The sequence below is a fragment of the Sphingobium aromaticiconvertens genome (assembly GCF_037154075.1).
Lineage (GTDB): Bacteria > Pseudomonadota > Alphaproteobacteria > Sphingomonadales > Sphingomonadaceae > Sphingobium > Sphingobium aromaticiconvertens.
On sequence record NZ_JBANRJ010000001.1, the window covers coordinates 1,412,844 to 1,469,893 of the forward strand.

Consider the following 57,050-nt stretch of genomic DNA (forward strand, 5'->3'; position numbering starts at 1 on the left):
CTGTTCTCGCCGCTGTTGATCGCCCAGGCGAAGCCAAGCCCGGCCTCAGTAACGATCGTGCCGAACGCGTCGTTGGCCAGGACATTGGACCACGGAGCCGGGGTGGGAGCGTCGGGCTCTAGGTTGATCACATAGTCGCCAGTATCAGGCGCAAAGCCGCCCCAGCCGTTGTCGAAGAGGAGATCTACGGACCGCGGCACGGGTGCGGAGGTGGCTGGCGGCACGTTGGTGCCGACTGGGGCAAACGGCGGGCCGGGGTGCGGAGGTTGATCTACCCGGGCGAGTTGGTCGGCAAGCGTGACGCCGTCGTCTTCAAGGATCAGCTTGGCGGCCTGCTCGAGGAGCGCCACGCGCTCGTGATCGGAGGAACTGACGCCCACTAGGTGGATGCCGCCATGGGTGCCAAGGCGTTCCTGCGCGCCGGCGTCTCTCAGGACTTCCAGAAGGCGCTCGCGGACGGGTTCGACGTAACCTGAGGTGCCCTCGTGGACGATCGCGAGATCGAAGAGGATGCCGCGCTGGTGGCCGAGCCAATGCGCAGCGAGAACGAAGCGGAGCATACCGGTCTGTTCCGCGGTGCCGGCGCGCAGCATCACGATGGGATGATCGCCTGAAATACCAAGCGACCAGAGATCGACCTGCCGGAAGAGCCGTTCACCTCCGGGTGCAGGGTTTGTGCGGGCAGTAAAAAGATGGGAAAGGAAGGCCTGTACCTGAGGTACGAACTGTGGCTGTAGGCTCAGGTCGTGCATCTCGCGCGCTTTTGCCGCGATGGAATCGCTAACCACCCAATCCAGCGCGGACAACGTTGCATAGCGGTCGGCTAGGTCTAGCGCCGACTGACGCGATCCCGCCGCGATCGTGACGAAAGCGAGTTCGCGGCGCCCGTGCGGCGGCAGCATGACCTTTGCCCTGATCGCGCAGATCGGATCGAGCGACCAGCCCAATGCGCCCATCGGAGGCTCCTCTTTCATCGCGGCAGGATGCGTGACGTTGCCATGGCGACCGATGAAGGCTCTTCGATCAGCCTCAAGTCCGAGCAAGGCGACTCCTTCGTCATCTCCGATTATGCGAATCAGCAAAACCGGAGGCCGCTCGTCGGGATTGCGCGGTCGGCGCGTGAACACGAGTCCATCGCCTCCGGGCAAGGTTTCAGTGCCCACGAACAGCTTGCTGAAAGCAGGATGCCGAGCGGCATCCTGGGGTGGGGCGAGCACCACCTGGACGTAGCCCGTCAGTTCGATTGTCCGGGCACGATCCTCCTCATTGACGAGCGCGATGCGTCTGATTTCGAGATCGTCGCCATGGGCAACGTTGACTAGCGTCGAGATCGACAGACCGCGCGAACGCTGACGGAATTCGACCTGATGGGCATGAAACATGACCTCCGGCGGCTCGCCGATGGCGGGGAATGGCCCCCCTGTTGCGGACCAGAAATCCCCTTGATCGAGATCATGCAGATAGAGCCAGAAGCCTGCGTGGTCATCTGCAGGTTCGATGCGGGTAAGTGCATGCTGATTCCAGCTTAGACCCCCGGCGCCGTCCGTGCGGATTCGGCTCGAAAGCCGGCCGTTGCCGAGGATGTGCCAAGCATGCTGCCCCGACGGTCGGTCTGGCGACCAACTGTGCAGTGCCGGGATGTTCCCTTCGGCGTGAGCGGGCGGGTCGCGAACCTCTACTCGTGCAATTTCTGGCGGAAGCTCCCACGGTATGCGTTCGTTGAGCAGGAGATCGACGGTGCCGACGTAAGGGTCCGCATGGAACCAGCGCACTAGCATGTTGTCGCACAGTGCATTTCCCAGCGCGGCGAGACTCATGCCATGGTGGTGCGCCATGTACGAGCGGACGATAGCGAACCGCTCGCCCGCCGGCACGCGGGCCGGCGTGAAATCGGCGGCTTCGAAGAAGCCGAACCGTCCAATTAACCTCTGCTCGGCCAGCAGCTTGAGGTTGATTGTCGCAAGTGCTGGCCGGATCATGAGCGCAAGCGCCGTTGCGTAGGGGCTCACGACGAGGTCGTGGCCGAGGCCACGTTGAAGTCCGAGGGCAGGGACGCCGAAGGCGTGATAGCGATAGACGCGATCAGACCCCATCGAGGCGAATGATGATTCGGAGATTCCCCAAGGGATTTTGTGCGATTTGCCGAAGGCGGCCTGGATGCTGACGGCTGTTCGGTCGCTCATACCAAGCAGCGTGCCGGGATCGCTGTGCAAAAAGATGTTCGGCATCAGATATTCGAACATCGAGCCATTCCAGGACAGCAGCGCAAGCCCGGCCTCCTGTTTCGTGATGGGGCGACCGAGGTGGAACCAGTGGGAAGGATCGATATCGCCCTTCGCAATGGCGAAGAAGCTGGCGAGCCGTGCTTCGCTGGCGAGGAGATCGTAGTGATGCGCGTCGATGCGGTCGGCGCTGACGTTGTAGCCGATGTGAAAGAGCCGGCTACCTTCATCAAGCAGAAGTGAAAAGTCCATCGCGTGCGCACTGACGTTGGCCCGGCGGGCAAGGCTGTCGAAGCGACCATGAAGCTCGCGCGAGACGGCCTGCCCTTCGGCGATGGCAGCCAGCATCTTGTCGACCCATTGACGGGCCGCGTCGGATAATCCGCCTTCCTTGGTCGCGCTGAGCAGGCTGATGACGTGCGCGGTGCGCGAATCGGATGGCGTCGCCGAGCCGCCAGCCATGAAATCGGCGACCTTGGCTGCGGTTTCCGCGCAGTCTGCGGGATGGTCGGTTATAACTTCCCACCACGGGCAGAAAACCTGCAAATCGCGACGTATCCCGGACACGTGATGCTCGAGCCGCTCGAGCCAGACTTGCACTTCGCGCAAGATGCCGACGTCGGCTTCGGCAACGCTCGCGGCCATCACGCCCACCTGCTCGCGCAGTCTCGGCAAGTCGGCCGAAATGAGATCGTCGATCCCCCTGAGCCATTCGCGCTCATCGTCCGAAACCCGCTTCACCGTCTCGCCCACGGTAGCCAGGATCACACCGGCCGTTGAGCCCGCTTCGGTCCCGATAGACCGGATCGCCTGGGAGAGCAGCCCGATAATATCTTCTAGGCCTTGCCAGAGCTCGCTGCCTACCGGCGGTGCCCTCCCAGCATCTCGAAGAGCCTGGGCAACGGTAATCAGGCTGACGGCAAGATTGCCGCTGTCGACCGTGGAAATGTAACGTGGCTCAAGGGGAGCGAGCGTCCTGGTATCATACCAGTTGAGAATGTGGCCGCGGTAGCGTTCGAGCCGGTCAAGCGTATCGAACGTGTCGCCAAGACGGGTAGCCAGCTCGTTGAGACCGATATGCCCAAGCCGCCACGCTGTCAGGATCGACACCATCAACATGCCGATGTTGGTAGGCGACGTTCGGTGAGCGGTGTCCTCGTCGGGCGGCTCCTGGTAGTTGTCGGGAGGCAGCCAATTGTCCTCAGGCCGGACGAAGGTTTCAAAAAAAAGCCAGGTGCGCCGAGCGACGAGTCTGAGAAATCTCCTGTCTGCTTCGGTAAGCGCCTCGATCGGTGGTCTACGCGGGCGGCTGATCCAAACCGCGATCTCGGGTGCGAAGAACCAGAGCAGCAATAGCGGCGCCGCGACAGGCATCGATCCCGGCGTATAAGCGAGTAATGCGCCGGCTATAAGCACCGCAAGAAGGGGCGAGCTCCACATGTCGCGCCACGCCGCTAATCGCGGATGGCGCGCCGCGTTTCGCGTGGCCATATGAGCGGCCGAGGTCCATTCGAGCCGCCGCCGCCCCGATTGCAGCCGCCAGATCGTGACGGCTATGGCGTGCAGCGCGATGTATGCGTCGCTGACAAGGAAGGCGATGGCTAAAATCCAGCGCCCGAGATGATCCGTGAGGCGCCGCAGGACGCGCTGCATGACACCGCGACGGCGGCCCTGAGCGAAGCCCGTTACGAGATCGGTAAAAAGATAAGCCCCGGGCGCGACGATCGCGAGCAGTGTCCAGACCCAGGGTCGACCGTGAAACAGGAACCAACCGCCTAGGAGCAAGGCAACGATGCTGGCGGGTACCAGACTGCGCCTTAGATTGTCGAAGATCTTGAGCCTGTCGAACCACCCAAGCCGATTGCGCAGCCATCGGCCGTCACGCCCTGGGACAAAGGGAAACAGCCAGGGCAGGATTTGCCAATCACCCCGCACCCAGCGGTGCCAGCGCGCGGAAAAGTCGAGATACCCGGTCGGAAAGCGCTCGTAGACAATGACGTCGCTAACGAGCGCCGCGCGCCCATGAAGCCCCTCGAACAGGTCATGGCTAAGCAAAGCATTCTCTGGGACACGGCCCTCCAGACTCCGTTCGAATGCCGCCACATCGTAGAGGCCTTTGCCCACAAACACGCCGGTGCCCAGAAGGTCCTGGTACACGTCGGAAACCGCGCGAGAGTAGATGTCGATCATAGTATCGCCGCCGTAGAGGCGAGCGAACAGGGATTGCTCGGGGCCCTCCGGCGCTAGTTCAACGCGAGGTTGAAGGATAGTGTAGCCTCGTTCCACAATGCCGGTGTCGGGGGCAAAATGAGCCCGATTGAGTGGATGGGCGAGAGTGCCGACCAGACGGCGCACCACACCACCCGGAAGTCTGGTATCTGCGTCTGCCGTCAGTACGAAGCGGCATCGCCGCAGCCTTTCCACCTTGCCGGTGGTCAAATGGAATGCAGTGGCGTCGCCGCGCAGGATATAGGCGTTGAACTGCTCCAGCTTACCGCGCTTGCGCTCCCAGCCCATCCAACAGCCCTGCGCCTCGTTGAAGAGGCGCGGTCGGTGGAGCAGATGAAAAGGTCCATTGCCCCTTGCGTCCTTGTAGCGGGCATTCAATTCTTCGATGCCTCGTACCAGCATCTGCTCGATCTCATCGTCGCCCGAAACCCTGGCGGTTGCGGCATCGGCAAGGTCGGTCAGGAGAACGAACTCCAGCGCTTCATCAGGGTTGGCTAGGCGATGCGCCTCAAGTCGCTCAAGAAGGGGAGCGATGTCGGAGGTCCGAGCGACGAGAACGGGGATTGCGATGGCCGTCGCAAAATCTCCGGGAATTCCTTTCTTGAATTCCAGCTTGGGAAGAACGCATGGAGGAACGATTTGCGTGACCATCCAATTCACAAAGGTGATGCTGAGGATGGAAGCGGGCAGCAGCGTCAGCGCGATACACAGCAGCCAGGATAAGGGAGACGGTCCGGTCGAGGACATGTATGCTGCAGGAACTGCAGAGGCCGCGATACCGGCAAACACCAGCGCGGTCGCGTAAAGCATACCCTTATGACGCAAGATGCGCCGCAGCATCGAACGGGGTGTCCAGGGGCGGGGATCGAGTGCATCCGTGAAAGCAGGCAGGCCGGCATCGATGAGCCAATAACCTACATGCCCTGAGGGGGCCTCTTCACTACTTTGACACTGCCGCAGAGCGCGCTGGGCAACCTCTCGCTCTAGGAGGCCGGATCGCGCTGCGAGCCGTTCTACCGCGTGACGATATTGGTCGCGAGTAGCGAAATCCATGCGCGGATAAATCCCTGCAGGATCACGCTTCAGAACCGCCTCGACCTGGCTGGTTCTGTCGAAGAAGTCGTTCCATTGGATAGTCGCGATCACGGCAAGATTGGCTATGCCGCGTGCCACGCACTCCGTGTTGTCGAATCCCCCGGTCGCGACGTCGGGAGAGTCCGTTAGTGCAAAAGGGGGAGCGACTTGAGGAAAAAGCTGGGTGAAACCCGTAACGATCATTTCAAGACAAACGATACGCAGCATCGTAGGAATCGCCCAGGTTTCAGCGATGCTGAGCGGCATCTTATTCTGATATCGAACGACGAATTCGACAGCCGAGGACAGCGAGACTTGCAGGTGAGACGCCAGAAGCAGAGACTGCGCGACTTGATGGGCGCGCGGTCGCCTGAGGCCGTCTTCAGCAAGACCGGGAAGTTTCGCGTAGAAGGCCTTGGGAAGACCCTCACCAATTTGCAGGATCGCGCGCTGGATCTGATAGTCGTTGTCGAGTAGCCATTCGGCTGCGGCGCTGCCGCGTTGGTCGGCTTGCGTGGCTGCCTGGCGGGCTCGAGCCAGCCAGTCCTTCATGGCGTCGAGATGCGCCCAGATGGGAAGAGGCGCTGAGCGACCGATCAATCCTGTCAGCTGATGGCGTGTGGCGGTCTCGTCGGCCGCCCCCGAAATAGGGTCGGTCCCCTCAATATCGGCCATGATCAGGCTTGGGCGGCGAGGGGTAGCCGGAGGCAATTATGCCCTACGGCGATCTGCGCTTTTCCCGAGCGGATTGTCGCAGGCGTTACGAGCATTGGTACATTGCAATGCGTCATCAGGTAGGAGGCGACCGTTCCATAGGGTACGTCGGAAACATGCCGATGGCTGTGGCCGCGCGCGGACAGGACGGCAATATCGGCCCTCTCGCGCTGAATAAGATCGCACAGCACCTCGCGTACATCCTCGCCACGGATCGAAATCGTACGCATTCGTAGACCGGACGCCGAGAGGTTGGATTTCGTTCGATCCAGGTAGCTGCGTGCTGCTTGCTCATTTCGCTCTATAAGGGCTTGTTGAAGCTTCTTGTCCTCGACTTCCAGGGGCCGTGCCTCGATCATCTCGGGCGTAGGGACGACATGGACGAGCAGGAGTTCCGCTTCCGAGGCCTTCGCAAGACGCACAGCTAGGGGCAGCACGCTCTCAGCCCAACGAGAGCCGTCAAGCGGCACCACAACCCTTCTGTAGGGCGCTGCCGGAAGCGGGGCCTCTACCGGTACGAGCAGGACCGGGGCTGGCGTCTGCATGAGCACCTTGTGCACGGTTGCCCCCATGCCCGGGCGACCGGCCTCTTGCCTGCCTCGTCTTCCCAGTACGACCATGCCGTCGTCGCACTCTCGGACAAAGCGGCAAATTTCCTCCGCGGTTTGGCCTTCGGCCAATTCGATGGAGGTTTTGGTTGGAGGTGCGCTGGTCGCGGCGGCGCATCGATCGAGGGCGCGCAGGGCTTCGCGCCGCCGGAGGTTACATTCAATCGGGTCTGGACGAGAGCGCGTCGAGCCCTCGCCGTCAAGTACTTGTAGCAGGGTAATAGGGACGTCGAGCGTTGTCGCGAGCGCACGAGCGTGTGAGTAGATCCACGCATCATGATCGGAGCAATCGATACAGGCGACAATCCCGGACTGCGGTCGGGGGGACGCCTGCGCCAGAGCTGGAAATGCTGAAGCGGCTGACATCAAATGCTCCTCTTGCCTTGGATCTCCATCGAATTCGTGGCGGCTAGGACAGCGGGAACAACCGGCATTTCGGCCTGGCGTCCCCTCCACGACTCGAACCTGCTCTGACCCTATCTGGGGGGAACGACCCGCGAAATTGTGATATATACGAATGGCGATCGGTCGGTTGACTGGGGCGCAAGAGCATCAGAACCGAAAACCGGTCGCTTGCGATTAGTACATCGGGCGGGCCTATATGCCTCCGCCTCGCCACCCGGCTTGAGCGTCCAAACCAACATGTCGGGATAGAATGAAGGTCACCGGGCCACCTTTTCCTCGTCCGGAAGCGAACTCGTCGCCCCCGTTACCGCTCATGTGGTTGCTCGCTTGCACTGCGCATGAGACGATCACAGTCATCCCAAGTTCTGCGCCGGCTGCCTTGTCCTGGGCGATCTGCGATCAGATGCCATCGCAGGCGTCCCTTCTGTCTAGCGACAAATACGCATTACCACCGGCAGATGGTCTGCATAGTCTGCCAAGGGCAACCAACGAAGCTCTCAGCGGAGTGAGTGTGGATCGGAAGGGAACAGTATGACGATCGCGCTTAACGGGTTATATCGATGCCGGCTGCTCACTTTCACACGGTGGTCGTGTTCCATCTGGGCGATTTTCGCCGCGCTCACTGTGCCAACGCTACCTTCGCCGGCCAGGGTCGTTCCCGCAGGGGAAGATACCTCGACCACCAAGCTCGCGGGTGTCTGGTCATTTGATGGCCGATCCGGCTGTAAGTCGGGGATGGCCTGGGTTCTTAATCGCAACGGATCTTACAGCGAAATCCGATTGCCTGACCAGACGCCGCTTGGCGGAGGAAAGTGGTATGAACGCGGCGATACCATCTATTACTCATTGCCGCGAGTACTGACAGCGGCCGCGGGACGGCCCGACAAGCGTATGGTCATTATAGAGCGCGGCCCGCGGCGCCTGGTGGCCGTGACTAACCGCAGGGTTCGTCATGTGATGCACAAGTGTCCGGGATGATCGAATGCCTTCGATCGAGATGTGCGAAACGTTCTGGCCCAAGCCCGAAAAGGGAACAAAAACGAGAGTGGAGTTCGAAGTCATACGTCGAGCATTGCCCCCTTATTGGCATATGCGGGATTTCGATTCTTGAGTTGTTCCCACTACGTCACGGAAAACTGACCCATCATGCCTTCGTCCTCGTGCTCCAGGATATGGCAATGGAACAGGAAGGGCGCTTTTGAAGCAGGCTGGTCGAAACGGATTAATAACTCGACCGGTTCGTCCACGACGATGGTGTCACGTGGCCCCTGATCAAGAAGATCTGGTTCCTCGCCATCGCGACGTAGCACGTCGAAGTGCACTCCATGAATGTGGAAGGGATGGGCCATTTTCTGCCCGGAGACTTTCCATATCTCGACGGCGCCAAGCTCGACTTCCTCATCGATGCGATCAATATCGAATCGCCTGTGGTTGATCGTTAGCGGCTCTTCGTCGCTATCCATCATACCTCCCAGCCTCATGTTGAGCACCAGACGTCGCCGTGCGACGACCGTCGCCGGATCTGGCACCGCGCGGGACGCCAGGAGGAGCGGAAGCGTGGTGCTACCTCGCTTACTCGATGCCAAGCGCGGTGAAAATGTGAGGACAGTTTCATCCCCTGCGTTGTTTTCGCTAGCCTCGTGCCGATGCATCATGCCCATGCCATGCATCCTGAGGGTGCTTTGGTCCGGAGCCGATACCAACGAGACCGGTTTGCCATCGCTGAAGTCCACCAAGATCTCAGCCCGCTGACCGGAGGCCAGAGTGAGGGACTGCAATTCAACGGACTTTTCCAAAAGGCCGCCCTCGGTGCCGATCCAATAAAAGGCTCGTCCGTCGCTGAACGAAAGATCGTAAGTCCGGGCATTCGAACCATTTACAAGCCGCAGCCGCACTAAGCTTCTGGGAACGTCTGCTCGCGGGTTGTACGCGCCGTTTACGAGAATAACGTTGCCCCGCCTCCCGTCCAGCGCCACCATCATGCCCGCCGGTAACACCAGACGGCCATCCACGAACTGCCGATCCTGGATCAAGATTGGTAGATCGTCGACGCCGTAATCCGAAGGCAAACCGAGACCTTGCTCTTCCTCGTCGGTGACGAAGAGCAATCCCGCTAGGCCTGCATAGACCTGCTCCGCCGTTCGGCCATGTGCATGCGAATGATAAAAGAGAGTGGCCGCCGGCTGACGGATCGGCAGCGTCGGACGCCAAGTCTCGCCTGGACTAATGGTCTGGTGGGGGCTGCCGTCCAGCTCTCCCGGTACGAGCAGCCCGTGCCAGTGAACCGTGGTATCAGCAGACAGATTGTTGCTGACAGTCACCGTCACGTCGTCCCCGCGATGTACCCGCAGAGTCGGGCCGAGATAGCTTCCGTTGTATCCCATGGTGGCGCTCCGCCGCCCTGGGAAGAAAGTGGTTTCCCCTTCCTGCGCCCTCAGTCCAATTCTCTGCCCATGGTCGCGTGCATCTAACAGGCGAGGAATGGGCAGCGTGCCTGCTTGGTCCGGCGTCGCAAATCTGCGCGTGCATGCCGCCCCCAGCAGGAGGCCTCCGCCCGCCAAGACAGTTCGCCGGCTCAGAAAAGTCATTTCGAAGCCCCTCCTGAGCAATCGTGAAACTGACGCAAACGCGCTTTTCTCGATCCGATGAGATCCACCGAGGCGAAGCGCCGCTCTTCCCTTAAAGGGCGCGCGGGAGGGCAATATCCGTAATACCCGAACCGATCGCTTTTGTGCCCGCCCCCTCTGGGAAGACAAAATTGCCCTTCTAAGCTGGTTGCGGCCCTCGCCAGTTGATCAATAATCAGCCAGGCGAGCGTTCAATCACTGCGGCACCGATCCGAGCGAGCGTCTATTCCGACAATTTAGCCTGGGCCAGTCCGAGTGGCTGGTTCGGCGGTGGGCCTTGCCACGATCGCGCCGAAGAAAAAGCGGCGTGCGATTTACGTTTCGCTGTTCGCCACTGCAGCAGGCGGCGTCGCTTTCCAGTGCTCGGGCTAGGCGGAGGCTTTGATTGCCGCCGTCTTCGGTCATCCGCGCCCAGCTTTTGCTAGTAGCCGAACTAAAGCTGACATTGCAGGCTGACCGCCAGCTTCGCAAATTACGTATACTGCCACCTCCAGGCCGATACCATCTCAACGGCAAGCTCCCTGGGGAGCGAGAATCGACCGGGCATGTGTCCGGTCGAACTGAAACTCAGACTTGAAGGAATCATATTTGCGCAAGAAAGCAGCGATTATCGCTTCGCTCGCAGCCTTTGGCGTCCTTGCCGTCGGCGCCGGGCCAGTTCTCGCCGATGGGATGCCGCCGGGCATGCCCGACCTTGAACAGACGCTCAAGGCGAAGCCGGCGCCGGCTCGGTCCGACACGGCCCAGATGCAAGGCATGCGACACCGCGAAGTGCGGATGCCCGGTGAGATGATGCAGGACCATCGGATCGCTACGCGGGAGATGGGGACCCAGGACGGAGCCTCCCGCATGTTGCATAGGTCGCGGGGCGGTTGCTGACCCTGCAATTAAGCCAGCTCCGACCACGAGGCGGGGTGGCCAACGACCGTGGCCTGGTTCAACCGCAGCTTTGGCCCGCCGTTCTCCCACGGCGGGCCAATTGGTTTTTGCACTTCGCTGCCGGCCGCCATCAAGCGGGATCATGAATTGGCTTGACCTTGGACCATGGTCCACCCCGCACGATCCCGCGCATGCTTGTCGCGATCAAAAGCGGATTCGTAAGTTACGTATACAGACTGCGTCTCGCTAGCAGCATTGAAGCTTCGGAATTGCCGGGATCGGAACGTCGATCGGGCAACAGGACGAACACTCGGAGACCCTCAATGCGACAGACGACATTTCGCGCGGCGACCATCAGCCTCTTCGTGACGCTAACCTTCGCCGCCGGCACCGCTCTCGCCCAGTCGACGCCCGCGCCCGCGCAGACTGCGCCGGCCCATGCCCACCAGCAGGGCATGGATCATGGCGGGCAGCAGATGCACGATCAGATGATGAAGGATCATCAGGCCGGCGCGCAGAAGCAGCAGGGGAAACCGGCCCAGCAGGATCAACAGGGCATGTCGGGGATGGCCGGCATGTCCGGCGGGTCGCCTGCATCGAACGGCTCGGGCATGGCCGGTAAGGCGAAGAGTGGCTGCTGCAAGATGCCGATGAAGAAGGCCAAGCCGGCCGCGAAGAAGAAGACCGCCAAGCCCATGGCCGACAAGCCCATGGCCGACAAGCCGATGAGCGACATGTGACGTTTCCAGCCCCGATAAAACACCCCCCCCGGGGCTGAGGGCCCGCCGCCGCCCCCGCGGCGGGCCAGTTCTTTGACGATGCCCAGCGTCGCCCCGTGCTCCCGGCCTTCAAAGCCGGGTCCGAGCGTCTGACGTGACAGAGGAAACAGTGATGCGAAAACATCTTGGCGTCGGTGCTGCCGTTGGCTTTCTGCTCTTTGGCAGCACGCCGCTCCTCGCACAGGGTATCGGCCATCGCTTGTTCATGCGCGGCAAGATCGTCCGTATGGATGCGGGCGGCACAGTGGCCTGCCTGGGCAAAGCCGATGGCGCACACATCGGGCAGATACTCGACGTCTATCACGCAACGCCGCGCCACCGCCGCCTTGTCGGTCATGTCGAAGTCGACCAGATTTTCGACGACCATTACGCTCATTTCCGCGTGAGGGACGGGACGCTTCAGAAAGGCGATTGGGTGAGCCTAAAGCGCGTCCGGGCGTAACGCCAGAATTGGAATGCCAAGCGCCGCCCTCGCCAAAAGAAGAAGCGGCCGAGTAACGCCTGTCTCGGCATAATTCCGATCAGGCGTGCGCGAATAGGTTCGGGAGTCGATGAATACTCATCGGCTCCGTCGGCGTGTCTGACCCTCAAAGCCCGCGACAGCGACACCAGACTACCTTCTGCGGAACTTACTTATAGGCCGCCCGGGCAAAGAGATTACTCCGTCAGGCTATCGATAGAGATGGAGTCAGGTTATGTTCGAGAAGGCGATCGGGACCATCAATGCGGCGGCCTCCTTCCGACACCGCTATGATAATTTCATCGGAGGCCGCTGGAGCGCTCCTGCGGGCGGCGAGTATTTCGCGGACACGAGCCCGATCAATGGCGCCCAGATCGCCGAGTTCGCGCTGTCGACGCCGGAAGATGTCGAGCGCGCGCTCGATGCGGCGCACGCCGCCAGGGATCAATGGGCAAGGATCGCGCCCGCCGAGCGCGCCAGGATTCTCAATCGCGTCGCCGACCGGCTCGAGGATAATCTGGAGCTGCTGGCGCTTGCCGAGACGATCGACAACGGCAAGCCGATCCGCGAGACCCGCGCTGCCGACGTGCCGCTTGCGATCGACCATTTCCGCTACTTCGCCGGCTGCATCCGGGCGGAGGAAGGCGGCATCTCGACGATCGATGCGGACACCATCGCCTATCATTTCCGCGAGCCGCTCGGCGTCGTCGGCCAGATCATCCCGTGGAACTTCCCGCTGCTGATGGCGGCGTGGAAGATCGCCCCGGCGCTGGCGGCGGGCAACTGCACCGTCATCAAGCCCGCATCCCAGACGCCGCTCACCTTGCTGATGTTCGCCGAGCTCACCGCCGACATCCTGCCGCCCGGCGTGCTCAATGTCGTCACCGGCCCGGGACGGACCGTCGGCCAGGCGATCGCCGCCAATCCGCGCATCGCCAAGGTCTCGTTCACCGGCGAGACCGTCACCGGCAAGCAGATCATGCACGCGGCTGCCGACCATCTGATCCCCCAGACGATGGAGCTTGGCGGCAAGTCGCCCAACATCTTCATGGCGGACGTGCTCGACGAGGACGATGCCTTCTTCGACAAGGCGCTCGAAGGCTTTACTTTGTTCGCGTTCAACAAGGGCGAGGTCTGCACCTGCCCGTCGCGCGCGCTGATCCATGAGTCGATCTTCGACCGCTTCATCGAGCGCGCCGTGGCGCGCGTCGCCGCGATCCGCCAGGGCGATCCGCTCGACCCCTCGGTCCAGGTCGGCGCGCAGGCGTCGGAGGACCAGCTCCACAAGATCCTGGGCTATATCGATATCGGCAAGGCCGAGGGCGCGCAGTGTCTGGTCGGTGGCGCCAGGGCGCTGCCGGGCGGTGCGCTGGACCAGGGCTATTTCGTGCAGCCGACCGTGTTCGTGGGTCAGAACCACATGCGCATCTTCCAGGAGGAGATCTTCGGTCCCGTCCTGTCGGTCACCACGTTCAAGACGGTCGAGGAGGCGATCGCACTTGCCAACGACACCGCCTACGGTCTTGGCGCGGGCGTCTGGACCCGGAGCGGCAACACCGCCTACCGGCTCGGCCGCGCGATCGAGGCCGGACGGGTCTGGACCAACTGCTATCATCAGTACCCCGCCCATGCCGCCTTCGGCGGATACAAGGCGTCGGGCTTCGGGCGTGAAAATCACCGGATGATGCTCGACCATTATCAGCAGACCAAGAACCTGCTCGTCTCCTATGACGAGCACGCGCTCGGCCTGTTCTGACCCCTCGCTCAAAAGGAGAAACGGACATGGCGAAAACCATGAAGGCGGCGGTCGTCCGCGAATTCGGCAAGCCCCTGGTCATCGAGGAGGCGCCGATCCCGACGGTCGGCCCCGGGCAGATCCTGGTCAAGATTGCGGCAACCGGCGTGTGCCATACCGACCTGCACGCGGCAGAAGGAGACTGGCCGGTCAAGCCCAACCCGCCCTTCATTCCCGGCCATGAAGGCGTCGGGCATGTCGCCGCCGTCGGTGCGGGCGTCACCCATGTGAAGGAAGGCGACCGGGTCGGCGTGCCCTGGCTCTACACCGCCTGCGGGCACTGCGTGCATTGCCTGGGTGGCTGGGAGACGCTTTGCCACGAACAGCAGAACACCGGCTATTCGGTCAATGGCAGCTTTGCCGAATATGTCCTGGCTGATCCCAACTATGTTGGTCACCTTCCCGACAATGTCGACTTCCTCGACATTGCGCCGATCCTCTGCGCGGGCGTCACCGTCTACAAGGGACTGAAGGCCACCGAGGCCCGGCCCGGCGAGTGGGTGGTCGTCTCCGGCATTGGCGGGCTCGGCCACATGGCGGTGCAATATGCCCGAGCCATGGGTCTCAATGTGGCCGCGGTCGACATCGACGACAGCAAGCTCGACCTCGCCACACGCCTTGGCGCCACACTGACGGTCAACGCGCGCAACGAGGACCCTTCGGCAGCGCTCAAGAAAGCCATTGGCGGCGCGCACGGGGCGCTCGTCACCGCCGTTTCGCCCAAGGCGTTCCAGCAGGCGCTCGGCATGGTCCGGCGCGGCGGCACGGTCGCGCTCAACGGCCTGCCGCCGGGCGACTTCCCGCTGTCGATCTTCGACACCGTGCTGAACGGCATTACCGTGCGCGGCTCGATCGTCGGCACGCGGCTCGATCTGCTCGAGGCACTGGCGTTCGCCGGCGAGGGCAAGGTCAAGGCCACGGTCCATGCGGACAGGCTCGAGAACATCAACGACGTCTTCTCGCGCATGCACCATGGCGATATCGAGGGCAGGATCGTCATCGATATGGAGCGGTAAGATCCAGGGGGCGCCTCTTCATGCAAGGCTGAACCAGCCTGGCGCACCCTCGCGGCTGTGGGAACCGCACAGCCGCGGATCTTACCGGCTCCTGGCGCTGCCGCGCATAGGGTCAGATTGCCTATGGGTAGGGACGAGGGGTGTTTGCCTTCATCCGGCCCGGCGACGGCACGACCGGGGTCTTGCCCGGCCGTCGAATGAAGGCTGGGCCGATGGATGGGCGGGCTCCATCGCTCGTGATGCGTGGGACCGCTTGTTATCTGTCCGCGTCGAGGAGGCACGGCCCGCAGCCTTCGCCAGCTAAAATATCTTGCGGATTGCGCATCTGGCACTCGGCCAGCGAAAGGCATCCACAGCCGATGCAATGGTCAAGCTGATCACGCAGTTGAACCAGGCTGACAATGCGCTGATCGAGGTCGGAGCGCCACGCTTCACGAAGGTCTCGCCAGGCGCTTTGATCGACCGGTCCGTGTGGCAGCTTGCCCAGATGCTGCTTGATGAAGGCGAGCGATAGCCCGGCCCGCTGGCCCAGGCGGATAATCGCAATCCGTCGCAAGACCGTGCGTTCGTATCGCCGCTGGTTTCCACTCGTGCGCGTGCTTTCGATCAGGCCTTTTGCCTCATAGAAATGAAGGGTCGAAACCGCGACGCCGCTCCGCCGCGCGATATCGCCCACCGTCAGCTGCTCTGCCGGCAGTCGTTCCGGCTCAGACTGCCTGGCCATGGCGCGGCTGTTTGGCTGAACTTGCGCGCGTGCATGGCCTCGGCGATCGCTTCCGGCGAACCCGATGGGTGCGAAGAGCGTGCGTCATTGTGGATTGGCCCTGATGATGTAGGTGCATCGACGCCCGCCGCTGATGATATGCTCAGCCCTTGCAATGGAAACGCGGGGCCCAAGAGCCGAGCGAAAAACCTCGAGCTCGGCGCGGCAGAAACCGACGCAGGCCGCGGCGGCGGCGCAGATCGGGCAATGATTTTCAATGAGGACGAAAGATCCATCGGGTTCCTCGCGCCACTCGGCCATATAGCCTTCTTCGGTGCGGAGCGCGGCGAGGGCGGCCACCCTGTCGGCAAGGTCCTGCTTGCCTGCAAGTTCGCTCTGGTAGCGCGTGCGGGTCTCAGCCTCGCGCACGTCGATAATCGTCTCGAGCGCGCCTTCGCCCATATGCGTTCGAATGATGCCGAGAAGCTGGGCGGTGAGGCTCGCATGCGTATCAGGAAAGCGCGACTGCGCCGCTGACGTCAGGTCCCAGAGGAGAAGTGGGCGACCCACGCCCTTTGCCTCGCTGGATGACACGACGAGATCCTGTTCGGCGAGGCGCAGCAGCTGCTGACGCGCCGCCTCGCCGGTAATGCCGAGCTGCTTGCCGAGCGCCGCCGACGAGAGCGCACCGTGCATCTTGAGCGCCATCGGCATCGTGGTGGTGATGGGCATGCTGATCGGCACGCTCTTCACGCTCTTCGTCTTGCCGACGATCTATACCCTGCTCGCCGCCGACCATCGGCCCAAGCCGAAGCCGGACGGCAAACCCACCGTCCCGCCGCTCGAAGGAGGGCTGGCCCATGCGTAAATTCCCTCATGTCCTCGCGCCGCTGGCCGGGCTGGCGCTCTCTGCCTGCGCGGTGGGACCGGATTACCGGCCGCCCGCGCCGCCTTCGGCCGCTGCGGGAGCCTTCGTCACCACCGCGCCCCGGATCGATGCGGCCGCCGCGCTGCCCGACGACTGGTGGAAGCTCTATGAGGATCCGGCACTCGACGCATTGGTCACACAAGCGTTTGTTGCCAACACCGACCTGCGTGTCGCGTCCGCCAATCTCGCCAAGGCGCGCGCGGTGCTGAGCGAGGCGCGGGCGGGGCGGCTGCCCTCCACCACCCTCAACGGCGGCGCTCCCTATGGCGACGGCATCCAGGGAGCCGGGCAAAGCGGCTTTCCAGGCAACCTTGGCGATGCGCAATGGTCGCAGTTCGCGGGCATGTCGCTATCGTGGGAAGCCGACCTGTTCGGCCGCGTGTCCCGCGCCATCCAGGCCGCCCGCGCCGATGCCGGCGCGATCGAGGCGGCGCGCGACACGGTGCGGGTGACGGTCGCGGCCGAGACGACGCGTGCCTATCTCAACGCCTGCGCGGCCGCCTATGCGCTCGATGTCGCGCGCCAGTCCTACAAGGCGAGTGGCGACAGCTTCCGGCTTGTCTCGGAACAGGAGAAGGCGGGCTCGGTCGGCAAGCTCGACGTCGAACGCGCGGGCGCCGCGACCGCGACGGCGCGTGCGGCGATCCCGGCGCTCGAAGGCCAGCAGCAGGTGGCGCTCTTCGAACTGGCGGCGCTGCTTGGCACCACGCCCGATCAGGTGCCGGAATCTGCCCGGCGCTGTACGACCCCACCCGAACCGAAGGCGTCGATCCCCGTCGGCGATGGCGCCGCCCTGCTGCGCCGCCGACCTGACCTGCGGCAAGCCGAGCGTCAGCTTGCGGCCGATACGGCGCGCATCGGTGTGGCGACCGCCGATCTTTATCCGCGCATCAGCCTGGGCGGCTCGGGCAATTTCTTTCGCAACGACCAGGTGCGCGGTGCCAACAGCTTCTCCTTCTCGCTGGGACCGCTCATCTCCTGGAGCTTCCCCAATATCGCGGTCGCCCGCACGCGTATCCGGCAGGCGCAGGCGCAGGGCGAGGCCTCGCTCGCGGCCTTTGATGGGCGGCTTATCACTGCGCTCAAGGAGGTCGAGCAGGCGCTGACGGTGGTCACCACCGAACAGCGCAGGCTCGATGCGCTGGGCGAAGCGCAGGCCCGGGCGGAGAAGGCGTATGAATTTGCCGACCTGCGCTATCGCGCTGGCTCTGTCGCCTATCTCGACGTGCTGGTGGCGCAAAGCGAGATGCTCAACGCCCGCAGCAGCTATGCCGGCTCCATCCAGCGGCTTTCCTCGGCCCGGGTCGATCTCTTCAAGGCGCTGGGCGGGGGATGGCAGGGCATCCAAAGCGCACAGGGCCCTGTGCAAGAGCCGGCCGGGTCTGGGGACGCATCTGCCGCGACAGAGCAGGACTCCCTTCCGTTCAGGGATGCCACGAAGGCGCTACGGCACTGACCCGCTTTTCGAGCGCCATCTGAAGACACCAAGGAGACCAGGAATGAGCTTCACCCTCCCGCCCCTGCCATATCCTAAGGATGCATTTGGTGACCTGATCTCACCTGAGACGTTCGACTATCATCACGGCAAGCATCACAACGCCTATGTCGTCAAGGCGAACGAACTGGTCGCGGCCGATCCCGCGCTGCAGGGCAAGTCGCTCGTGGAATTGATCGAGCTTGCTGCTACCAATGGCCCCAGGGGGCTGTTCAATCAGGTCGGCCAGATCTGGAACCACAGTTTCTACTGGCGCGGTCTCAGCCCGCAAAAGAAGCAGCCGACCGGCCCGCTGCTCGATCTCATCACCGAGGCCTTCGGATCGGTGGACGGGCTGATCGACACGCTCAAGGCTGAGGCCGTCGGTCATTTCGGCAGCGGATGGGCCGCGCTCAACCTCAAGGACGGCAAGCTCGAGGTAACCTCCTATCACGATGCCGACACCCCTGTCGCGCATGGTGCGGCGCCCCTCTTCATCTTCGATGTCTGGGAGCACGCTTATTATGTCGACTATCGCAACGCGCGACCCGACTATGCCGACAAGATTCTGCGCAATGCGATCGACTGGGATTTTGTCGCCCTGAACCTCGACGGCCTGGGACTGACTCGAGCCGACCAAATACCAGGCGGTTGACCAGGCATCCACGCTCATCGAGCTGGTCGCGCGATGGGCGTGGGGTTCGAAAGGAGAATCAGGACGGCGAGGCCGCAGAGCCGACCGCCAACTGCGCGGCGGGGCGTCAGCCAAGCGCCCGCTTCGTAACATACGTATACTGCTCGACGTGATGACATCGCATGGAGGGGCCAGCGCCACCCGGTTCGCAAGCCGGTGACCGCGGCGCAGGCTCTTGGAGATCGCCCATGCAAACACGACAATCCTCACTGGAACAAGGTTCTGATCGCGCGCCGTGAAGCCGGTGCCGCTACGGTCTTGCCCCAGTTCGCGGGTGAAGATCACGCCCCCTCGCCAGCGCACCCTGACGGTCGGCGAGATGGCACAAGCCGGCGCGCCTGGCGCCGCAGGCAAACCCTGTTCCAGAAAGATGCACGATCCATGTTCGACCTGAACGCCCGCCCGATTGCGCGGCGCCAATTCGTCCAGGGGCTGGCGATCGGCGGCGCGGTCGCCGGTTTCGCCCCGGCGCTTCTCGCGCGATCCGCCCCAGTCTCGCCCGCTGAGCTGAGCGGGACCGAGTTCGACCTCGAGATCGCCGAGCTGCCGGTCAACTTCACCGGCAAGCGCCGTATCGCGACCGCCGTGAACGGCAGCGTGCCCGCGCCGGTCCTGCGCCTGCGCGAAGGCGACACGGTCACGCTGCGCGTGCGCAACGGCCTCAAGGAGATGTCGAGCATCCATTGGCACGGCATCATCGTGCCGGCGGAGATGGACGGCGTGCCCGGCATCAGCTTTGCCGGCATCGCGCCGGGTGAGACCTTCACCTATCGCTTCGAGGTCCGCCAGAGCGGAACCTACTGGTATCACGCTCACACGCTCGCCGAGCAGACGGGACTCTATGGAGCGATCATCGTCGAGCCGAAACAGGCGCCGACGGCGCGGGCGCCCGATCGCGACTATTGCATCGTGCTCAGCGACTGGTCGGACGAGCCGCCGCTGCAGATCTTCCTCAATCTCAAGAAGCAGAGCAGCTACTATAATTTTGCGCAGCCGACCGCCGGCGATTTCCTCAAGGATGTCGGCGCCATGGGCTTGGGCAAGGCGCTCGAGCGCCGGCGGATGTGGAACAGCTCGCGGATGAACCCGACCGACTACAGCGATGTCTCTGCCGCGACCTACACCTATCTGATGAACGGCGCGCCGCCCGCCGGCAACTGGACCGGTATCGCCGCGCCCGGCGAGCGCGTGCGCCTGCGCTTCGTCGGCGCGGGGACGGCGACGTTCTTCGACGTGCGGATCCCCGGGGTCGAGCTGACGGTCGTATCGACCGACGGGCAGCCGGTCGAGCCGGTCACGGTCGAGGAATTCCGGATCGGCCCGGGCGAGACCTACGACGTCGAGTTCACCATGCCCGAGGGCGGCGCCCGCACCATCTTCGCGCAGGCGATCGATCGGAGCGGCTATGCGCGTGGCACGATCGCACCGGCCCCGGGCATGGCGGCAGCCGTGCCGCCGCTCGATGCCCGGACCTGGCTCGAGCCGGTCGACATGATGGGCGCGATGGCGACGATGGGCGCAATGGGAGGCGACGCGCATGCCGGGCACGGCATGACCGAGATGCCGGCCAGGGCACGGCACGCCCGCACCGAATATGGCTCCAATACCGACATGCGCGTCGACTATCCGCGCACCAATCTCGACGATCCGGGCGCAGGCCTGCGCGGGCGCGACTGGCGCGTGCTGACGCTGGCCGACCTGCGCACGCCGGGCGGCGATCCCGACCCGCGCGAGCCCGAGCGCGACATCGAGCTGCATCTCACGGGCAATATGGAACGGTTCATCTGGTCGCTCGACGGCATCAAGCTCAACGATTCCAGGCCGCTCCATTTCAGGCCGAACGAGCGGCTGCGCGTCACCTTCGTCAACGACACGATGATGGCGCATCCGATGCATCTGCACGGCATGTGGAGCGATGTCGAAGGCCCGGACGGCGCCTTCCAGGTCCGCAAGCATACGGTCGTGGTCCAGCCCGCCCAACGGGTGAGCTTCCGCGTCACCGCCGACGCCTTGGGTCGATGGGCCTTTCACTGTCATCTGCTCTATCACATGGCGGCCGGCATGTTCCGGGAGGTGGTGGTCGCATGATCCGGATTTTCCCCTCGCGCGGCATCGCTCTTGGCGCTGCCCTCTTCCTGGCGCCGGCGATCACGGCTCCCGCTCTCGCGCAGGATGCCTCGCCCCCGTCGCCCGCCACCACCCCTGCCCAAACGGCCACTCCCGCTCCGCAGACTCCTTCCGCGCAAGGCTCTCAGGACCATGCGGGCATGGACATGCCGGGCATGGATATGACCGACACGACGGCGTCCGGTAACGGCGCCACGATGGACATGGGCTCGATGCAGGGTGGCAAGGCCCCGCCGGACGCGCGCAACTCGGACGATTATGCCGACGGCTATCGCAACTCGACGCTGCCGGGCTATGAGATGGCCGACAAGCTGTCGATCCCCAAGATACTTGTGGATGAGCTCGAATTCACCAGCGGCAACGAGGGTCAGGGCGTGGGCTGGACCGTGCTCGTGACCAAGGGTCAGGACAATGACAAGCTCTGGCTGCGCAGCCAGGGGCTCAAGAACTCCCGCGACCAACGTCTCGATCCGGAGAGCAGCGTCGAGGCGCTGTGGTGGCACAGCAAGAACCCGTTCTGGGGCACGCTGCTCGGGGTCAGGCAGGATCTCGGCAAGGGTGCGACCACCTGGCTGGCCGCCGGCGTCGAGGGACTGGCGCCTTATTGGTTCGACGTCCAGCTCACCGGCTATGTAGGAACCGATGGGCGTCTCGCGGCGCGCGCCAAGGCGTCCTATGAGGTCCTGTTCACCAATCGGTTGATCCTCACGCCGCAGGTAGAGGCCAATATCTATTCGAAGCGGTCGAGCGATCGGCAGCTCGGCAGCGGTTTCAGCAATGTCGAGCTGAGCGGGCGGTTGCGCTACGAAGTGTCGCGCAAGTTCGCGCCCTATATCGGCTTTGTCTGGGAGCGCGCATTTGACGGCACGGCCGATTTCCGTCGCCTGCGCGGGGAAGGGCCTTCCGAACACAGGGTGGTGATCGGCTTGCGCGCCTGGTGGTGATCCGCGGATGGCGACTTGAGGGATCGACCGCGAACGCGCCGCGTGACAAGGCTGGATCGCAAGCCAACGGTCGCTGGCCGGCCTCTTTTTTCGTCTTGCTGCTCGCGGCGGCTGCGGCGTCGGCGGGACAGACGGCCATTCTCGCCTTCCTTCCGACACTGGTCGACCCGGCTCGTGGCGCGCTATCGTCAAGCGCTCATGATTTTCATGTCGCGAGCCTGACCGCGGTCCACCCCCTCGCTGCCTTGCTGGCGGCGCCGCTCTGGGGCTGGATCGCGGACCGGGTCGACTATCGGGCGATGTTGCGCGCAGCGCTGGTCATCCTCGCGCTGGTGACCGCGCCGATCGGCCTCATCGGGCTGCCTGAGCTTTATGCATTGCGCCTGGTGGCGGGGATGGCGGCCGCCGCCATCATACCGCTGGGATTGCTCTGCGCGAGCTTTGCCGCAAGGGGGCGCGCGGACCAGGCGCGGCGCTTCACCTGGCTGACCGCCTTCGTGTTTCTGGGCGATCTCGCCGGTCCGCTGGTGGCGGAGGTCTCGGCCGCGATCCTGCCCCGCGCTCCCCTCATGATCCTCGCTCTCGGCATCGGTGCCGTCGGGGCGGCGCTTTGCGCCGTGCGTCTGCCGCGCTGGTGTGCACCCTGCAACGATGGCGGAGACCTGCCCGCGCCGACGCTCGGCGCGACGTTGATCCTGCTTTTCGTCACGATCGTCGCGGGCGGCGGGCTGGCGGCGATGCATGTCAATCTCCTGGTGACGCGGAGCGCCGTTTCGCTGAGCCGCGAAGAGATCGCCTGGATGCTCAGTCTTTGCGGATTGGGCATGCTGGCGGCACAGATCTTCCATGCGAGGCTCGATTGGCTGGTGACCATGCCGAGGCGGCTTGCGGGGCTGACGCTCGGCCTGCTGGCCGTGGCGCTCTTCCTGTTCCCTGTCGCCGCGAGCATGGCCGAGCTCAGTGGGATCATCGTTGCTGCCGGCTGGAGCTCGGCAACCCTTCGATTGGTCACCAGCTTCTGGATCAGCGGTGCGGCAGCCCCTTCGGGTCTGAAGCTCGGTCTCCAGCATTCCGCCGCCAGCATCGGGCAGGCGCTCGCGCCGCTGGCGATCGCTGTGGTCGCTCCGGGGGCACAGCACTTAGTCTTGTGGGGGATTGGTGGTCTATCGCTAGCGCTGCTTGTGTCCCTGCCGCTAGCCTGGAGGCCGCCCGCCATCGGAAAATCATCTGCGCGATGAGGGGAGGGGCGCATTGATGCGTAGAGTAAAGGAGGGGCCACTGTCCCATGCTCATCGTTCTTCCGGGAGTCATTTCATGAAGACCCGCCTATCCGCCGCCTTGCTGTTCCTCGCCATGCCCGGCGTAGCGCTTGCGGCCAGTGATGTCGTCGTCCACCGGGATCCGGGATGTGGATGCTGCGAGAAGTGGGCGCAGGCCGTGCGCGAGAAGCTGGGACGCAAGGTCGTCATGCGTGACGATGCGTCGCGCAACGAGCTTCAGCGCAGGGCCGGCATGCCCCGGACGCTGGCGTCCTGCCACAGCGCGATCGTCGATGGCTATATGATCGAGGGCCATGTCCCGATATCCGACGTCAAGCGCTTGCTGGCGACCCGTCCTGCGGGTGTCAAAGGCATTGCGGTTGCAGGGATGCCGATCGGTTCGGAGGGCATGGAAGTGGCAGGCGCTGCCCACCAACCCTATACAGTAGTGTCGTTCGGCAGCGCCGGTCAGCGTACTTTCGCCCGGCACTGATATCGCTCGCGTCACAGGTCTGGTCAGGATTGCCTGTCTATAGGGAAGGCATCGCCTGACCGGCTGATGCAGGCCCAATAGATGATGCTGCCAAGGGCGACGACAATGCCCATGATGGCAAAGGATTCCATGCTTGAATGGCTCAAAAGCCAGATCGTGAGAAGGAGGCCACATGCAGGAATGACAAGCCCCCCGGGCAGCGCGAATTGCCCTGGATCTTTCGGCAAGCTCTTCTCGATCTTCGGCAAGGCTGCAATGCACAAGGCGTAGGTCATCAAGCGGACCGAGGTGCTCAAGAGCACGAGCCACACGAACTGCTGCCCGACGGCAAGCGCCAGACTGAGCGCTCCGCAGAACAGGATCGAGTTCGCCGGCGTGCGGGTTCTCTCGTTCACAATACCGAACCACATGGGGAGCGTTCCATCGCGGGCCAGTGCGAAGGTGAGGCGTGGCGCGGTGAGCAAAGACGTCAGACTGCCTCCGCCAATCGAGAATATAGCGCCCAGCGAAAGGGCTATTGCCCCGGTCGCTCCTGTCAATCGCCTCGCCAGCTCGACGAGTGGTGAGGCGCTGTTCCCGAGGTCGGGGCCTACCGAGACGGCTACGAGCTGGATCAGAGCATAGCAAAGGGCGATGGCGATCACCGTACCGATCAAGGCGCGGGGAACGGTTGCCTTTGCATTCCGTGTTTCACCCGCGGCGATGAGGCTGAACTCAAAGCCGATAAAGGCGTACATCAGGACGAGCATCGACTGGCCAAGCTGCGTGGGCGCGATCAGACCGCTGTCGACGACACGTGCCCACTCGATGGCGGGGAAGCCGATGACGATCAGTAGCAGCAATGGGGCGAGTTTCAGGATGCTGATCAGGTACAGGACCGTCATACCGGCGCGCACGCCCATGGCATTCAGAAGAGTTGACCGTCCCGAAGCTACCGTTCAGCTCGCCTGACACCGTCTTCGTCGGGAGCGGATTAGGGACAGGGGTTACACCACGATGCCGGACGTGCTGGGCTATGCCCGCGTCTCCACCAGCGACCAGGACCTGGAGGTGCAGCGTCGCCGGTTGCGCGACGAAGCGGGCGCGATCCGCGTGTTCGACGATGTGATCTCGGGCAAGAGCTTCGATCGGCCCGGCCTAAACGAGCTGATTGGCTTCTGCCGACCCGGCGATATCATCTGCGTCGTCCGGCTCGATCGCCTCGGCCGATCGCTCAAGGAGCTGCTGGAAACCGTCGACATGTTCAAGGCGCGCGGGCTCGCATTCCGTTCGCTGGAGGAACGGCTCGATACATCCTCGGCTGCAGGCGAGCTGGTGTTCCATGTGTTCGGTGCCATCGCGCATTTCGAGCGGCGGCTGATCGTCGAGCGCACCCGCGACGGCATCGCCGCGGCGCGCGCGCGGGGAAAAGTGCCTGGACGCCCTACGCTCGACGCCGACAAGCTGGCGTCGGCGCTCAAGCTGATCGAGGCCGGCGTGCGTCCGGCGCAGGCGGCGAAGCAGCTTGGGCTTGGCCGATCCACTCTCTACCGCGAACTCGCTGCACTCAAAACCGAGGCACCCACCACGCCCGCACTCAACGCCGCAGAATGAGCCGTAACGTCGTGGCTGTCATCGTCTCTGACATATAGCTGACATCGACTTTGAAAACCGACAGCTCCGGCCGCGATCGGCGGGGCTGTCGCGCGAACGACCGTTCGCGGGAGATTACTCGAAATCGACGCAATGCCTCCCGGATTGTCTATTGCGATGCATTACCAACTTCTCTACTCAGTTGAGAATAGTTCGCAAAGGGGCGGTGTGGTGAAAAAATCTGGTTTTGCAGCTATGTTCAGCTTTGGGGTGATTGCCGTCCCAGCAGCGGCTCAGGCTCAGGATCAGCTTGCCTTGGCGCAGGGAAGTCCCTCGCAGACGATCATCGTGACCGGCGTTCGGGACGGCTACCAGGCTGATACGACCAGCACCGCCACCCGCACGCCGACGGAGCTCAACGACGTCCCCCAATCAGTCTCCGTTATCACGGAAGCGCAGATTGACGATCAGGCGATGCGCTCGATCGCCGACGTGCTTCGCTATGTACCCGGCGCGGTGATCTCTCAAGGCGAAGGCCACCGCGATCAGATCATCCTGCGCGGTAACAACAGCACCGCGGATTTCTTCGTCGATGGCCTGCGTGACGACGTGCAATATTACCGCGGCCTCTACAACGCAGAGCGGATCGAGGTTCTGAAAGGCCCCAACGCGATGATCTTCGGGCGCGGCGGTGGGGGCGGGATCGTCAACCGCGTCACCAAGCGCCCGGGTGCCAACGCCTTCATCAGCAGCAGCGGCTCGGCGGACACATATGGCGCATGGTATGTCGATACCGACATCAATCAGCCGATCAGTGGGTCCGCCTCCGCTCGGCTGAACGCCGTTTACGAGGAGTTCAGCAGCAACCGCGACTTCTACGACGGACGCCGGTTTGCGATCAATCCCACCGTCGCGCTCTCACTTGGCGCCACCACCCGGATAGACCTGGGCTTCGAATACAATAATGACAAGCGCACGATCGATCGGGGCGTCCCCTCAGCTACGCAAGGCTCTCTGACGAGCCCGTCACGCCCCCTCACCGGCTTCCGCGACACCTTCTTCGGTGTGCCGGGGTTCAACGTCAGCGATTTCGAGGCCAAGGTCCTGAGCGGGCGCATCGAGCATCGGTTCGGCGACAACCTGATTCTGACAAGTCGGGTCCTGTATGGCGACTATGACAAGCTCTATCGAAATGCCTTCGCGGTAACCCCGGTCACCCTGCGCGGGGGCGTCCAGAGCGTCGGCCTTGAAGCCTATAGCGATCCCACGACGCGCAAAAACATGCTCAACCAGAACGATCTCGTCTGGACGGTTACGACCGGACCCGTTCGCCATGTGCTGCTCGCCGGCTTCGAGTTCGGCGATCAGCGCACGCGCAACCAGCGGATCAATGGCTTTTTCGAAAGCGGCGATATCGTGAACGGGGGCCGGCGCGCGTTTGTTGGGTTAGCTGACCGGATCACGGTGCCGCCGGTCACGCTGCGCACCACCGCCAATACCGGCTACCGGTCGATCCGGACAAACGCCGACGCCACTGCCTTCTATGTGCAGGACCAGATCTCGATCGGCGAACATGTCGATGTCATCGGCGGCGTTCGCCGCGACCGCTTCAAGCTTAGCATCGACGATCTCGTCGCCGGGCGGAGCTATAGCCGGACCGACACCCTCTGGTCTCCCCGTTTGGGCGTAGTGTTGAAGCCGGTGCAACCCGTATCGATCTACGCCAGCTATAGCCGGTCCTTCCTGCCCCAGTCAGGCGATCAGTTTTCATCGCTCGACATAACAAGCGCCGCGCTGGAGCCGGAGAAATTCGACAATTACGAACTCGGCCTCAAATGGGATATCTTTCCAACGCTTAACCTGACCGCTGCCGTCTACCGGCTCGACCGCACCAACACTCGCGCGACCGACCCCAACGACGCCACGCGGACGGTGCTTACGGGCGCGCAGCGCAGCAAAGGGCTAGAGATCGGCCTCAGCGGCGCGATCACACCCCAATGGCAGGTTAGTGCGGGCTATGCCTTGCAGGACGCGGAAATCCGCAAGACAACGAGTGCGGCTCCTGCCGGCCGCGATGTCCCGCTCGTGCCCAAGCAGCAGGCCTCGCTCTGGACCCGCTACGATTTCACCCCTCGCTTCGGGGCCGGTGTCGGCGTCTACCGCCAGTCCAAAAGCTTCACCTCGGTCAGCAATACCGCCGTCCTGCCCGCGTTCACCCGCGTCGATGCCGCCGCATTCTTCAAACTCACCCCCCGGGTCGAGGCGCAAATCAACGTCGAGAACCTCCTCAACAGCAACTATTTCTCGTCCGCCTACAACGACAACAACATCATGCCCGGTGCACCGACGACGGCGCGAGCGACGGTTAGAATGAGCTTTTAGACAGGTGGGAGTTTTCCCGTTGCTGCTGGATGCTTCACCACAGTCGTTCAGCATGCGCTAAACCGCCTCCTCGTTGGGGGGGCACACTGAACCGCCCCATTCATTTCCTCCAGAAGTCGATAGTGTCGGTCCATCTACCGAGCCGCTACCATTCTTTGACGATTCCGCTGGCCATCGTCCAGCTCCTGCGGGCAGCGGCATGGCCATGTGCCGCTGCCCGGCTCACGAGCAATATCGGCGGCTTGTCGCCAATCGCGCTATGTGGCCGCGATAAACGTCGGCATATGTACGGCCATGCCCTTGCCGGCAGCCGCCACGCACATAATAGTCGCCGCCTCGCTTGACCTAACGAGCACCATGGTTGCCGCCGTAGCTGCGCTCGGAATGTCAACAGAGGTTAATCAGGGAAATTGAAACAGCGGGACGCGTGGATCGCCGGCCTGCGTGCGAGCTGTGAACGATTGGACGCAATGGAAAAGTGCGCCGCCGCGCCCGGGGGCGTTCCCGCTTAGTGACATTCGTTCACGTCGGATTCGAGGGGTGTTCGCCGGCCGTGCGTAAAGGATGTGAGCACGGCGGAGGAATGAACATGGATATGGATTTGGACAGCGCCTTGCGCCGCCTTGCCGAGCAGCCGCTTCATCCCCGGCTCGCTGAACTGGAAGGCGATGTCATGCGGTTGATCGCGGCGGAGCGGCGCGCCGGCGGCGGAGTGACACTGCGGACTGGCATGCTGGCAGCGGTAGGCGCAGTCGCCTTGGGAGTGGTGGGCGGCGGCTTGTCGTCCGCAGCGGCGACTGCGCAGGTGCCGGCGCTGACACCTTTCGGGCCCGCCACGCCGCTAGCGCCTTCGACCTTGCTGGCGTTCCAGTGACGAGCAGCGCCCGGAGAACGATGCTGATCGCGGCCGTCGTGTTCTTGGCAGCGATCGCAGGCGTGTGGGCTGGGCGCGAGTTGTTCCCTTCCCCACCGAGCCCGGGCGTGGAACTTCATAGCTTGCTCCACGACGGGCTCGAGCTGGACGAAGCTCAACGGACCAAGCTCGAGACGCTGGAGTCACGCTTCGCCGTTCGAAGGCGTGCCTTGGAGCTTGAACTCAGGGCCGACAACGCCCGGCTTGCCGACGCCATCGAGGCCGAACATGGTAACGGGCCGCAGGTCGCGGCGGCCGTCGATCGTTCGCACGGCGCGATGGGCGAGCTCCAAAAGGAGACGTTGAACCATATGTTCGCGATGCGGCAGATCCTGCGGCCCGACCAGGCGAGGACGTTCGACCGCGCGGTGGTGAAGGCGCTGACCGCAGACGCGCGGTGAGTCTTGAACTTTCGGCCTGCACGGACGGCGAACTCGCCGCCTTGACGCTCGCTGGACGTCAGGCCGCCTTCGCCGAGATCATGCGCCGGCACAAGGGGCCGGTTTACCGCCTGATCCGTGCACATATCGGCGATGCCGAAGAGGCGCTTGACCTCACTCGGGAATGCTTCGCGTCCGCCTTTCAGAACCTGCCAAGATATGACGGAGATCGGCCGCTCGCTGCGTGGCTGGCCCGCGTGGCGATCAACAAGAGCCGCGACTGGCATCGGTGGCGTCGCATACGCCAGATATTATCGTTCGCCTCTTCGCTGCCGCCCGAGACGATGGAAAGTGAGTGGGACGAGGCGCCAGGCGCCGACGCGGTAACCTTCGATCGCGCAGAACTAGTCCGGCTTTCGCGCGCGGTGTCCCAGCTGCCGGCCACGCTTAAGGAGACGCTCTTGCTGCGGACCGTGGAAGGCTTGTCCCAAGGGGAAACTGCCGCCGCGCTGGGGATCAGCGGCAAGGCCGTGGAGACGCGGCTCCGGCGCGCGCGAATAAAATTGTCGAATATTCTTAATTGCGCATGAGGGGGCGGGCTGGTTCATGCGTAATAAGGGGTAATGTCAGCGGCGGCGTCCCCCGGCTGCAAGCATTGAATTGGAGTGAAGGAACAGCATGAGCCGCAATCTGAACCGGCGCGACGTGATGCGCGGAACCGCCATGCTCGGCGGCACGCTGGCCATGTCGGCCTATCTGCCAGCCTGGGCGCAACCTGTGTCGCGCGGCATCGCCAAGCCGCTGCCGACCGTATCAGGCACGGAAATCGCGCTGACGATCGACCGGATGAAGCTGGTCATGGACGGAATTACAACGCCCGCGATCGGGGTGAACGGCACGGTCCCGGCGCCACTCGTCCGCCTCAAGGAGGGCCAGAAGGTCCGGCTCGCGGTGACCAACAATCTTGACGAGGATAGCTCGATCCACTGGCACGGTCTCATTCTGCCGTTCCAAATGGACGGCGTGCCGGGCATCAGTTTCCCCGGCATCAAGGCACGTTCGACTTTCGTGTACGAATTTCCAGTCGTGCAGTCAGGCACCTACTGGTACCACAGCCACTCGGGCGAGCAGGAGCAGGGCGGGCTCTACGGCCCCATCGTCATCGATCCCGCGGGACCCGACCCGATCGCATTCGACCGCGAGCATGTGATCGTGCTCTCCGATCACAGCCAGATGACCGGTGAGGAGATCTTCCGCAAGCTCAAGCAGATGGGCGGTGCCTATTTCAACTATCAGCGCCCGACGCTGAGTGGACTGCTCGCCGGACGGGAAATGCCCCTCAAGGATCGCCTGAAGTGGGGGCAGATGCGGATGGACCCGGCGGACATCGCGGACGTCACGGGTTCGACCTACACCTTCCTGGTCAATGGCTTTGGGCCTTACGACAATTGGACGGGTCTCTTCCGGCCGGGGGAGCGCGTCCGGCTACGCATCGTCAACGCCGCGGCGCAGACCAACTTCAACGTCCGCATCCCTGACCTGCCAATGACAGTGGTGCAGGCCGACGGCCAGAACGTCCGGCCCGTCGAAGTGGACGAGTTCCAGATCGGGGTCGCGGAGACGTTCGACGTGATCGTGACGCCCGGCGACCGCGCCTACAGCTTCGTGTCCGAAGCGATCGACCGTTCCGGCATGGGGCGCGCCACCCTGGCACCGCGCGAGGGCATGATCGCCCCAGTCCCGCCGCTTCGCCCGCGCACGCTCCTGACCATGACCGACATGGGCATGGATATGGGAGGCATGAAGGGGATGGAGGGAATGTCGGGGATGTCCGACGAGAACCCGGTGGCGAAGCGCGGCCTCGACCCCACGGTCCAGCAGAACGCATCGCGTAACCTGTGGAAGCTAACCGGCTGGAAGGGACCGACTGACCACGGGGCGGTCGCGGTTGCGTCCGGGATGGCCGGCATGGCCGGCATGGATCATGGCCAAATGAACTCCGGCGCGATGGCGGGAATGGACCACAGCCAAATGGGTGCCAGCGCGTCGGGCATAACCCCAAGCCAGACGGGCAGCGGCGGCATGGCGGGGATGGACCACGGCGCCATGCAAGGCGGTGCAGGGCAGGCCGGTGGGATGGCCGGAATGGATCACGGCTCCGGGGGCATGGACATGAACATGCGCAACCCGAAGAACGCGCCCGGCGTCAAGATGGGGCCGGGGGTGCAGACCATCTCGCCGATGCCGAAGGACCGCACGGCCGAGCCGCCGCAGGGGCTGGAGGACGTCGATCATCGCGTGCTCACCTATCGCGACCTTGTCGCGCTGGATCGCAACCCGGACGCTCGTGCCCCGGCGCGCCAGTTGGAGATCCACCTGACGGGCAATATGGAGCGCTATATGTGGGGCTTTGACGGCCAGAAGCTCAGCGACCCCGCCGACCCCATCCCGTTCCGCAAGGACGAACGCGCGCGCGTCACCCTGATCAATGACACGATGATGCCGCACCCAATCCACTTGCACGGGCACTTCTTTGAACTGGTGACCGGGCATGGCGACTTGGCGCCTCGCAAGCACACGGTGAATGTAGCGCCTGGCGGCAAGATGACGTTCGACGTGACGACCGATGCGGTCGGCGACTGGGCGTTCCACTGCCACAATCTCTATCACATGACCGCAGGGATGATGCGTGTCGTGACCGTTCGCCCGATGGGCGAGGAGAATCGCGATGCAGCTTAAGCTCCTCCTGATCGCGAGCGGCGCAGCGCTCGGCCTGGCAACCCCGGCGGCCGCGCAGATGGACCATTCCAATATGCCCGGCATGAAGATGCCGCCGCCAAAGACGCCAGCGGTGAAAAAGCCTGCCGCTAAGAAGCCAGCAGCGACCAAGCCCGCCGCGCGCAAGAAGTCCGTGAAGCCCGCCGCCAAGTCGACACCGCGCGCGAAGGCGGGATCGGGGGCCAAGCCCGCCGCAAGTCGGTCCGCCAAGCCGCCGGCCCCTGGAGCGGTCGTTGCCGATCCTCACGCCGGTCATGACATGACGGCCATGCCGGGCATGACTACGCCTGGAGCCAACCCCAATCCTGGTGCCGGGCACGACATGTCGGCGATGCCAGATACCTCCGGCGGTGCCGCCCCCGGCCAGCCAGGTGCCATGCAGGGCATGGACCATGGTTCGGGCGCTATGCAAGGCATGGCAGGTCACGACATGGGAAGCATGCCTCCTTCGGCGACCGGCACGACAATGGTCGGGACCAACCTGCCGGCCGGCAACGCTCCGCCGCCGCCCATCCCGATGGATCGGGCCGCAGACCAAGTCTACTCTGCCCCCGCCATGGCGCATTCGCAGCAGCATCTGCAGTCGATGCACGGCGGCCAGAATTTCTCGCAGGTCATATTTAATCTGGCCGAATACCAGGTCCGCGACGGTCGCGACGCCTATCGATGGGATGGCGGTGCCTGGTACGGTGGCGACATCAATCGCCTGGTTCTTAAAACCGAAGGCGAAGGGAACTTTGGGAGAAGCCTGGAAAGGGCGGAGCTGCAGGCGCTCTATGCACGGGCGATCGGACCCTTCACCGACTTCCAGGCCGGGATTCGTTACGACTTCAAGCCCAACCCCTCCCGTGTCTACGCTACGGTTGGGTTCGAGAGCCTGGCCCCAGGCTTTTTCGATGTGGAGGGCGCACTGTTCTTGTCTAGCAAGGGTGACGTGCTCGGCCGCGTTGAAGGGTATTACGATCAGCGTATCACCCAGCGCCTGATCCTCCAGCCTCGTCTCGAAGCGGAATTTGCGGCGCAAGACGTTCCGGAAGACCGGATCGGCTCGGGCTTGTCGGACCTCGAGCTTGGCTTGCGGCTGCGCTACGAGGTGAAGCGCGAGTTTGCCCCTTATATCGGTGTTTCATACGAGCGCAGAGTGGGCCGCTCTGCTCGTTTTGCACGCGAGGACGGCGAGGATGCGTCATCGACCAGCCTTGTTCTGGGCATTCGCACATGGTTTTGAGGCCGATTGGGCTTTGTTGCGTTGACTAAGTCCAAGAAGGAGCAGGCAATGTTTAAGACACTTACAGCTCTGGCTCTGGCGGCGATGGCAGCGAGCCCGGCTTTGGCTCAGCAGCAGATGCAAGGCATGGACCACTCGAAAATGCAGGGCATGAACCACGACAACATGCCTGGCATGAACACGCCCTTCATGCCCGCCGAGATGGCGATGCACGAGAAGATGATGAGGGCCAAAGGCGCCAATGCAAATGAGACGTGGGCCCGCAAGATGATCGAGCATCACCGCGGTGCGATTGCCATGTCGCAGATCGTTCTCCGCGAGGCGCCCGATGCGAAGACCCGGCAAATGGCTCAGAAGTCTATTGCCGAGCAAAACAAGAGCATCGGTGAACTCCAGGCGATGCTCCGGTCGATGAGCAAGCGACCTCAGTGATAATCTTCGTTCCTCCCGCCCCACGAGGGGGCGGGAGGAATGACCAAGGAGTTTTTCCATGAAGACAGCTTTACGATCCGCGCTTACTGCCGCAGCCTTGTTGGTTCCGGTTGCCGTCAGCGCGGCCACCCCGATCGTTATGCACCGCGATCCCGGCTGCGGCTGTTGCGCCAAGTGGGCAGCACAGGTGCAGCGGCAGCTCGGGCGCCAGGTGCGCGTCGTCGATGATTCCAATCGCCCGGCGCTGCAGAAGCGCGCGGGGGTCCCTGCGGACGTCTCGTCTTGCCACACAGCAATCGCCGATGGGATGGCTTTCGAGGGCCACGTGCCGATTGCCGACATGAAGCGGGCTCTGGCGACCCGGCCCAAGGGTGTGCGAGGCCTCGCGGTCGGCGGTATGCCGCTCGGCTCGCCGGGAATGGAAGTGCCGGGCGTCAAGGCGCAGGCCTATGACGTGGTCGCCTTCGGCTCCACCGGGCGCCGCCTATTTGCCCGCCACGGCAGCTGATTGGCGATTTTTTCGGGGCGGGGCCGCAGGACGCGGTCGCCGCAGCTGGTGTAGCTCCACGGTCCAGTTCGTCTTGGAGAGCAGACGATGAGTTTCACAAGAGGATTCGGACGGGTGAGGCAACGGGAATTGATGAGTATGAATCAAGGAGTTGGGTGATGGGCGGTAAACGAGGCGGGGCCTTCGCTTTGCTCCTTGCGGTTGCAATGTCAGTAAGCACGTCGGCATCGGCGCATGAAGATCATGATGCGCTTGGGGCCGGTCCCGGGCCCACCGCTAACAGCGCAGTCGAGACTCAGAAAAAGGATAGAGCGGACGCCGGCGACGGCCATATGGACATGGGCTCTATGTCGACCGTGGACATGAACATGGGCGGCCGCGATATCGCCGGCGACGACATGGACATGGGCGGCATGCACGAGGAGACCGCCAACAAGAACAAAAGTTTCGGCGAACGGCTTGTGAGTTGGCTGGGCCGGCTTCACACCATGGTCATTCATTTTCCCATCGCACTGTTCATCGGTGCATTCGGGGTGGAGTTGTTCGGGTTGTGGCGCCGCAACCGGGACTATCAGCATGTCGCACACATAATGCTGGTCGTAGGCGCGCTCGGAGCTATCGCGGCAGCATTCCTGGGCTGGTTCGCAGGCGGGTTCTACCTGACCGACCGCAACCCGATCCTGATGACGCATCGCTGGCTAGGGACGTTGATCGCGGTCTTCGGCGTTGCGCTGGCTTGGATGGCAGCGCGCCACCGTAAGGGTCCCGAGCGGTCGCGGACGTTGTACTGGGTGTTGCTTGGCCTGATGACGCTGGCGATCTCCATCCAGGGGTTCCTTGGCGGAACCTTCATGCATGGCGGAATAAACCACTTGGCGTTCTGACCCAGTCCGGCTGTGTGCGTGAAGCGGTCGTTTCCTGAACAGGGACCGTCGAGGACGCGTCTCCGCCAAGGACGCGTCCTCGGCTGATCAGCGGATCGACTGAACCGCTTCGTTGCAAGCCTGTTCGCAGCGGCGACAGTGTTCAGCGCAGATGCGGCAATGCTCGTGCATGCTCGCATGCTTCTCGCACTCCTCCGCGCACAACCCGCAGGCGATGGCGCAGGCTTGAAGAACGGCGATCAGCGCTTGCTCATTGCTGCCGGTGCGGCGGGTGCCGAGCGAACCTGCCGCCAAGCAGATGTCGGCGCAGTCAAGGTTCAGACGAATGCACTGGCGAAGCTGTGCGACCATGTCTTCCGCCAGACAGGCATCAGCGCACGACGTACAAGTCTGAGCACATGAGTAGCACTCCTCGATACAGCGGATCAGTGCGTCGTTCGTGCTTCCCTTCACGTCCGGATGCGTGGCGATCATCTCTTGCATGTGTTGCATGGTTCTCTCCTGGTAGCGCGGTCTAACAACTGTCGAAGCAAGAGGTTACAAACCTGAAATGTTCCGGCCTTTGCGTTGGACCGTGCGGCCGCTTGGGCGTGTCGAGTAACCGCCGGCGCTGGTCGTAGCGCACCGTCGACGCCCACGCCGCCTGCGTGAGCGAGTCCCGGGATCGTGCTGCGGGATCATCGAACCGAGAAGCGCCGTGTCGCCGATCGTCGTGTGGGTACAAATCAGCGCTGGGTGGCGGCTTTCACTCGTTGCACTGCCGATGGTTCGCGCTACGTCGGCAGTACGCCCCGAGCGGGACACAGCCCGGCCATGGCGGATGCCAATCCGCTGTCGCGGTCGCGCAACAGGTTATGGATTGCGGTCGCAGCGACCGCTGCTTGTCCGGTCGCGACGCTGATCTGATCGAGCCCTTCCACAACGTCGCCAACCGCGTAGAGGCCAGCAACAGAGGATTGTTGGTGGGCGTTGGTCAGCACGCAACCTGATTCGCTGAGCTTCGCGCCCAGCGAAGTGGCAAGCCGCGTTCGAGGCGACGAGCCGAGCGCAGGGTAAAGCGTGTCGAATTGTAGCTCCAGGCCATTGGCCAACCGCACCTCGACACAATCGCCAAGACGCAGCTGCTCGACAGGCGAGGGCGCGACATCGATGCCCTGCTGGTTCAGCTTGGCAAATTCGGTCGGTGCGAGGTCGAGCGACCGTTCGGCGAGAAGCATGACCTTCGCGCCATAAGCGCGCAGGAATTCGGCTTCGTCAGCGCCGTGGCCGTCGCAGCCGAGCACCGCCACGTTCATTCGCCGAGCCTCATAACCATCGCAAATCGGGCAGTAGCGAATAAGACCACGCGCAACGCCGATGTCATGCATCGCATCAGGCATCTCGGGGCGTCGATTGACGACACCGGTCGCGAGCACGACGGTCCGCGCGTGCAGGACGTTCAGTCCGCAACTTGCCGAGAAGTGGTCGCCTGATGCGACGATCGCGTCGATCTCACCGTTCTGGACCGTACCGCCATATTCATGCAGCTGAGCCTGCAGGCGCGCAAGAAACGAGGCGCCCGAAATGCCGCCGGGAAATCCTGGGAGGTTGTGCGAGCGCGGGATGGAGGCGGCGCGCCCCGCCGCCGCGTCGTAAACGACGCAGCTCCTGAGAAAGCGGGACAGATAGATCGCGGTCGTGAGGCCAGCGGGACCACCGCCCACAATCAGACAATCGAGGACCTCCTCGGGATCGCCAGTCCAGCCTTGATTGGTCAACCGCAACCTCATCATTACCCCGCGAGCGCCCGTCAGGCCCGCGGCCACAGCTCGTCCGGACGGGAAGGCGCAGTGAAAAGCGCTCTGTACTCCCTTCTGAATACGCGCCGGTGCCGTTGACCCCTCATCGAGAGGGTGCGGCGGCACGAAAAAGATCGTGAGGGGTGAAACGTCCGGCTGCGTAATACAAGTGAACCCAATGGAAATGGAGATTGCCCAGATGCGTCGCTTGTTCATCACGACTGCCGCCGCCGCCTTGTTCTTCGCAGGCGGCGTCGCAAACGCGCACCCGAAGCTGGTATCCGCCAGCCCCGCCGCCAACGCGGCGGTTGCGACCCCGGAGAAGATCAGCCTCCAGTTCAGCGAGAAACTCGTGCCTGCTTTCTCCAAGGCCGAACTGATCATGGCCGCGATGCCTGGCATGGCGGCCATGAAGATGCCGAGCAGCGCCGCGGTCGGCTCCGACGGGCGTACGCTCACGATCATCCCGAAGCAGCGTCTCCCGCGTGGGCGTTACAACGTCGACTGGCAGGTCGTTTCCGGCGACACGCACAAAATCACTGGCAGCTACACCTTCACGGTGAAGTGAGCGGATGATTGACTGGCCGACCGTCGCCATCCGCTTGGCGTTATACCTCGTCCTGGCGGTGCTGTTCGGCCTGTCGGCGTTCAGCCTCTATGGCCTTCGGCTCGGCGAGCGCGAGGATGCAATCGCTCTGCGGCCTTGGCTTTCGGGAAGTGCTGTGCTCGGGTTGCTGCTCTCAGCCGCTGGCCTGATCCTCATGGCCTCGTCGATGGCCGGATCTCCATTCTGGCCGGTCGACGAGGCCGCGGTGGCTGCCTTGCTCGGAGGGCCACCGGTTGGCTCCGCCTGGAAGGTGCGCATGGTAGCGCTGGTCATTGCCGGGGGCGCGGTCCTACTGGCGCGAGGCAGAGCATCATGGCTGGCGATGGCCATGATTGCCGCCGCTACGGCGTTGGCGACACTCGCATGGAACGGGCACGGTGCCATGGACGAGGGAAGCACCGGATGGCTTCACCTGGGCGCGGACATTCTCCATCTCCTCGCAGGCGGTATATGGGTTGGCGCACTGTTCGGATTGCTTCTCCTGATGATGCGCCGCGCCGAGGCGATCGATGCCGCGCACCTTCAGCTTACCCATCGGGCGCTGCACGGCTTCGGGGCGGTGGGCACGCTCGTGGTTGCCATTTTAGTGATCACCGGCTTGATCAACAGCTGGCTGCTCGTGGGCCCAGCCAATTTCACGGCCTTGGGCACGACGCTCTACGGCTTGCTGCTGCTCGCCAAGCTGGTCTTGTTCGCAGCGATGCTGGGACTCGCGTCGCTTAATCGGTTCCGCCTCACGCCGGCCTTCGAACGCTCGATTGCCATGAACGATCATGACGGAGCGCTTATGACGCTGCGGGTCAGCCTGGCGGTCGAGACAACCTGCGTGATTGGTATCTTGGCGCTCGTAGCATGGCTCGGCACCCTCGCACCGCCCGCATCGGGCATGTAGGTGAGGTTAGCTCTGCTGGGTCTGTTGATGTATTCAAAGGTGAACGAACGAGGGTAGCAAGTCATGGCCGATGTCAAACGCAGTGAAGCCGGCAGCGGCCAGGCCGACGGCGACGTCGTTCTGACCACGGGCGCGAGCGGCTTCATCGCCGCCGCGCTGATCGCCCGGCTCGGGAAACGCTACACCGTTGTTGGCCTGGATCGTGCCGGTCCTCCAGACCCGCCGCCGCCCGCAGCGGCGATCGACATAGACCTCGGGTCGGACGAAGCGGTCCGGGTTGCACTCGACGAAGTGCGCGCACGGTACGGTAACCGCATCGCCTCGGTGATCCACCTCGCCGCCTATTACGACATTACGGGCGATCCGAATCCGCTCTACGACAAGGTCACCGTGCAGGGCACCCGCCGGCTGATTGACGGGCTGCAATCGTTCGAGGTCGAGCAATTCGTCTTCGCCAGCACGATGCTGGTCCATAAGCCGACCGCCACTCCGGAGGAGCGCATCAGCGAGGAGTCGCCAATCGGTGCGTCCTGGGCGTATCCGCAGTCCAAGGTCGACACCGAGGCATTGCTGCATGAGCGCCACGGGAACATCCCCGTCGTCTTCCTCCGCGCCGCAGGAGTTTACGACGACGACGGGCGCTCGGCGTTTCTCGCGCAGCAGATATCGCAGATCTACGAGCACCGCCTGATCTCGCACTTCTATCCCGGCATGCTGTGTGCGGCGCAGTCGTCCGTGCACCGCGACGACTTGGCTGACGCCGTGCTGCGCCTGGTCGATCGGCGGCACGAATTGCCGTCAGAACTGCCACTGCTCGTCGGCGAGCCCGACGCGCCCGGCTATGCCGAAATCCAGGACATCGTCGGCGAGACGCTCCACGGCGAGGGCTGGAAGACGATCCGGATCCCGCAGCCGATCGCAAAGGCCGGAATCATCCTGCAGAACGAGGCGCTCGGCAGCGACGACTTCATCCAGCCCTGGATGATCGACAGCAGCAACGACCACTATATCCTCGACATCTCGCGCGCGCGTTCGCTGCTCGGATGGGAGCCGAAACACAGTCTCCGCGACACGCTGCCCGCGATCGTTGCCGCGTTGAAGCGCCATCCGCGGGCCTGGTATCGGAACAACAAGCTCAACGAGAATCTGGTTGCCTGGCACGATAAACCAGGGGCCGAACCTGTCGGACCGGGCCATCAACCCGCAGCGGCAGGCGATGGGATGGCCGGCATGGATCACGGGGCTGTGGATCATAGCAGCATGGACCATGCAGCCATGGGGCACGGACCTGGCGCGGCGGACATGGCGATGACCGGCCACGGTGCACACGGCGATCACATGGCCATAATGGACCGCGACGAGCGCCGTGCGCGCTGGGCTCTTTACGCCAACATCGGCCTCGGGCTGTGGCTCGCCTCCAGCCCGCTTATCTACGACTCCGTCACGACGCAGAGCGTCGGCGAGGCGGTGCGCTTCGTCACGGTCGATCGCGGCCTGCCTTCAGTCGAATGGCGCGCAAGCGCACTGGCGATCAGCGATCTCGTCAGCGGTCTGGCGATCGCGCTGTTTGGCGTACTGTCGCTGTGGCCTCGAACCAAGACCTGGGCGCAATGGGCAGTGGCGTTCGTCGGCATCTGGCTGTTCTTTGCGCCTTTGATCTTCTGGAGCCCGAGCGCCGCTCAGTACAACAACAACCTGCTCATCGGCTCGGCCGTGATCGCCCTGTCGGTGCTCGTGCCGATGATGCCGGGCATGAGCATGGCGGGCATGATGGACCCCAAGAACATCCCGCCCGGCTGGACCTATTCGCCGTCGACGGACGCGCAGCGGCTGCCGATCGTCGCCATGGGCCTGGTCGGCCTTCTCACCTCGCGCATCCTGACCGCCTACCAGCTGGGGCACATCGACACCGCGTGGGAGCCGTTCTTCGTCGGATCGCTCAGCGACCCGCGCAACGGGACCGAGGAGATCATCACTTCGGGCATGTCGAAGGCGTGGCCGATCCCTGATGGGGGCCTTGGCACGATCAGCTACGTACTCGAGATCCTGATGGCGGTGATGGGCACGCGCGATCGCTGGCGGACCATGCCGTGGATGGTGACCTTCTTTGGCATCCTGGTCATTCCTCTCGGCGTGGTCAGCATCTACTTCATCATCAGTCAGCCGATCGTGATCGGCACGTGGAGCACGCTGGCGCTGGTCGCTGCGCTCGCGATGCTGATCATGATCCCGTTCGCACTGGACGAGGTCATCGCCATGGGCCAGTTTCTCGCCTGGGCGAAACGCAAAGGCAGGCCGCTGATCCGCACCTTCTTCCAGGGCGACACGCTCGAAGCAGGCGAGATGGATGCGGCTGACGTAATGGCTTCACCTTCGATCTTGTGGGCGGATGCGAAGCGAGGTCTGACGATGCCATGGACTCTGGCAGCTAGCATCGCCCTCGGTGCGTTCCTGATGCTGTCACGGGTGATCCTGGGCAACGACGGGGCCATGGCGAACAGCGACCATGTGGTCGGCGCCCTCGTGATCACAGTCGCGATCATTGCCACCGCAGAGGTGGCCCGCGCTCTCCGCTTCATCAATGTCGCGTTCGGGGCATGGCTCGTCGCTGCCCCGTTCCTGCTGACAGGGGCCGGCCCCCTTGGGGCGATCGTGTCGGTGGTCGTGGGAATCGCGCTCATCGGGCTCAGCCTGCCGCGCGGCAAGCGCAGCCCCGAACATTATGCGAGCTGGGACAAATACGTAATTTGAGGCCTTACTCGCCTCCAGAGAGGAGGGGCACAGCATGGCGCAGTCCAGGTACCGAGTTCTATCCGGGCGGTCATTCAGGCGGCGGGGGTGATGACGGGGGCGGTGGACCGCGGCTACAGCTTTAAGCGAGCATCGACACTGTTCCGGTACGGTCCAGCATGCTAATGCGATTCCTTCGCAGGATCGTTGGTGGCCTGCGGCTAAGCTGCATCGCATCGAGACAAAGATAATATGAAGTGAAGCGCCTCAAACTTGTCCTCCTGCGGCTTGCCATCACGCTCACCGCGCTGTTCATCCCGGCCGCGACAATGGCCGAACCCGGCGACGTGCAAACCGCATGGCGGCTGCTCGACTATATCGCCGTCGATTATGGCGGTGCGGTTGCCGAGGGCCGGGTCAAGAGCGCGGCCGAATATGCCGAGATGAACGAGTTCTCCGCGTCCGTTACGACGCGGCTGCGCGATCTGCCGGCGAAGCCGGAACGGCCGGCGCTGGTTCAAGGAGCCGACAACCTGCAAGGGATGATCGCGCGCAAGGCATCGGCTGAACAGGTGGCGACCACCGCGCACGGGCTGGCGGCTGATCTGCTGCGCGCCTATCCAGTGCCGCTCGCGCCCGACAAGGCTCCGGACCTCGCCTCGGCCGATGCGCTGTTTCGACAATCCTGCGCGTCCTGCCACGGCATGACGGGCGACGGGCATGGCCCCGACGCCGCCAAGCTCGATCCGCCGCCGATCGCGTTCACTGATGCCGAGCGCGCCCGCCAGCGAAGCGTGTTCGCGCTCTATCAGGTGGTGACGCAAGGGATCGACGGGACAGGGATGCAGAGCTTCGCCGATGTGGCGAACGATCAGCGCTGGGCGCTCGCCTTCCGCGCCGGGAGCTTCGCCTTCACCGACGAACAGGCGCGCGAAGGCGAGCGGCTGTGGAAGTCAAACCCGGCGCTTCGCCAGCGCATACCGGACCTGAAAACCCTCGTCGCGCTCACCCCGGCCGCGCTCGCCACCTCGATTGGCGAAGCGAAGGCCGATGCGGTCATGGCCTATCTCCGCCGCCATCCCGATCAGGTGATGCAACACGCGCCTGGCTCGCTTGCGGTTGCGCGCGCCAAGCTCGCCCAAAGCCTAGCGGCAGCGCGGCGTGGCGATGCGCGCGGGGCGAGGGAGCTGGCCTTGTCGGCTTATCTCGACGGGTTCGAGCCGGTCGAACCAACGCTCACCGCGCGCGACGCGGCGCTGATGGGCCGGATCGAAGGCGCGATGGGCGAGTTTCGCGCCGCGATCGACCGCGGTGCCTCGCCCAACGAGCTCGCGGAAAAGGTGTCAGTGCTCGACGGGCTGTTCGACGATGCGGAAGCGGCGCTGGCGCCTGATGCCGCCACGGAAGCGTCCACGTTCCTGGGCGCATTCACGATCTTGCTGCGCGAGGGGCTCGAAGCCTTGCTCATCGTCGTCGCCATGATCGCGTTCCTTCGCAAGGCGGAGCGAGGAGAGGCGCTGCGATACGTGCATGGCGGTTGGATCAGCGCGCTCGTTGCCGGGGGGATCACCTGGGTGGTGGCCACCTATGCAATCGGGATCAGCGGCGCGAGCCGGGAGCTGACCGAAGGGTTTGGGTCGCTGTTCGCTGCGGTCGTGCTGCTCTCGGTTGGAATATGGATGCACGGCAAGGCGCAAGCCGATCAGTGGCAACGCTATATCCGGGAAAAAATGTCACGGGCGCTCACCGGAGGATCGGGCTGGTTCCTGTTCGGGCTGGCGTTCGTGGTGGTCTATCGGGAGGTCTTTGAGACAATCCTGTTCTACGCGGCGCTCTGGTCGCAAGGAAACGGTCCCGTGCTGCTGGCCGGGGCGGGCTCGGCCGTTCTCCTGCTTGCGGTGATCGCCTGGGCCATGCTTCGCTACAGCCGCACGCTGCCGATCACGCAGTTCTTCCGCTACAGCTCCTGGCTGATGGCGATCCTGACGGTCGTGCTCGCGGGGAAGGGCGTCGCGGCCCTTCAAGAGGCGGGCATCATTGCCATAGCGCCGCTTCGCGATGTGCCCAGGCTCTCAATGCTTGGCCTGTTCCCTACATGGCAGTCGGTGCTGGCGCAGCTCCTGATGGCGGTGGCTATCGCGATCGGGTTCGCCTGGAACCGTCGCGGCGATCGGGGCAGGGCATCGGCTCACTAGCACCGATGCGAGTCCATGACGGAGACCATCACCTCTTGCGGCTGAGCCGGGAGGCGTCCGTAGCTATTCCGCCGCCTTTTTCTGGATCGTGCAGCGCACCGCCTGCTTCGCCTTCACAGCGGCTTTGCGGCATCCCTTGATCGTCTCGCGATTGTCGCGCAAGACCCTGTCGGCCGTGACTATCACCTCCCAGCTCGGCTGCGATGCGCTGACCATCAGATGCTGGCCGGCATCCCAAAGGGTGGGTTCATCCAGCACGCGCGCCGCCATGCGCTCGGGCCATTTGCCAGCTCGCCGGTGCAAGGTGCGCGATCGGCCCCGCCAGCGGACCTAGAGTAGCAGCACCAAAAGCTTCCCGCCGCCGCTGGCTCGGCACCTCGATCGCGACATTTGGAATAGGCCTCGCCTAACTGGCCACAGTGCACCGCACCGCGCCCGACCGATCGTGCGCGGTGTATTGGGGGTTTGCTCGGTTTGATGACGCTGGCGATATCGGTACAAGGGTTCCTGGGGCGCGCCTTCATGCATGGCGGCCTCAACCATCTGGCATTTTGAAGGGGGAAACATGATTTTGGCGTTTAGGGTGGCAATGGCCACAGCACTGGCGATGCCGATCGCGGTCGCCGCCCAGCCTGCATCGCGCTTCGCGGATACGAAGGCCGTGGAGGCAGTACTGTCGCAGTACAAGGCGGCGATTGAAAAGCTCGATGCGAAAGGAACAGAGCGACTCTTCGCGGCCGACTCCCAGATATTCGAAACGGGTGGCTCGGAGGGAACCTACGCGACATACCTCGCCCATCATCTTGGGCCAGAGCTGGCAGCCTTCAAGTCGTTTACATTTTCCGACTACAAGGTGAAGGTTCGCTTTGAGGGTCCGGTCGCACTTGCCACCGAGACCTACCGCTATCGGATCGAGCCGAAGAACGGGGCTGTTGCCGAACGTATTGGCGTCGCAACCAGCGTCTTAACGCGCTCGGGGAGCAGCTGGAAGATCATCAGCATGCACAGTAGCGCTCGCAAGCCGAAAGGCTCCTGATCGGTCAAGATCACATTGCGCCCGGACCCAGCTTCAGGGGTCGGCAATATGGCCGCTACTGCTTCTTCGCTGGATTCGGCGTAGCCGACTGCGGTGTCGCATTTGTAGAATTCGTCGGGTGATCGTGCTCCGGTATGCCAGCATAATGGTTCATCTGATCCTCGGAGATGTCCGACGTTTCCTCGCTGCTGCCACAAGCCGTTACGGCCAGAGGTAACAGAAACATGGCTGTGATAATCGCCCTCGATCTTCTCATAACAGAATACCCTTCGATGCCGATCTGAACCCATCATAGCTGATACGGTGGGATGCTCGTATCTGACTTCCTTACAATGATATGATCGACAAGGTTTTCGCTAGACTGGCATGCTCATGATGTCCTTATACGCGGAAAGCAACTTATTGCGAACTTGCAACGTCGCCTCGAACGCGATCGACGACTCCTGCCGCGCGAGCATTACCTTTGCAATATCGACCTCTTCGCCGCGTTCATAGGCAACCGTCAACTTTCCGGCGCGAGCGTTGATTTCATTGATCTTTTGAAGCTGTGTTTGCAGTGTAGAGGTAAAGCCACCTGGTTCCGCGCGCCCGGCAGCCGAGATCCCTTGGGTCGAACCTGGACCTACGACCGAGTCTGCACCGTCCGCCTTTCCAAGCACGGTATTCATCGCTGCTTCGAATTTTGCTCCCGCACCCTCGGGGCTACCAACAGAAACCGCGCTGCTTGCTACATTCCGAAGCGCCGCATTCCTGTCGAGAATGGCGCTTCGCACGGCCATGACGTCGTTGATGAAGATGCTGCTCATGTTCACCCCGGTGCGACCTCTAGCATAGCTGCATGATCGCATCGCAAGCGTTAGAGGATGGTTAACGACGCTTAGGAATGATTTCTTCATCGTAAAGCCAGGCGTCGATCGTTATCGGATTTGCCCAAGCCTGCCAGATGACGCGCGACCAGATGATCCAATCATTGGCACTTGGCCCAGTCGGCCCCAAGCTGCGATTTTGGCCAAGTCGGAGAACGTTTTGGGAACGTGGCATTCGGTATTGACGATGGAAATCATAGAAGAGGACAGTTCGCTCCATCATAGGGAGTGGGTTGATGGATCGGAGTATTCCGGGCGGGGATTTGATCGGACGATGGAGCCTGAGCTTTGCCGATATTGATTTTGTAAATTCGAAGCCGGCCCTGACGCGCCTTGGCCTCGCCGCACAGCTGAAATTCTTCGCTTCCCTGGGGTTTTTCGCGATCGATCCCGGCTCAATCCCTACCGATGGCCTCTCGTATCTGGCCGAGCAACTCGGTGTCGAGGCTGGCGAGATAGCCGGTTATGACTTTTCCAGTCGGACAGCACGACGGCATTGTGCGGAGATCCTGATCCATCTTGGATATCACCGCATGAAGCGGGTGGATCGCGCGCAATTGACGGAATGGATTGCTGGCGAGCTGTGCCCGGGCGGCCAGTCGATCAATGCCATGCTTGAGCATGTTTTCCTGTGGTGCCGGGACCGGCGTATTTATGGGCCGTCGCGCAAGGAGCTTGAACGTGTCGTTCGCTCACAACGGCAAGATTATCTGGACACCTGGCTGATCGGAGCCAGTGATCGGCTTTCGTCAGATGCGGTGGCGTTATTGGAAGCCTCGCTTGCCGATCCGGACAGCTCGACCGGATTCAACAGGATGAAGGGTGACGCCGGACAGGCAACGCTCGACAACATTCTCGACGTGACCGAGAAACTCGCCTTTATCCAGAGACTTGATCTTCCCCATGATCTCCTGACGGCTACGGGCAAGCCATGGGTCGATCAGATTGTTCGCCGCGTTGCCGGTGAAAAGGCCTCGGAGATGCGCCGGCATGCGCCGGCGCGACAGCTCGGCCTTTATGCGATTTATCTAATGTCGCGGGAGGCGCAACTCACTGACGCGATGATCGACCTGCTGATCGAAACCGTTCACAAGATCGGAACGCGCTCGAAACGCAAGGTGGTGGGCGATATCGCGAAAGACATCGAGCGGGTCTATGGAAAGGAGCGCCTGCTGGTCGAGATCGCCAGCGCCTCGATCAATGAACCATCGGGGCGCATCTGCGATGTCATTTTCCCGATCGCCGGTAAGGCCAAGCTGGCGGCGATCGTCAAGGAGAGCCATGCGAAGGGCGCTCTGGACCGGCGCATCTACAAGGTGATGCGTGGTTCCTGGGCCAATCATTACCGGCGCATGCTGCCAAGCCTGCTTTCCGTACTTGAGTTCCGGTCGAACAACGCGGTGTGGCGGCCGGTCCTGGCGGCCCTCGACTGGATCAGGAGCAAGGTGGATGGCGGATGCCGCTTCGTGCCATTGCAGGATGTTCCGATCGATGAGGTGATTCCAGCGCGATGGCGCAGTTCCGTCATTGATGACGATGGGCGGGTAAACCGGTGGCCACCTATGCAATCGGGATCAGCGGCGCGAGCCGAGAGCTGACGGAGGGGTTCGGTTCGCTATTTGCAGCAGTGGTCCTGCTCTCGGTCGGGATATGGATGCACGGCAAGGCACAAGCCGATCAATGGCAACGCTACATCAGAGAAAAGATGGCGCGCGCGCTGTCGGGCCGCTCCGCCTGGTTCCTCTTTGGGCTGGCCTTCGTGGTGGTTTATCGTGAGGTGTTTGAAACGATCCTGTTCTACGCGGCGCTGTGGACGCAGGGGAATGGCAGCGCGCTGCTCGCCGGGGCAGGATCAGCGGTCGCGATCCTCGCCGTGATCGCCTGGGCCATGCTCCGCTACAGCCGCCAGCTCCCGATTGCTAAGGTTTTCGCTTACAGTTCGTGGCTGATGGCGGGGCTGACAGTGGTTCTTGCTGGCAAAGGCGTGGGGGCACTGCAAGAGGCCGGAATCATCGGCATAGCGCCGATCGCCAACGGCCCCCGACTTTCCATGCTAGGCATATTTCCCACTTGGCAATCCATCATAGCCCAGCTTCTCATGGTGTTGGCAATTGCCACGGGCTTCTCGTTCAATCGTCGCAAGCGAGATAAGACCGTCGATCTTGCGCCATCTGCGTAAGGCAGGGTGCTCCGTAAAGACCGAATTTTCTACTTGCTTCTATAGTTACTGTAGATTGTAGGAATAGCGTATGAGTGAAATCCAAACCCCCTCATGCGGCTGTACCGGCGATACGAAGCGGGCGGAGCGCGACCCCGCGTATCGCCGTGCTCTGTGGATCGTCATCCTGCTCAACCTTGGTTTCGGTCTGGTCGAGATCGTCGGCGGGTTTATTGCTGATAGCCAGGCGCTCAAGGCGGATGCGCTCGACTTTATCGGCGATGGGACCATTTCCCTGTTCGGCCTTATCGCCTTGGGCTGGACTGCTCACGCGAGATCGAGAATCGCCCTCGCACAGGGCCTTTTCCTCGGAGCGCTGGGTCTGGGTGTTATCGGATTTGCCATGTGGCGTTCGATGAACGCTGTCGCGCCTGAAGCCGATCTAATGGGCGGGATCGGGGTGGTAGCGCTGATAATCAATGTAAGCGCCGCTCTTGTCCTCTCTCGTTTTCGTGAAGGTGACGCCAATGTCCGCGCGATCTGGCTGTTCAGCCGCAACGATGCTCTGGCAAATATCGCCGTGATCGCTGCGGCAGGGCTGGTCGCCTGGACTGGACAAGCATGGCCTGACCTTGCTGTCGCTGGTATTATTGCGCTGCTATTCCTGCATTCGGCATGGGAAATCACGCGGGGAGCCATGGCCGAGATGAACAATCGCCCATAACGGTCGATAATGCGCGGGTTGCCGATGCGGCGCTCTCGCTTTCACTACCCGACGCAGGAGGAGAGCGGACCAGCTCTGCACCACTTGCGAACTAACTCACGGTGCTACCGCTAAACGGCAATTGCACTCAAAAATATATCCATTATGCTGGATATATGGAAAATGAGTTGGCAATCACCGCTTTGAGCGCCTTGGCACAAGGGACGCAGCTCGACACCTTCCGGCTACTGGTGCGGCATGAACCCGATGGCCTGGCTGCGGGAGAAATCGCGCGCCAGCTCGATGTGCCGCAAAACACCATGTCGGCGCATCTTGGTATTCTCACCCGGGCAGGCCTGGTGCGTTCCGAACGCCATAGCCGATCGATTATCTACCGCGCCGATCTTGACGGGCTGCGGGCGCTGACCCTGTTTCTCCTCAAGGATTGCTGCGGCGGCAACGCGCAAGTGTGCGCGCCGCTGATCGCTGAACTCTCACCTTGCTGCTGAAAGGATGCCCCGTGGCCATCGACATCGTCATCTATCACAATTCCGAATGCGGCACATCGCGCAACGCGCTCGCCATGATCCGCAACGCGGGCATCGAACCGCATGTGATCGAATATCTTAAGACGCCGCCTACGCGAGCCTTGCTGGTCGAACTGGTTGGCCGCGCCGGCATGACCCCGCGCGATCTCCTGCGCGAAAAGGGTACGCCTTTTGGCGAGTTGGGCCTTGCCGACCCGGCACTGTCCGACGAACAGCTCGTGGACGCGATGATGGCGCATCCAATCCTTATCAACCGGCCCCTCGTTGTGTCGCCGCTGGGTGTGAAACTGTGCCGTCCTTCCGAAGCGGTGCTTGATCTGCTGCCGACAGGCCAGCTTGGCGCATTCGCGAAAGAAGATGGCGAACAGGTCGTGGATGGCACAGGCCAGCGTATCGCCTGATGCTGCCAGCAATTCTGATCTTCATCGCCACGATTGCGCTCGTCATCTGGCAACCCAAGGGCCTCGGCATCGGGTGGAGCGCCATGGGCGGGGCGATCGTAGCGCTGCTTGCCGGCGTTGTGTCGCTGTCCGACGTGCCTGTGGTTTGGGACATTGTCTGGAACGCGACGGGGGCATTCGTCTCGATCATCGTCATCAGCCTGCTGCTCGATGAGGCGGGATTTTTCGAATGGGCGGCGCTTCACGTCGCTCGCTGGGGCAAGGGCAACGGTCGTGCCCTGTTCGCCCTCATCGTGCTGCTCGGCGCGGCGGTATCGTCCCTGTTCGCCAATGATGGCGCGGCCTTGATCCTCACCCCCATCGTCATCGCGATGCTGCGCGCGCTGGGCTATGGCGACAAGGCGACGCTGGCGTTCGTAATGGCCGCAGGCTTCATCGCGGACACCGCCAGCCTCCCGCTTGTGGTCTCGAATCTCGTCAACATCGTGTCGACCGACTTCTTCAAGCTCGGCTTTGGCGAATATGCGAGCGTGATGGTGCCGGTGGATCTGGCCGCGATCGCCGCCACGCTCGGCGCGCTGATGGTGTTCTTCCGGCGCGACATACCGACAGACTATGATGTTGCCGCGCTGCGCGCGCCGCGCGCGGCGATCCGGGACGCCGCAACCTTTCGCGCCGGTTGGGTCGTCCTCGTGCTTCTTCTCGTGGGCTTCTTCCTGCTTGATCCGCTGGGCGTGCCTGTCAGCGCGGTTGCCGCTGCCGGCGCGATCCTGCTGCTCGCAATTGCGGGGAGGGGGCATGTCATCGAGACCCGCAAGGTGCTGCGCGGCGCGCCTTGGCAGGTCGTCATCTTTTCGCTTGGCATGTATCTCGTCGTCTATGGCCTGCGAAATGCAGGACTGACCGACCACCTCGCTGCGCTGCTCGATCGGACCGCGCAGGGCGGGGTGTGGGGTGCCGCTCTGGGAACCGGCGTGATCGCTGCCATCCTGTCATCCGTCATGAACAACATGCCGACGGTTCTGGTGGGCGCGCTGTCGATCGACGCCACGCACGCCACAGGAGCGGTGAGGGAAGCGATGATCTACGCCAATGTGATCGGCTGTGATCTTGGTCCCAAGATCACACCCATCGGATCGCTTGCCACCCTGCTGTGGCTTCATGTCCTCGGACAAAAAGGCATTCGCATCGGTTGGGGCTATTACTTCAAGGTCGGCGTAACGCTGACGGTTCCGGTGTTACTGGTGACCCTCGTAGCTCTCGCAATCAGGATCAGCATGGTATGACGGCGCTCGTTTATCTTGGCGCAGCAATCGCAGAAATCGCCGGCTGCTTTGCTTTTTGGGCATGGCTCCGACTGGATAAGTCCCCCCTATGGCTAGCGCCGGGTGTCGCGTCGCTAATGCTGTTCGCATGGCTTCTGACCCGCGTGGACAGTGACGCAGCGGGTCGAGCCTACGCTGCATATGGCGGCATCTACATTTGTGCATCCCTCGCGTGGCTATGGGCTGTGGAAGGCGTACGCCCAGACCGTTGGGACGTTGGCGGGGCCGCCCTTTGCCTCATTGGCACCTGTGTAATCCTATTAGGACCAAGGACCGCCTGATGCCTCTTCGCGATCTCTATGAGGCCGACCATCTCCCGGCGCTCGACCCGGCCTATGTCCGCCAGCGCCCCGCCCTGGGGTTGGGCGCGCTCGATCCTGCGCCGCGCATTCTGCTGCTCTATGGCAGTTTGCGCGAGCGATCCTTCTCGCGTCTCGCCGCGGAGGAAGCCGCGCGGCTTCTACGCCTGTTTGGCGCGGAAACCCGCATCTTCGACCCATCGACACTGCCGCTGCCCGACCAGGTGGCGGGAGACGATCACCCCGCCGTCCACGAACTGCGTGAACTGGCACTGTGGTCGGAGGGTCAGGTGTGGTGCAGCCCGGAGCGGCACGGCCAGATCACGGGCATCATGAAGGCGCAGATCGATCATCTGCCGCTGGAGATGAGGGGGATGCGGCCGACGCAGGGTCGCACGCTGGCGGTCATGCAGGTGTCCGGCGGCTCGCAGTCGTTCAATGCCGTCAACTCGCTTCGCCTCCTCGGTCGCTGGATGCGGATGTTCACCATCCCCAATCAGTCCTCCGTGGCGATGGCCTACAAGGAGTTCGACGAGGCGGGCCGCATGAAAGCGTCCAGCTACTATGATCGCATCGTCGACGTCATGGAGGAACTGGTGCGCTTCACCGTCCTGCTGCGCCCGCACGCGGACCAGCTCGTTGATCGCTATTCAGAGCGTCGATCATCGGGCGTGCCCGTTGATCCGGCTACGGATCTGTCGAGCATCGCTATCGCGGCGCAAGGCCAGCATCCTTGATCGTTACTTTGATCCGTTCGGCCATGACAGGCGACGCTTGCGCCATACAGGCGATTTACGCGCCTGTGGTCGAGCATACCGCCATTTCCTTTGAGGAAGCGCCGCCAAGCGTGGTCGAAATGGCGGCACGGATCGAGGCCACCTTGCAGGATTATCCCTACCTGGTGGCAGAGCAGGGCGGCGAGGTCGTAGGCTATGCCTACGCCAGCCAGCACCGCACTCGCGCGGCCTATCGCACCTCCGTCGATGTGACAGTCTACATTGCCGACGGGGTAAGGCGGACCGGGGTCGGGCGTGCCCTTTATGGCCACTTGCTACCTGACCTTGCCGGACGTGGTTTTCACGCAGCGTTCGCCGGCATCGCATTACCCAACAAGGGCAGCATTGCTCTGCACGAGAGCATGGGTTTCACACCACTCGGGATCTACCGTGATGTGGGCCGCAAATTTGGAAAGTGGCACGACGTAGGCTGGTGGCAACGGCTGCTGTGAAAAGGGCCTGACTGGGTTCATAGTCGCCCGCCGCGCGGCCTTGGTCGCGCGGCGCCGGGCAGGTCCGCCAGGACCGGCGAGCGCGCCCGTCATGCTGTGGCATGGCGAGCGCGCCGGGGCGACGGGCGCGCCGCACTGGATCTTGGTATGGAGAGACGGGGGCCGGTTCGCACCAGCCCCCGCTCGGTCAGGCGTCTTCGTTCTCGGCCATATCCTCTTCGTCAATCATGTCGCCTTCCTGATCCTTGCTCTCGTCGGCCTGATCGAAGGCACCGATCTTAATGGGAACGGGAAGCCAACCTGCGGGCAGGCGTCCTGCCACGTTGACGGCGAGGTCGGCCTTCTTCTTGATGGTTGCGCAGTTCTCCGCACTTGCCGCACCGACTTCATCGGTCAGAAGGGTAATCAGGGCAGCGCGGCGCATCTTGTCGAACAGGGCGATGGGGGCGGTCCAGCGAGCCGCGATGTCCACCCCGCTTGCGCGCGCGATCTGCTCGAACTGGTGGTGGCGCTGACCGGGGGAGCCACCCGAAAACACGGTGCCGTCCACGGTCATGGCAACAAGTCCCGCCAGCAGCGCCATCTTGTCATCGCCAGTCATGGCCCGGATCGCCTCGAACCGGCCATCTTCGGGGACGGCAGCGAAGCGGTTAGCCATCACTTCCTCAACGGCCTGCACGTCACTGGTCGCCATCAACTCGTCCGCAACGTCGGTGGCGATCGCCTTGGCCTGCACCTCGACCGCCAACTGGTAGCTGTGAGCGCCATGGAGCAACTGCCCGGCAAGGCTGTCCAGTAGAACATCGAGAGCCAGCGCCGGGTCGGCCGCGACCGCTTCCTGCACGATCTGCGTCTTGATGCGCGACAGGTCGGCGAGCAGGCTATTGCTGTAGAGCGGGGTCGGCCCGTCATGGCTCGCCTTGGGCTTGGGTTCGGCCTTAGCGCGATAGAAGCTCCTGCCCAGCGTCCCGTCCCGCGCAATCCATAGCGCAACGCCGCCCACCGATACTTGCTCGCCAGTGAAAGCGCGCTGGCCTTCCATGATCGCTTCCTGCTCGTCCACCAGCGGTTCGATCCTCTGACTGTCCTCGCCTTCATCGTCGGCAATCGCCTCGATCTCGGCGGCAAGGACGGTCATGCGCTCCGCTTCGGCCTCGGTCGGCTCGCGCGTGGCGGGATACATGCTGCCCTTCATGTAGAGGTCATAGGGCCGCTCGATTTCCGCGCGCACTTCGTGCCACCCGATGCTGCGGTATTCGGCAGCGATCGTCTCCAGCTTTTCCTCCGCCAATTCCTGCACCAGTTCGGGGCTGTCGGCGAAACCCTCATCCCCTTGGCTGAACAGGTCCACGGTGATGGAACCGCCTTTGGCTTCGTAGGCTTCGCGCCCGACGAACAGGAACATGCCGCTGGTCGTATCGACCTTCTCGGTGGTGAGCATCCGGCGGATGGTGTGGGCCTGCCCGTTCGCCGCCTTGCACACTTTCACTTGGAAGTCGTGATCGTCGGTCAAGGTGAGCGCGCGGGCGGCTTCAAGGGTCAACTGATCCTTGGCGATCAGGTCGATCAGCACCGGGGCAAGCGCGGAAAGGCGCAGCATCTTATAGACGAAACTGACCGCCTGACCGAACCGGGCCGCGATTTCCTCGGCGTCCATGCCGGTATCGCGCAGAGCCGCAAAGGCGCGGATACTGTCCGCAGGGTGCATGTCTTCACGCTGGAAATTCTCTGCCAGCGACAGCTCGATGGCCTCTTCCTTGCTGCGTACCTCGACGGGGAACAGGTCGCTGTTCCTGACCTTCTTGCGCTTCACCAGTTCCTTGAGGCCGCGATAGCGCCGTCCCCCTGCGAATACCCACAACAGGCCGTCTTCCTCATAGGCGACAAGGTTCTGCAACAGGCCATGCGCGTGAATATCGTCGGCCATGGACTCGATTGCCGATGGCTTGATGCGGCGCTGGTTGAGCGGGGAAAGACGAAGCTGCGACAGCTTGGCGGTGATGATAGCCATGATGAATGCTCCTGATCTGTAATTTCGATTGGGGGGAGGTCAGCCTTCGAGGGCTGCGAGTTCGTCAAATTCGGCGGAAGCGCGCGTGGCGGCGTCGCCCGCGTAAGTCGCGCCAGTGCGCGGATAGAAGAACACGCGCTCGCCCTTGCGGTAGGGGCTGCCGTCTGCGCCCGTCCCGTCCACTTTGGCCCGCTTCCAGTAGGGATCGCCCTTGTATCGTGTGTAAGCCATTGTCCTTGTTCTCCTTCCTTCGGGGCTGAAAGCCGCTTGCTCTGCGGCATGCGGCTCTGCCTCTCCGGCGAGGAGCGGGATGGAGAGGGAGGAGGAAAATCGATGGCCTGGCGCGGGCAGGCCGCCCTAGCGCGGCCGACGCCCATCGGGGCGTCGGGTGCCGCGCTTGGCGGACCACACGGGGCTGTCGATTTTGCTTCGGGAACGAAAGGGCAGCGGCCCTTGGTGTTCCCCGCGTGCGCGGGCCTCCGGGGGAGGGCCGTAGCGCCGAGGGAAGATGTCGCGCTGCGCGCGGCTATTGGGGGGTGTGCCACATGGCACACCCCCTCACGCGAGGATCGTTACCCTAAATGGGCCGAGACGCCGGTACGGTGGCTTGGTCGGCGCGTGCCGCCGGTAGAGCCGTGCCCGGCAGGGCCGCGCCCTGTACCTGTGTTCTTAGACCCCGCACATCAGCGTATCAGGTTACAAGCGCCCCGGTGCGCCCGAAGACAAAGCGTCGATGACCTTGCATTCCGCGATCGTCGTTGCCTCGCAGTCGCCGCCCCAACGCACCACCTCGCTCCGCAAAGCCGTCAGATCGGCGAGCTTACGATCGATCTCGTCGATATGAAGTGCCACGATGCTGTCCACTTCCTCACACGACCCCCGAGGATTATCGGCCAGGCGTAAGAGATCGCGAACCTGATCCAAGGTAAAGCCAAGGTCGCGCGATCGTTTGATGAAAGACAATCGATCGAGATGGGTCTGGCCATACAGCCGGTAATTCCCGCCGCTACGTGTTGGCGGTTCGATCAACCCCTCGGCCTCATAGAAGCGGATGGTCTCGATTTTCAGCCCGGTTTGCTTGGCAATGGCACCGATCTTCATGAGCCGTCCCTTGACCCTCTAGTAGGATGAGGGTTCATATAGGGTGTCCGACGCACGAATCGAGGCATCAGATGGCGGACGACTGCTGTTCGAAAAAAAGTGATACGATCGCTGAGCTGGGCCGAAAGGCGGATCAGCGGCGCGTCCTGATCACCGTGATGGTGATCAACTTCGTGATGTTTATCGCCGAGTTCGGCGGCGGCCTGGCGGCCCGCTCATCGGCGCTGATGGCGGACTCCGTCGACATGTTTGGCGATGCGCTCGTCTATGCACTGAGCCTTTACGCTTTGAGCCGGGGGCCGCGCTGGGAGGCAGGGGCCGCGGTTGCGAAGGGCGGCATCATCCTTGTTTTCGGCATCGCGGTGGTCGTCGAGATTGCCGACAAGCTCGTGAACGGCGTGCCGCCCTCATCGACGCTGATGCTCGCGTTCGGGAGCGCCGCACTTGTGGCCAACGTCGTTTGCCTGGCGCTGCTGTGGCGGTTCCGCTCCCAAAATGTGAATATGTCGAGCACGTTCGAATGTTCACGCAACGACGTGGCGTCCAACATCGGCGTGTTGATTGCTGCCGGACTGGTAGCCGCGACAGGCTCGGTCTGGCCCGACATTGCCGTCGGCGCGGTGATTGCGCTTATCTTCCTGCGGTCGGCGTGGCGCGTGCTGGGCGAGGCGATCCCCGCATGGCGCGAAGCACGGCCAGTGCCTCCTGAAGTTATGCAATGACACTTGCCGGCATCTCGTTTAGATCACGGCACATGCTGCGCAGGCTCTGCTCCCTCTTGCTGGTCATGATCGCGTCGTCCCTTGTGCTGACGGCGACGATCCATGCGCGCGAGGTTTCCGGGCAGATTATGGTGGATTGCGCCGGCGTCGTACATGAAGATGGCGATGCTGATCAGTCTCAGGGCGACGCCGACAAGGCGATGCCCCATCACCACAGCACCTGCCATGGTCCAGCATTGGACATACCCGATACAAGCGACCTGTATTCCCTGGGCGAGGCGGGCGGGTTGCGTCCGTTTCCTGCGGCGCATAGCGCGCTGGCGTCATACCGGACTGGCCCGGCCTTGAGGCCTCCCGCCGCCTGACACGACCCGCCGGTCGGCGCTCGCCGGCCAGATGTGTTTTGTCAGGATCACCAGATAATGAAAAAGATGTTCGTGGCCATGATGGCCGCGGCGTCCTGCGCTTCGATGGCGCAGGCGCAGCAAACGCCGACTACGGAGGCGACGCAGCCGCTCGGCATCTATACCCTCGATCAGGCCGTGCTGGCCGCCGGCGGCGCGGCACCTGCCGCTGACGCGGCATCGGCCGCAATCGAAGCAGCCCAGGCCGAACGGACAGTCGCGGGGCTACGGCCAAATCCCGTGGTTCAGGGTCAGGTCGAGAATGTCGTCGGCTCTGGCCCATATAAGGGCTTGCAAAGCGCAGAGACGACCGTTGGCGTGGCGATTCCGATCGAGCTGGGCGGCAAGCGCGGCGCGCGCGTCGCTGTCGCCAGCGCACAGTTGTCGCGTGCCGAACTGCAGGCAGCAATCACCGCGAGCGATATTCGCCTGCAGGTGACACAGCTCTATATCGAGGCGATCGCGGCCGAACGCCGGCTCGCAACGGCGCGCGATCAGGCGCGCATTGCCGCCGAAGTGCTGCGCGGCGCGGGTGTGCGGGTTCAGGCGGGCCGGGCCTCACCGCTCGAACAGCAACGCGCCGATGTCACAAGGATCAACGCCGATGCCAATGTGGAACGGCTGACCCGGCTTGCCGAAGCCGCGCGCGCGAACCTTGCACGGCGGATTGGCCGACCGATCGACGGAAGGCTCGATGCTGCGCTTCTGGACCAGCTCCCAGCGTCGACTTTTGGCCCCGTCGAGACGCCGCCGGCGGCAAACACCTTGGCGCTCGCTGCCGCCGATGCCGATCTGGCTATTGCCGATGCCGGCGTGAGGCTTGCGCGGGCGAACCGGGTGCCGGACCTCAACGTCGGCCCGGGCCTGCGGCGGCTCGAAGCGACCAACGACACCGCCGCGGTATTTTCGATCTCCATTCCGATTCCGCTGTTCAACAGCGGCCGCGCGGCCATCGCGCAGGCGAGCGCGCAGCGCACCCAGGCAGAAGCCTTGCGGCGTGTTACCGCCCTCGATGTCGAGCAGGCGATCACGAACGCGCAGGCGGAGGCAGCAAACGCAGCGACAACCGCTCGCGCTGCAGCCGGACCGGCGCTGGCGGCGGCGCAGGAAGCTGCCCGGATCGCCCGGATCGGCTACCGTGAGGGCAAGTTCGGCCAGCTCGATCTACTGGATGCCGAACGAACTCTTGCCGAGACGCGCGTCGCCGCGATCGACGCACTCGCCAATTATCAAAATGCTCGCGCGCAACTGGAGCGGCTGACCGCCCCCGCGACGGCGACCACGATTTCGGGGAACACCGACCGATGAAGACCATCCTTATGGGCGGCGCGCTGCCGCTTGGCCTCGCCTTGCTGCTCTCCGCGTGCGGCGGTCCTGAAGCCGGCGATGCTTCTGCAACCAACGAAGCGGCGGCCGACGCTCACGGGGGCGGCGGTGAAGAGGCGCATGCCGACGAAGGTGTGGTGACGCTCACGGCCGACCAGATCAAGTCCGCCGGGGTCCAGATCGGCCGACCGATGACAGGCGGTGCCGGTACAA

The 57,050-nt window shown here is 63.2% G+C and carries 52 protein-coding genes and 1 pseudogene (2 of these 53 cut by a window edge); 39 read left to right on the top strand and 14 right to left on the bottom strand.

Annotation, left to right across the window (positions count from 1 at the left end; genetic code table 11):
- The 3 genes from WFR25_RS06730 to WFR25_RS06740 form a co-directional block, all read right to left on the bottom strand.
- On the bottom strand, positions 1-6,200 hold the 5' portion of the coding sequence (locus tag WFR25_RS06730) for a GH36-type glycosyl hydrolase domain-containing protein (RefSeq protein ID WP_333974983.1). Its footprint begins 2,230 nt before the window's first position; the window shows 6,200 of its 8,430 coding nt (coding positions 1-6,200); its start codon is at positions 6,198-6,200; the stop codon falls past the left edge of the window.
- Positions 6,201-6,202: 2 nt separating this feature from the next.
- The gene (locus tag WFR25_RS06735; protein WP_081659635.1) at positions 6,203-7,213 is read right to left on the bottom strand and encodes a universal stress protein; all 1,011 of its coding nucleotides are present in this window, start codon (positions 7,211-7,213) and stop codon (positions 6,203-6,205) included.
- A 1,160-nt stretch (positions 7,214-8,373) separates the two neighbouring features.
- On the bottom strand, positions 8,374-9,840 hold the full coding sequence (locus tag WFR25_RS06740) for a multicopper oxidase family protein (RefSeq protein ID WP_009823982.1): 1,467 nt from the start codon (positions 9,838-9,840) through the stop codon (positions 8,374-8,376).
- A gap of 627 nt (positions 9,841-10,467) precedes the next feature.
- Between WFR25_RS06740 and WFR25_RS06745 the strand changes: the two genes are divergently transcribed.
- The 5 genes from WFR25_RS06745 (at position 10,468) to adhP (ending at position 14,808) form a co-directional block, all read left to right on the top strand.
- The gene (locus WFR25_RS06745; RefSeq protein WP_076605627.1) at positions 10,468-10,758 is read left to right on the top strand and encodes a hypothetical protein; all 291 of its coding nucleotides are present in this window, start codon (positions 10,468-10,470) and stop codon (positions 10,756-10,758) included.
- A 323-nt stretch (positions 10,759-11,081) separates the two neighbouring features.
- A complete protein-coding gene (locus tag WFR25_RS06750; protein WP_043150657.1) occupies positions 11,082-11,498 on the top strand; it encodes a hypothetical protein in 417 nt (138 codons plus the stop codon).
- A 151-nt stretch (positions 11,499-11,649) separates the two neighbouring features.
- The gene (locus WFR25_RS06755; RefSeq protein WP_043150735.1) at positions 11,650-11,979 is read left to right on the top strand and encodes a hypothetical protein; all 330 of its coding nucleotides are present in this window, start codon (positions 11,650-11,652) and stop codon (positions 11,977-11,979) included.
- A 253-nt stretch (positions 11,980-12,232) separates the two neighbouring features.
- On the top strand, positions 12,233-13,753 hold the full coding sequence (locus tag WFR25_RS06760) for an aldehyde dehydrogenase family protein (RefSeq protein WP_043150655.1): 1,521 nt from the start codon (positions 12,233-12,235) through the stop codon (positions 13,751-13,753).
- 26 nt (positions 13,754-13,779) lie between these two features.
- Complete coding sequence (gene adhP / locus WFR25_RS06765) at positions 13,780-14,808, top strand: alcohol dehydrogenase AdhP (RefSeq protein WP_333974481.1); 1,029 nt, start codon at positions 13,780-13,782, stop codon at positions 14,806-14,808.
- Positions 14,809-15,064: 256 nt separating this feature from the next.
- Here the strand turns inward: adhP and soxR are convergent, their stop codons facing one another.
- Together soxR and WFR25_RS06775 are read right to left on the bottom strand one after the other, a co-directional pair.
- Positions 15,065-15,532 (bottom strand): redox-sensitive transcriptional activator SoxR, encoded by a 468-nt coding sequence (soxR, locus tag WFR25_RS06770; RefSeq protein WP_043150653.1) that lies wholly within the window; start codon positions 15,530-15,532, stop codon positions 15,065-15,067.
- 84 nt (positions 15,533-15,616) lie between these two features.
- Positions 15,617-16,243: a helix-turn-helix domain-containing protein gene (locus WFR25_RS06775; RefSeq protein WP_043150651.1), complete on the bottom strand. Its 627-nt coding sequence runs from the start codon at positions 16,241-16,243 to the stop codon at positions 15,617-15,619.
- On the opposite strand from WFR25_RS06775, the gene WFR25_RS06780 reads away from it, so the two are divergent.
- From WFR25_RS06780 to WFR25_RS06810, 7 genes are all read left to right on the top strand, one after another.
- Positions 16,242-16,379, top strand: a complete 138-nt coding sequence (locus WFR25_RS06780; RefSeq protein ID WP_336969693.1) for a hypothetical protein — start codon at positions 16,242-16,244, stop codon at positions 16,377-16,379. The two genes, WFR25_RS06775 and WFR25_RS06780, sit on opposite strands and share 2 nt — an antisense overlap.
- Positions 16,372-17,895, top strand: a complete 1,524-nt coding sequence (locus tag WFR25_RS06785) for an efflux transporter outer membrane subunit (RefSeq protein WP_081764079.1) — start codon at positions 16,372-16,374, stop codon at positions 17,893-17,895. The genes WFR25_RS06780 and WFR25_RS06785 overlap by 8 nt, the downstream gene beginning before the upstream one ends.
- Before the next feature lie 43 nt (positions 17,896-17,938).
- Positions 17,939-18,568 (top strand): superoxide dismutase, encoded by a 630-nt coding sequence (locus WFR25_RS06790; protein WP_043150650.1) that lies wholly within the window; start codon positions 17,939-17,941, stop codon positions 18,566-18,568.
- Positions 18,569-18,988: 420 nt separating this feature from the next.
- Positions 18,989-20,695 (top strand): copper resistance system multicopper oxidase, encoded by a 1,707-nt coding sequence (locus WFR25_RS06795; protein ID WP_043150648.1) that lies wholly within the window; start codon positions 18,989-18,991, stop codon positions 20,693-20,695.
- Positions 20,692-21,678: a copper resistance protein B gene (locus WFR25_RS06800; protein ID WP_204991460.1), complete on the top strand. Its 987-nt coding sequence runs from the start codon at positions 20,692-20,694 to the stop codon at positions 21,676-21,678. Before WFR25_RS06795 ends, WFR25_RS06800 begins: the two co-directional genes overlap by 4 nt.
- Complete coding sequence (locus WFR25_RS06805) at positions 21,672-22,916, top strand: MFS transporter (RefSeq protein ID WP_043150645.1); 1,245 nt, start codon at positions 21,672-21,674, stop codon at positions 22,914-22,916. Before WFR25_RS06800 ends, WFR25_RS06805 begins: the two co-directional genes overlap by 7 nt.
- Before the next feature lie 76 nt (positions 22,917-22,992).
- Complete coding sequence (locus WFR25_RS06810; RefSeq protein WP_043150644.1) at positions 22,993-23,430, top strand: DUF411 domain-containing protein; 438 nt, start codon at positions 22,993-22,995, stop codon at positions 23,428-23,430.
- A gap of 23 nt (positions 23,431-23,453) precedes the next feature.
- On the opposite strand, the gene WFR25_RS06815 is transcribed toward WFR25_RS06810, so the two are convergent.
- Positions 23,454-24,332, bottom strand: coding sequence for an APC family permease (locus WFR25_RS06815; RefSeq protein ID WP_081764078.1), 879 nt, complete (start codon positions 24,330-24,332; stop codon positions 23,454-23,456).
- A gap of 94 nt (positions 24,333-24,426) precedes the next feature.
- On the opposite strand from WFR25_RS06815, the gene WFR25_RS06820 reads away from it, so the two are divergent.
- The 10 genes from WFR25_RS06820 (at position 24,427) to WFR25_RS06865 (ending at position 34,507) form a co-directional block, all read left to right on the top strand.
- Complete coding sequence (locus WFR25_RS06820) at positions 24,427-25,023, top strand: recombinase family protein (protein ID WP_021245550.1); 597 nt, start codon at positions 24,427-24,429, stop codon at positions 25,021-25,023.
- Positions 25,024-25,233: 210 nt separating this feature from the next.
- Positions 25,234-27,384 carry a TonB-dependent receptor gene (locus WFR25_RS06825; protein ID WP_336969699.1) on the top strand — a complete coding sequence of 717 codons (2,151 nt, stop codon included), beginning with the start codon at positions 25,234-25,236 and terminating at the stop codon, positions 27,382-27,384.
- 589 nt (positions 27,385-27,973) lie between these two features.
- The gene (locus tag WFR25_RS06830) at positions 27,974-28,258 is read left to right on the top strand and encodes a hypothetical protein (RefSeq protein WP_043150728.1); all 285 of its coding nucleotides are present in this window, start codon (positions 27,974-27,976) and stop codon (positions 28,256-28,258) included.
- Positions 28,259-28,278: 20 nt separating this feature from the next.
- Positions 28,279-28,698: a periplasmic heavy metal sensor gene (locus WFR25_RS06835; RefSeq protein ID WP_037473048.1), complete on the top strand. Its 420-nt coding sequence runs from the start codon at positions 28,279-28,281 to the stop codon at positions 28,696-28,698.
- Positions 28,695-29,267, top strand: a complete 573-nt coding sequence (locus WFR25_RS06840; RefSeq protein WP_043150638.1) for an RNA polymerase sigma factor — start codon at positions 28,695-28,697, stop codon at positions 29,265-29,267. The genes WFR25_RS06835 and WFR25_RS06840 overlap by 4 nt, the downstream gene beginning before the upstream one ends.
- Positions 29,268-29,355: 88 nt before the next feature.
- Positions 29,356-31,416, top strand: a complete 2,061-nt coding sequence (locus WFR25_RS06845; RefSeq protein ID WP_043150636.1) for a copper resistance system multicopper oxidase — start codon at positions 29,356-29,358, stop codon at positions 31,414-31,416.
- Positions 31,406-32,683: a copper resistance protein B gene (locus tag WFR25_RS06850; protein WP_047100381.1), complete on the top strand. Its 1,278-nt coding sequence runs from the start codon at positions 31,406-31,408 to the stop codon at positions 32,681-32,683. The genes WFR25_RS06845 and WFR25_RS06850 overlap by 11 nt, the downstream gene beginning before the upstream one ends.
- Before the next feature lie 48 nt (positions 32,684-32,731).
- On the top strand, positions 32,732-33,115 hold the full coding sequence (locus WFR25_RS06855) for a DUF305 domain-containing protein (RefSeq protein ID WP_037472990.1): 384 nt from the start codon (positions 32,732-32,734) through the stop codon (positions 33,113-33,115).
- Between the two features lie 58 nt (positions 33,116-33,173).
- Entirely contained in the window at positions 33,174-33,623 is a 450-nt protein-coding gene (locus WFR25_RS06860) for a DUF411 domain-containing protein (protein ID WP_051519909.1), read from the top strand.
- 158 nt (positions 33,624-33,781) lie between these two features.
- The gene (locus WFR25_RS06865) at positions 33,782-34,507 is read left to right on the top strand and encodes a DUF2231 domain-containing protein (protein ID WP_281822851.1); all 726 of its coding nucleotides are present in this window, start codon (positions 33,782-33,784) and stop codon (positions 34,505-34,507) included.
- 87 nt (positions 34,508-34,594) lie between these two features.
- Here WFR25_RS06865 and WFR25_RS06870 read toward each other — a convergent pair whose 3' ends face one another.
- On the bottom strand, positions 34,595-34,999 hold the full coding sequence (locus WFR25_RS06870; protein ID WP_043150631.1) for a four-helix bundle copper-binding protein: 405 nt from the start codon (positions 34,997-34,999) through the stop codon (positions 34,595-34,597).
- A 281-nt stretch (positions 35,000-35,280) separates the two neighbouring features.
- Entirely contained in the window at positions 35,281-36,264 is a 984-nt protein-coding gene (locus WFR25_RS06875) for an NAD(P)/FAD-dependent oxidoreductase (protein WP_309298564.1), read from the bottom strand.
- Between the two features lie 220 nt (positions 36,265-36,484).
- Here WFR25_RS06875 and copC point away from each other — a divergent pair, with 220 nt between their 5' ends.
- The 4 genes from copC (at position 36,485) to WFR25_RS06895 (ending at position 42,709) form a co-directional block, all read left to right on the top strand.
- Positions 36,485-36,853 carry a copper homeostasis periplasmic binding protein CopC gene (copC, locus tag WFR25_RS06880; RefSeq protein ID WP_037475981.1) on the top strand — a complete coding sequence of 123 codons (369 nt, stop codon included), beginning with the start codon at positions 36,485-36,487 and terminating at the stop codon, positions 36,851-36,853.
- Positions 36,854-36,857: 4 nt separating this feature from the next.
- Positions 36,858-37,784, top strand: a complete 927-nt coding sequence (gene copD / locus WFR25_RS06885) for a copper homeostasis membrane protein CopD (protein ID WP_037475979.1) — start codon at positions 36,858-36,860, stop codon at positions 37,782-37,784.
- Between the two features lie 63 nt (positions 37,785-37,847).
- Positions 37,848-40,535 carry a vitamin K epoxide reductase family protein gene (locus WFR25_RS06890; protein ID WP_043150630.1) on the top strand — a complete coding sequence of 896 codons (2,688 nt, stop codon included), beginning with the start codon at positions 37,848-37,850 and terminating at the stop codon, positions 40,533-40,535.
- Positions 40,536-40,843: 308 nt separating this feature from the next.
- Positions 40,844-42,709: a cytochrome c/FTR1 family iron permease gene (locus WFR25_RS06895; RefSeq protein ID WP_281822888.1), complete on the top strand. Its 1,866-nt coding sequence runs from the start codon at positions 40,844-40,846 to the stop codon at positions 42,707-42,709.
- Positions 42,710-42,772: 63 nt separating this feature from the next.
- Here WFR25_RS06895 and WFR25_RS06900 read toward each other — a convergent pair whose 3' ends face one another.
- Complete coding sequence (locus WFR25_RS06900; RefSeq protein ID WP_051519908.1) at positions 42,773-42,979, bottom strand: DUF6118 family protein; 207 nt, start codon at positions 42,977-42,979, stop codon at positions 42,773-42,775.
- A gap of 256 nt (positions 42,980-43,235) precedes the next feature.
- On the opposite strand from WFR25_RS06900, the gene WFR25_RS06905 reads away from it, so the two are divergent.
- On the top strand, positions 43,236-43,745 hold the full coding sequence (locus WFR25_RS06905; protein ID WP_235209630.1) for a YybH family protein: 510 nt from the start codon (positions 43,236-43,238) through the stop codon (positions 43,743-43,745).
- Positions 43,746-44,101: 356 nt separating this feature from the next.
- Here WFR25_RS06905 and fliE read toward each other — a convergent pair whose 3' ends face one another.
- Complete coding sequence (gene fliE, locus WFR25_RS06910; RefSeq protein WP_235209629.1) at positions 44,102-44,551, bottom strand: flagellar hook-basal body complex protein FliE; 450 nt, start codon at positions 44,549-44,551, stop codon at positions 44,102-44,104.
- A 296-nt stretch (positions 44,552-44,847) separates the two neighbouring features.
- Between fliE and WFR25_RS06915 the strand changes: the two genes are divergently transcribed.
- The 9 genes and pseudogenes from WFR25_RS06915 (at position 44,848) to WFR25_RS06955 (ending at position 51,273) form a co-directional block, all read left to right on the top strand.
- Complete coding sequence (locus WFR25_RS06915; protein ID WP_336969709.1) at positions 44,848-46,209, top strand: DUF4158 domain-containing protein; 1,362 nt, start codon at positions 44,848-44,850, stop codon at positions 46,207-46,209.
- Positions 46,164-46,790: pseudogene (locus WFR25_RS06920) on the top strand (FTR1 family iron permease); the annotation flags it as partial. The gene WFR25_RS06915 and the pseudogene WFR25_RS06920, both read left to right, overlap by 46 nt.
- Positions 46,791-46,860: 70 nt before the next feature.
- Positions 46,861-47,493, top strand: coding sequence for a cation efflux transmembrane domain-containing protein (locus tag WFR25_RS06925; RefSeq protein WP_043150793.1), 633 nt, complete (start codon positions 46,861-46,863; stop codon positions 47,491-47,493).
- Between the two features lie 155 nt (positions 47,494-47,648).
- Positions 47,649-47,981 carry an ArsR/SmtB family transcription factor gene (locus WFR25_RS06930; protein WP_336969711.1) on the top strand — a complete coding sequence of 111 codons (333 nt, stop codon included), beginning with the start codon at positions 47,649-47,651 and terminating at the stop codon, positions 47,979-47,981.
- Between the two features lie 11 nt (positions 47,982-47,992).
- On the top strand, positions 47,993-48,421 hold the full coding sequence (arsC, locus tag WFR25_RS06935; protein ID WP_200866910.1) for an arsenate reductase (glutaredoxin): 429 nt from the start codon (positions 47,993-47,995) through the stop codon (positions 48,419-48,421).
- Positions 48,421-49,707: an arsenic transporter gene (locus WFR25_RS06940; RefSeq protein ID WP_043150797.1), complete on the top strand. Its 1,287-nt coding sequence runs from the start codon at positions 48,421-48,423 to the stop codon at positions 49,705-49,707. Before arsC ends, WFR25_RS06940 begins: the two co-directional genes overlap by 1 nt.
- Positions 49,704-50,027: a YnfA family protein gene (locus WFR25_RS06945; protein WP_081764086.1), complete on the top strand. Its 324-nt coding sequence runs from the start codon at positions 49,704-49,706 to the stop codon at positions 50,025-50,027. The genes WFR25_RS06940 and WFR25_RS06945 overlap by 4 nt, the downstream gene beginning before the upstream one ends.
- Complete coding sequence (gene arsH, locus WFR25_RS06950) at positions 50,027-50,782, top strand: arsenical resistance protein ArsH (RefSeq protein ID WP_043150799.1); 756 nt, start codon at positions 50,027-50,029, stop codon at positions 50,780-50,782. The genes WFR25_RS06945 and arsH overlap by 1 nt, the downstream gene beginning before the upstream one ends.
- Positions 50,779-51,273 (top strand): arsinothricin resistance N-acetyltransferase ArsN1 family B, encoded by a 495-nt coding sequence (locus WFR25_RS06955; RefSeq protein WP_235209641.1) that lies wholly within the window; start codon positions 50,779-50,781, stop codon positions 51,271-51,273. Before arsH ends, WFR25_RS06955 begins: the two co-directional genes overlap by 4 nt.
- Before the next feature lie 187 nt (positions 51,274-51,460).
- Here WFR25_RS06955 and WFR25_RS06960 read toward each other — a convergent pair whose 3' ends face one another.
- The 3 genes from WFR25_RS06960 to WFR25_RS06970 all read right to left on the bottom strand — a co-directional run bounded on the left by WFR25_RS06960 (position 51,461) and on the right by WFR25_RS06970 (position 54,385).
- A complete protein-coding gene (locus tag WFR25_RS06960; RefSeq protein WP_333974303.1) occupies positions 51,461-53,284 on the bottom strand; it encodes a ParB/RepB/Spo0J family partition protein in 1,824 nt (607 codons plus the stop codon).
- 39 nt (positions 53,285-53,323) lie between these two features.
- Positions 53,324-53,515: a hypothetical protein gene (locus WFR25_RS06965; RefSeq protein ID WP_043150800.1), complete on the bottom strand. Its 192-nt coding sequence runs from the start codon at positions 53,513-53,515 to the stop codon at positions 53,324-53,326.
- Positions 53,516-53,980: 465 nt separating this feature from the next.
- Positions 53,981-54,385, bottom strand: coding sequence for a MerR family transcriptional regulator (locus tag WFR25_RS06970; protein ID WP_043150801.1), 405 nt, complete (start codon positions 54,383-54,385; stop codon positions 53,981-53,983).
- Between the two features lie 71 nt (positions 54,386-54,456).
- On the opposite strand from WFR25_RS06970, the gene WFR25_RS06975 reads away from it, so the two are divergent.
- Complete coding sequence (locus tag WFR25_RS06975) at positions 54,457-55,107, top strand: cation efflux transmembrane domain-containing protein (protein ID WP_043150802.1); 651 nt, start codon at positions 54,457-54,459, stop codon at positions 55,105-55,107.
- A gap of 23 nt (positions 55,108-55,130) precedes the next feature.
- Here WFR25_RS06975 and WFR25_RS06980 read toward each other — a convergent pair whose 3' ends face one another.
- A complete protein-coding gene (locus tag WFR25_RS06980; RefSeq protein WP_235209644.1) occupies positions 55,131-55,334 on the bottom strand; it encodes a hypothetical protein in 204 nt (67 codons plus the stop codon).
- A gap of 195 nt (positions 55,335-55,529) precedes the next feature.
- Here WFR25_RS06980 and WFR25_RS06985 point away from each other — a divergent pair, with 195 nt between their 5' ends.
- Together WFR25_RS06985 and WFR25_RS06990 are read left to right on the top strand one after the other, a co-directional pair.
- On the top strand, positions 55,530-56,819 hold the full coding sequence (locus WFR25_RS06985) for a TolC family protein (RefSeq protein WP_043150804.1): 1,290 nt from the start codon (positions 55,530-55,532) through the stop codon (positions 56,817-56,819).
- Positions 56,816-57,050, top strand: the 5' end (the start) of a protein-coding gene (locus tag WFR25_RS06990; protein WP_336969716.1) for an efflux RND transporter periplasmic adaptor subunit. The gene runs 941 nt beyond the window's last position; the window shows 235 of its 1,176 coding nt (coding positions 1-235); the start codon lies at positions 56,816-56,818; its stop codon lies off the right edge, out of view. The genes WFR25_RS06985 and WFR25_RS06990 overlap by 4 nt, the downstream gene beginning before the upstream one ends.

Excerpts from the sequence above, each read along its gene's own strand:
- WFR25_RS06740 (WP_009823982.1), bottom strand. The coding sequence starts at position 9,840 with ATGACTTTTCTGAGCCGGCGAACTGTCTTGGCGGGCGGAGGCCTCCTG.
- WFR25_RS06835 (WP_037473048.1), top strand. The coding sequence starts at position 28,279 with ATGCTGATCGCGGCCGTCGTGTTCTTGGCAGCGATCGCAGGCGTGTGG.
- WFR25_RS06860 (WP_051519909.1), top strand. The coding sequence starts at position 33,174 with ATGAAGACAGCTTTACGATCCGCGCTTACTGCCGCAGCCTTGTTGGTT.
- copD (WP_037475979.1), top strand. The coding sequence starts at position 36,858 with ATGATTGACTGGCCGACCGTCGCCATCCGCTTGGCGTTATACCTCGTC.
- WFR25_RS06800 (WP_204991460.1), top strand. The coding sequence starts at position 20,692 with ATGATCCGGATTTTCCCCTCGCGCGGCATCGCTCTTGGCGCTGCCCTC.
- copC (WP_037475981.1), top strand. The coding sequence starts at position 36,485 with ATGCGTCGCTTGTTCATCACGACTGCCGCCGCCGCCTTGTTCTTCGCA.
- WFR25_RS06820 (WP_021245550.1), top strand. The coding sequence starts at position 24,427 with ATGCCGGACGTGCTGGGCTATGCCCGCGTCTCCACCAGCGACCAGGAC.
- WFR25_RS06750 (WP_043150657.1), top strand. The coding sequence starts at position 11,082 with ATGCGACAGACGACATTTCGCGCGGCGACCATCAGCCTCTTCGTGACG.
- WFR25_RS06970 (WP_043150801.1), bottom strand. The coding sequence starts at position 54,385 with ATGAAGATCGGTGCCATTGCCAAGCAAACCGGGCTGAAAATCGAGACC.
- WFR25_RS06790 (WP_043150650.1), top strand. The coding sequence starts at position 17,939 with ATGAGCTTCACCCTCCCGCCCCTGCCATATCCTAAGGATGCATTTGGT.
- WFR25_RS06965 (WP_043150800.1), bottom strand. The coding sequence starts at position 53,515 with ATGGCTTACACACGATACAAGGGCGATCCCTACTGGAAGCGGGCCAAA.
- WFR25_RS06900 (WP_051519908.1), bottom strand. The coding sequence starts at position 42,979 with ATGGCGGCGCGCGTGCTGGATGAACCCACCCTTTGGGATGCCGGCCAG.
- WFR25_RS06865 (WP_281822851.1), top strand. The coding sequence starts at position 33,782 with ATGGGCGGTAAACGAGGCGGGGCCTTCGCTTTGCTCCTTGCGGTTGCA.
- WFR25_RS06930 (WP_336969711.1), top strand. The coding sequence starts at position 47,649 with ATGGAAAATGAGTTGGCAATCACCGCTTTGAGCGCCTTGGCACAAGGG.
- soxR (WP_043150653.1), bottom strand. The coding sequence starts at position 15,532 with ATGGCCAGGCAGTCTGAGCCGGAACGACTGCCGGCAGAGCAGCTGACG.
- WFR25_RS06810 (WP_043150644.1), top strand. The coding sequence starts at position 22,993 with ATGAAGACCCGCCTATCCGCCGCCTTGCTGTTCCTCGCCATGCCCGGC.
- WFR25_RS06870 (WP_043150631.1), bottom strand. The coding sequence starts at position 34,999 with ATGCAACACATGCAAGAGATGATCGCCACGCATCCGGACGTGAAGGGA.
- WFR25_RS06945 (WP_081764086.1), top strand. The coding sequence starts at position 49,704 with ATGACGGCGCTCGTTTATCTTGGCGCAGCAATCGCAGAAATCGCCGGC.
- WFR25_RS06795 (WP_043150648.1), top strand. The coding sequence starts at position 18,989 with ATGTTCGACCTGAACGCCCGCCCGATTGCGCGGCGCCAATTCGTCCAG.
- WFR25_RS06940 (WP_043150797.1), top strand. The coding sequence starts at position 48,421 with ATGCTGCCAGCAATTCTGATCTTCATCGCCACGATTGCGCTCGTCATC.
- WFR25_RS06775 (WP_043150651.1), bottom strand. The coding sequence starts at position 16,243 with ATGCCCATCACCACCACGATGCCGATGGCGCTCAAGATGCACGGTGCG.
- WFR25_RS06975 (WP_043150802.1), top strand. The coding sequence starts at position 54,457 with ATGGCGGACGACTGCTGTTCGAAAAAAAGTGATACGATCGCTGAGCTG.
- WFR25_RS06785 (WP_081764079.1), top strand. The coding sequence starts at position 16,372 with ATGCGTAAATTCCCTCATGTCCTCGCGCCGCTGGCCGGGCTGGCGCTC.
- arsH (WP_043150799.1), top strand. The coding sequence starts at position 50,027 with ATGCCTCTTCGCGATCTCTATGAGGCCGACCATCTCCCGGCGCTCGAC.
- WFR25_RS06985 (WP_043150804.1), top strand. The coding sequence starts at position 55,530 with ATGAAAAAGATGTTCGTGGCCATGATGGCCGCGGCGTCCTGCGCTTCG.
- WFR25_RS06830 (WP_043150728.1), top strand. The coding sequence starts at position 27,974 with ATGGATATGGATTTGGACAGCGCCTTGCGCCGCCTTGCCGAGCAGCCG.
- WFR25_RS06780 (WP_336969693.1), top strand. The coding sequence starts at position 16,242 with ATGCTGATCGGCACGCTCTTCACGCTCTTCGTCTTGCCGACGATCTAT.
- WFR25_RS06735 (WP_081659635.1), bottom strand. The coding sequence starts at position 7,213 with ATGTCAGCCGCTTCAGCATTTCCAGCTCTGGCGCAGGCGTCCCCCCGA.
- WFR25_RS06960 (WP_333974303.1), bottom strand. The coding sequence starts at position 53,284 with ATGGCTATCATCACCGCCAAGCTGTCGCAGCTTCGTCTTTCCCCGCTC.
- WFR25_RS06845 (WP_043150636.1), top strand. The coding sequence starts at position 29,356 with ATGAGCCGCAATCTGAACCGGCGCGACGTGATGCGCGGAACCGCCATG.
- fliE (WP_235209629.1), bottom strand. The coding sequence starts at position 44,551 with ATGAGCAGCATCTTCATCAACGACGTCATGGCCGTGCGAAGCGCCATT.
- WFR25_RS06895 (WP_281822888.1), top strand. The coding sequence starts at position 40,844 with ATGGCCGAACCCGGCGACGTGCAAACCGCATGGCGGCTGCTCGACTAT.
- WFR25_RS06815 (WP_081764078.1), bottom strand. The coding sequence starts at position 24,332 with ATGGGCGTGCGCGCCGGTATGACGGTCCTGTACCTGATCAGCATCCTG.
- WFR25_RS06755 (WP_043150735.1), top strand. The coding sequence starts at position 11,650 with ATGCGAAAACATCTTGGCGTCGGTGCTGCCGTTGGCTTTCTGCTCTTT.
- WFR25_RS06855 (WP_037472990.1), top strand. The coding sequence starts at position 32,732 with ATGTTTAAGACACTTACAGCTCTGGCTCTGGCGGCGATGGCAGCGAGC.
- WFR25_RS06850 (WP_047100381.1), top strand. The coding sequence starts at position 31,406 with ATGCAGCTTAAGCTCCTCCTGATCGCGAGCGGCGCAGCGCTCGGCCTG.
- WFR25_RS06980 (WP_235209644.1), bottom strand. The coding sequence starts at position 55,334 with ATGGCAGGTGCTGTGGTGATGGGGCATCGCCTTGTCGGCGTCGCCCTG.
- WFR25_RS06925 (WP_043150793.1), top strand. The coding sequence starts at position 46,861 with ATGAGTGAAATCCAAACCCCCTCATGCGGCTGTACCGGCGATACGAAG.
- adhP (WP_333974481.1), top strand. The coding sequence starts at position 13,780 with ATGGCGAAAACCATGAAGGCGGCGGTCGTCCGCGAATTCGGCAAGCCC.
- WFR25_RS06915 (WP_336969709.1), top strand. The coding sequence starts at position 44,848 with ATGGATCGGAGTATTCCGGGCGGGGATTTGATCGGACGATGGAGCCTG.
- WFR25_RS06760 (WP_043150655.1), top strand. The coding sequence starts at position 12,233 with ATGTTCGAGAAGGCGATCGGGACCATCAATGCGGCGGCCTCCTTCCGA.
- WFR25_RS06905 (WP_235209630.1), top strand. The coding sequence starts at position 43,236 with ATGGCGGCCTCAACCATCTGGCATTTTGAAGGGGGAAACATGATTTTG.
- WFR25_RS06890 (WP_043150630.1), top strand. The coding sequence starts at position 37,848 with ATGGCCGATGTCAAACGCAGTGAAGCCGGCAGCGGCCAGGCCGACGGC.